Source organism: Gemmatimonas aurantiaca T-27 (assembly GCF_000010305.1).
GTDB classification, from domain to species: Bacteria; Gemmatimonadota; Gemmatimonadetes; order Gemmatimonadales; family Gemmatimonadaceae; genus Gemmatimonas; species Gemmatimonas aurantiaca.
In genome coordinates, this window is the sequence record NC_012489.1 from 173,015 (window position 1) to 230,685 (window position 57,671).

A 57,671-nucleotide genomic window follows, 5' to 3' on the forward strand; every position below is an offset into this window, starting at 1 on the left:
GTCGGTCACAGGCGGCGATTCGGCTGCCGCAGTCATCACGGCGTCACCGTCAGGGATGCCGGCGGTGTCGGACGGTGACCTGGCCGTTCTGCAGCAAGCCATTGCCCGCGCCCGCCAAGCACCATTGGTGGAGAGCTATCGGACGCTGGTGACGGAGACGGTCCTCCAGCAGGACACCCGCGCGCGCGCGACCCTCGATTCCATCGAGCAGGTCCACCGTGAGCGAGAGGCCTATGCCGCGCTCGGTGGGCCCGATGCGCGCTATGCGGCGCTCACTGCACAACTCACCCGGCTTGGTGAACGGTTGCTGACGATCGGCAACGGACGACTCCGCGTGGCGAGCGGGTCGCCCGGCGTGGGCGACAGCACGACGGACACTCAAGGCGTCAACACGGAACGCCGTACCGCCGTCATCGACAGTGCGCTCGATGCCGATATCCGACGCACCATCGAGATGGGTCGCCAGGCTGATTCCGCACTGAATGCCGCCCGGCTTTTCAATCGTGACGTGGCATCCGCACGCGATGTGGTGCGCAATCGGGAGAAACTCACCATCCCGCCAGTCGCCGCACTGCTGGCGTCACTGGTCCTTGGTATCAGCGTCGGGTTTTCCACCGCACTCGCCCGGGAAGTGCGTCGACCCAAGGTCGGAGACGCCCAGGAGCTCGAACGGCTCACCGGTGCGCGGGTGATCGTGCATCAGGAGCAGGCGCGGACCCCCATTGCCACGGGCATGGTTCCGGGGGTGTCGGAGCAGATGCGGACTCGTGGTGGGCAGGATCGCACGGGCAGCGATGCCTGGCCGCTGTTGCATCTCACACTCACCAACATCGGTGACGTGTCCCGCGAGGTGGAAGTGTTGAGCGATCAGCCGATCGTTGCGGCGGCGGTGGCCATCCACCTCGCGGCGATCGCGGCCAGTGAATCCCGAGAAACGGTGTTGGTCGATCTCGCAGAACGAGGAAGTGCGCTGCGCGCGTTGCTGCCGGCGTTGGCACTGCAACGCGCCGACGCGACGGCGGCCATGCATTGGGATACGACCCGCGCGCTCTCTCTGGGAGGCGAAACCGCCGTTGATCTCGTGCGTGCCCGCTCGGCGCCCCCCGTACATCGTCAACGGGAAATCACCGCGCGCGCTTCGGCGCAGGCCGGTGCTGCCGGCGACGTGTCGGTCGATGCCACACTGGATGCACGCGGAGAGCTCGTGTCCATCCTGGCCCGCTATGATTTTGCCGTTCTCGTGGCGGATCGCCAACGTCGCTCCCCGGCGCCTGACGTGACCGATGTCGTGCTCGTGGCGCGACTCGGTGCGACACCGCTGGCCTGGATTGGCCAGGCACAACGCCATGTGGTCGAGCAGGGACGGCGCGTGCGCGCGGTCATCATGTGGACTGGCGCGCTGCCGCTGGTCGGCTGACGATCTTCCGGCTAGTCTCCGAGCATGTGGGCAGATACGCTGTTGGCGTTGGAACGGATGCACCTGCAGCGACTGCTGGTGTGGGGCGCCATCTCGATTGTCACGGGCTCGGCGCTCTTCGCCTGGCTCGTCTGGCGCCGTACGGCGGCGCCCATGCTGCGGCATTTTGCCGTCCAGACCGCAGCATGGGGCGTCATCAACGTGCTGTTGGCGCTTCGTAGCTGGCGCTCCGTGGCACTGCGGGATTTTGCCGGCACGCAGGAGCTGCTCAACATCCTTTGGCTGAACACCGGTCTCGACGTGGGGTACGCCGCGGTCGGTGCCACACTGCTGCTCACCGGCTGGCGTCTGGGACCGCGCTTCGGGCTCATGGGCGCCGGCATTGGCGTGATCGTGCAAGGCATCGCGCTGGCCGTGCTCGACCTGCGACTCATCGATGCCATCGGTCCGTTGCGGTAGTGTCGATGCGTTCGCGCTGGTTTTTCCGCACTCGTCTTCTTCTCGCGCCCTCGATCTGATGGAACCCGTCATCCCCGACTTGCGATCCGTCCCGCGTGAGGACGCGTACGCCCAGTTGCTCACCATCCAGCAACTCGTGCTCGAGGACAGTCACGACATCATTGCGGGCATGGCCACGACGAGTGCGCTGTTGCACCATGCATTCGGGCATCTCTGGACCGGCTTCTATCGTGTCGTCGAGGCGGGGCAGCTCTTGCGGGTGGGGCCGTATCAGGGATCACTGGGCTGTCAGGATATCCGCTTCGGTCGCGGCGTCTGTGGCACGGCGGCCGCGGAAGGCCGAACGGTCGTGGTGCCTGATGTTCATGATTTCCCCGGGCATATCGCGTGTGATGCCCGTTCGCGCAGCGAGATTGTTGTTCCGGTGTTCGATTCCACGGGTGCCCTGCTGGCGGTGCTCGACATCGATTCCGCACAGCCCGATGCTTTTGGTGAAGCCGATCAGCGTGGCCTCGAACAGTTGGTGGCCTGGTTCGGTCGTACGACGTATGTTCCCACCCCCGCCTGAACCCGCGATCTCCCATCGCCTCTGCCAATGATCAGGTCATGACCGGGTACTCCGATCGCATCAATCACGCGTTTGCCTTCGCTGCGAAGCATCACGACCAGCAGGTGCGCAAAGGCACACGTCTCCCCTATCTCACACATCCGGCCAATGTGGCGATCATCCTGACGCGCTATGGTCGTCCGGAAGAAACCGTGGTCGCCGGCATCCTGCACGATGTCATCGAAGACGGCGTGCGTGATGGTCTTTCGCGCGAAGTGCTCGAAGAGCGCATTGGTCGCAAGTTCGGCAGCTCGGTGCTCGACGCCGTCATGGCGGTCACGGCGCGGCGCAGCGATGACGATGGCGTCGACTTCTCGTGGGACGAGCGGAAGGAGGACTACCTCCTTCGCCTCGGCCAGGCCAACGAAGACGCGCTGTGGGTGTGTGCCGCCGACAAGGTGCACAACGCCAACTCGATTCTCTCCGATCTGCGCCGCACCGCATTTCCGGAAACCGTGTGGGGGCGTTTCTCGGCCGGCCGTGAAGGTACGGTGCGCTGGTATCGTCGTGTGGCCGACCGTCTGCGGGAAGTCGGATTTGATGCGCCGATCGTGGACGAGCTCGAGGGTGCCGCGCAGGGCCTCGAGCAGGCCTGATCTGCGTGGCTCTATCACGCGTTCCACTCGACACACACACTCGTCTGACGTTCGATCAACGCTCCACCGCCTGAACGCGAGGAAGTGAGATGACCCCAATGCTCGTCGTGGCCGCCCTGTTGCAGTCGGTGCAGCCGGCATCGGCACAACCGGCACCAGTGCAGGGTGCCCGTCTTATCATCACACCGGCCGAGCCGATGGTGGTGGCCGAGGATACACTGCGACTGCAGGCGCGGGTGGTGGACGCGTCCGGTCAGCCGGTGCCCACGGCGCAGATCCGTTTTGTGGCGGCGGGCGGTGTGTTCGAAGGTCGTGTGGATCCCGATGGGCTGGTGCGCTCTGGTTCCACCGGTACGCTGCCGGTGACCATCGTGGCCCAGATCCCGGGAGCGTCCACGCTCACACAGCGTGTGGAAGTGCGCATGGTGGCCGGTCCTGCGGCGACGATCACCGTGGACGCTCCGACCCGTCTGGTGGCCGGACAACGGTTGGTGCTGGCACCGGTGGTGAAGAGCGCGGCTGGTGATGTGCGCCGCGATCGTGTGGTGTGGACCAGCAGCAATCCGGCGGCGGTGAGTGTGAATGCCGATGGGCTGGTGGAAGCGAAAGCGATGGGACGGGCCACGCTCACCGGCCGTGTCGATCGCGCCACCACGACGGTGGCGGTGGATGTCGTGGCATCGCGGGTGGCGTCGATCAGTCTGTCGCCGTCTTCGCGTGAAGCGCGCACGGGTGATGTGGTGCGGTTTGCCGTGACGGCCAAGGACGCCGCGGGCAAGACCATCACCGGTGTCACGCCGAGCTACAGCTTCAGTCCCGGGCAGGGCATCATCGATCGTGATGGAGCGTTCACCGGCTACGAAGGGGGCACCTACGTGGTGACCGCCACGCTGGGCACACAGAGTGCGCAGGCCGTGGTGCGTCTCACGCCGCGTGACGTGCGCCGGCCGGCTACGGTGGTGGGTCGTTTGCCGCGCATGAAGTTCACCACCGAAGAAGTGTGGCTGCACCCGACGCGCGAAATCGCGTATCTGGGCACCGGCTCCGGTGGCGATCGCATGTACACCATCGACATCACCGACAAGACCAAGCCGGTGGTGACCGATTCGCTCGTCGAAAACACGCGTCGGGTGAACGACATCATGACGACGCCCGACGGCAAGCACATGGTGTTCACACGCGAAGGGGCGAGTGATCGCAAGAATGGCATCGTGATTGCCTCGCTCGAAGATCCGCTGCACCCGAAGAAGTGCGCCGATTTCACGGACGGACTCACCGGTGGTGTGCACTCCACGTATGTGTATCGCCAGGAGAAGTTCGGCACCCATGTGTATCTCACCAACGATGGCACGGGTGCGTTTCACATCATCGATATCAGCGACCCGTGCGCGCCCAAGACGGCGTCGGTGTGGAAGACGCCGCGGCCCGATGCGGGTCGCTCATTGCATGACGTGGATGTGCAGGATGGCCTCGCGTATCTGAGCTATTGGAATGACGGTCTCGTCATTCTCGATATCGGCAATGGCGTGAAGGGTGGGTCGCCGGCCAATCCGCAACTGGTGTCGCAGTACAAGTACGACCTGAACGACATGTACCGGCAGGTGGAAGCGTCGGGTGGTCCTGGTTTCATTCGTGGCACTCACACGGCGTGGCGGCACAACAACTACGTGTTCATTGCCGACGAAGTGTTTCCGGCGTCGCCGGTGAAGGGAGCGAAGGATGCGTCGGCTGGTCGTGCGTACGGACGCCTGCAGGTCATCGATGTGTCCGACATCGCCAAGCCGAAGAGTGTGGCATTCTACGAGCCCGAGTTCGGCGGTGTGCACAACGTGTGGGTGGCCGGTGACACGCTGTACATGGGCGCCTACAACGCTGGCTTCCGCGCTTTCGACATCTCCGGTGAACTGCGCGGCGACCTACGTGCCCAGCAGCGCGAGATGGTGCATGTGCACACGGCCGATCAGGACGGTTTCGTGAAGAACGCCGCGATGACGTGGGGTGTGGTGGTCCGCAACGGGCTGGCGTATGTGAACGACATGTACAACGGCCTCTGGATCGTGCGCATGGAGCCCAAGCCCGATCCCAAGAAGAGCGCCATCGTACCATGAGGATGTGATGCGTCGTTTGACTGATCGACAGATCCGCCGGTTTGCCACGCTGGCTACGGCGGTGGTGACCGCCGCCGTGAACGGTGTGAACGACGCGGGTGCCCAGCAGGCACCCGCGTCGTTGTCTGCGGGAGTGCCAGCGCCGACACGCACCTATCGCGCGCTGGTGGCTTCGGAGTCGGTGGACCGCGTGGCGGTCATCGAGTTCGGACCGCAGGGTGCCAAGGTGGTGGGTGAACATGAAGTGGGTGTCATGCTCGCCGACCCCGATGGGCCACATGGACTCGCGGTGACACCGGATGGGGCGAACTACTATGTGACCACGGCGCACGGCACGCCGTATGGCGTGTTGTGGAAGTTCGATACTCGCACCAACAGCTATCAGGGGCAGGTGATGCTGGGAAATTTCCCCGCGACGCTGCAGGTGAGCCCCGATGGCCGGCTCATTGTGGTGGTGAATTTCAATCTGCACGGTGACATGGTGCCGTCGGATGTATCTGTGGTGCGCGCCGATAGTCTGCAGGAAATCGCCCGTATTCCCACCTGTGCGATGCCACATGGCTCGCGCATGAACAGCACAGGCACACGTCACTATTCGGTGTGCATGATGGACGAGCAGCTCGTGGAGATCGATCTGGACGGGTTGCAGGTGTCGCGACATTTCCTGCTCACCAAGGGCGCTGAGCAAGGCATGAACGGTGCGCCTGCTACGCGGGCGGCGAATGCGGCGGGACACGGAGGCCACGACATGAGCGGCCATGGTCTCGCGCAGCCCGCAGCGGGAAGCACCACCTGTTCGCCAACCTGGGCACAGCCTTCACCCGACGACCGTACGGTGTGGGTGGCGTGCAACGGCACGAGCGATCTGGTGGAAATCGACGTGGCGTCCTGGCGTATGCGTCGTCGCATTCCGGCAGGGAACGGCGTGTACAATCTGGCCGTGACGCGCGATGGCACGAAGCTCGTGGCCACCAACAAGCGTGGGCAAAGTGTCTCGGTGATCGATACCAGGACGGGCGCCATGCTGGCCACGCTCCCCACGCAGCGCCGTGTGGTGCATGGCGTGGTCATCACGCCTGACGATCGTTATGCCTTCGTGAGCGTGGAAGGCGTGGGCAGCGAGCCGGGTACCGTGGAGATCATCGATCTGGTCGCGCTCAAGACCGTGGCGCGGGTCGATGTCGGTCAGCAGGCTGGTGGTATCGATATCGTGCCTTGAACAGCGGGGGGAACACAGACGGCACGGAAACCAAGCAGATTGCACAGATACAGCTAAACAACATTTCTTGAATGAATTGATGAGCAGCGGCTCAGTTCAATCAATTTGTTGTTGTATCGGTGTTATCTGCCCGTTTTCCGTGCCGTCTGTGTTCCCCCCGCTGTTTCTACCTGTCAGACGGCCGACAACTGTCCGTACGTGCGCTCCACGTACTCATTGAGAATGACGAGGAACTCGGCCACGATGTGATCACCCCTGAGGGTGGTGAACAGCTTGCCATCCACGTACACGGGCGCTTTGGGCTCTTCGAAGGTGCCCGGCAGTGAAATGCCGATATTGGCGTGCTTCGATTCGCCGGGGCCGTTCACGACGCAGCCCATCACGGCCACTTTCATTTCCACCACACCCGGTCGCGATGCGCGCCACACCGGCATCTGTTCGCGCAGGTATCCCTGAATGTCTTCCGCCATATGCTGGAAGAACGAACTCGTAGTGCGGCCGCAGCCAGGGCATGCGGTGACCTGAGGCGCGAAAGAGCGGAGCCCCAGGGACTGCAGGATCTGCTGCGCGACAAACACCTCTTCGCGACGATCACCACCCGGCTTGGGCGTGAGTGATACACGGATGGTGTCACCGATGCCTTCGGAGAGCAGGATGGCCAATGCGGCGGATGACGCAATCACGCCCTTGTTGCCCATGCCCGCCTCGGTCAGCCCGAGGTGCAGCGGGTAGTCGCAGCGCGCGGCGAGGCGACGATAACACTCCACGAGATCGGGTACCACGGAGATCTTGGCGCTGACAATGATCTTGTCGTGCGCCAATCCCACGTCTTCCGCGAGCGCTGCTGAACGCAGAGCGCTCTCCAGCATCGCGTCCATGTACACGTCTTTGGCATCACGCGGCGTGGTGGACGACGCGTTGGCATCCATCATCTGCGTGAGCAAATCCTGATCGAGCGAACCCCAATTCACACCGATGCGCACCGGCTTGTTGTGCTCGATGGCCGCTTGCACGATGGTGGTGAAGTTCGCGTCACGGCGCTTCGAACCGACATTGCCCGGATTGATGCGGTATTTGTCGAGCGCGGCAGCGGCAGCGGGGTACTTCGTGAGCAGCAGGTGTCCGTTGTAGTGGAAGTCGCCGATGAGTGGCACGTCGAGACCACGATCATCGAGACGCTGGCGGATCTCCGGAACCGCCTGAGCCGCCTCATCGTTGTTGACCGTGATGCGGACCTTCTGCGATCCTGCTTCGAACAGAGCGGCCACCTGGTCGGCGGTGCCGGCAGCATCGGCCGTGTCCGTGTTGGTCATCGACTGCACGACGACGGGCGACCCTGAACCCACGGGGACACCGCGTACGCGCACCGTGACAGAGGGGCGACGTCGGCCGAATTCGGTGACGGAGGACACGATACTGAAACCCTGGTGAGAGTGAATTCCGTAAGCTAGCGCGTGCTCATGGGCTCCCCCAAGTTCCAGTCATGACAGACCCTTCCCAACCGTCACCGTCGGGTGACGCACCAGTCGACACGCCTGCGGGCGCTTCGTCCGCTTCTCCTGCGGCTGCGGGCAAACCCCGCCGCTCGTTCTTTCTGCGGCACTGGCTGTTCACCACGCTGGTGGTCCTGATCGGACTCCCGATCGCCGTGATCGTAGTCTGGTCGGCCGCAGCCCTGTCGTGGAGCTATTCCGACGGACAGCGTGCGGGCTACGTCCAAAAGATCGCCCGAAAGGGATATGTCTGTAAAACGTGGGAGGGGACACTCTATACGGACATCGCCCGGGGCTTCCGGTCGGACAGCTTCACCTTCACCGTGCGCAGCGACTCGCTGGCTCGTGCCATCGAAGCGCTCAGCGGAGATCGGGTGACCGTCCAGTACGAGCAGCATGTCGGAATCCCGACTTCCTGTCTCGGAGAAACCGAGTACTTCGTCACGGGTGTGGAGAGGATCCCGGAGTGAATTTCGGGGTTAGTAGGGCTGCATCACATCAATTCAACACTTTGGAGGAAAGCATGAAGCGTGCACTGCGTATGCTCGGACTGGCTGCGGCCATCGCTGCTCCGGCGGCGCTCTCGGCGCAGGCCAGCACCGACAAGCCGGTGTCGTTTGGGCTCAGCGGTGGTTTGTCGCTGCCTATGGGCGATCTTGGAGATGCCACTGAGTCGGGATTCACCGGCGCGGGCCACATCTTCCTGAAACCAGCGTCCATGAAATCTCTGGGCTTTCGCGGTGACGTGAGCTTCGACCGCTGGTCGGCAAAGGCCACCGATGACGTGAACCTGCAGAGCATCGGTTTTGTGGCGAATGCGCTTTACAGCGTGAATTCGGCCAGCATGGTCAAGCCGTACCTCCTCGGCGGCGTCGGGATGTACAACTCCAAGGCCACGATCGATCTGGGCTCCACCGGCGGTAGCACGCCAAGCTCTACGGATTTGGGCATTCAGGTCGGCGGTGGCCTGCGTTTCCAGCTCTCGGGTTTCTCCACGTTCCTCGAGGCGAAGTACGTCAACGTCTTCACTGATGGCAGCAGCACAAACTGGCTGCCGATCACATTCGGCGTGCGTTTCTGATTCACGGATGGGCGGGCAATGCCCTGCGCGCCTCGTGCGCGCAGGGCATTTGTCTTGTCCATCCCTTTGATGGACCAGCGAGGTTTCCATGTGGTATCCAACATCTCGCGCACGGCACCGCATGATGCGACGTGCCGCGCGTGCCATGAGTGTCGCCATGCTTGCGAGCGTGGCATTCGTTCCCCGTGAACCGCTTGCCGCCCAGGGATCACTCCGCGATCAGACGCGCGAGACGGGCGGCCCGAATCACATCATCGCGATCAATCCGTTCTTGCCGCTGCTCGGTTATTTCCAGGGCGAGTACGAACATCGCCTCCGCGCCAACGTGTCTTTTGCACTCGCGGGGTCGTACATGCGATTCGACGACTACTACACGAACATCGACGCAAAAATTCGACTCTATCCACAGGAACGCGCGCTGCACGGTCTGGGGATGGCCGCGGGACTCGGCTATGGTGCGGTGCGCCGCAAGAACAGCCTGTGCGATATGGTGGGGGCGAATTGCCAGGAGAACCACACTACCGAGTCGGCACCGACGTTTTCGGTCGAGGGGCAGTACCAATGGTTGCTCGGCAGCAGCCAATCAACGGCCGTGACCATTGGTGGTGGTGTGAAGCGCTATTTCATTTCCGACGACCGCAGTGACGGTATTCAACGTGTGCTGCCCACGATGCGGCTGACCATCGGATACGCGTTCTGATCGGAGACTGTGCGCTGCTCGCAGTGCACCGCGTGCGCCACGGACGGCGATGCGGACATGACAAAGGGGGCGCGTGCATCTGCACGCGCCCCCTTTCATGAATCGGTACGATCAGAACTTGAACGACAGGCCAGCGTGGATGAGCGGGATGTCGCCAAAGCCGATCTGGCCGTTGATGCCGAGCTTCGAGCCGACCCAGTAACGAGCGCCGCCCTGGATGCCAAAGCCGGAATCCGTGTTGCTGTCGTCGATCCCGAAGCTGGACGGGACGTTCGTGTCCCACGACGCGCGGATGAAGCCAACGCTGGCGCCGGCATACACATCGAGCTTCGGCTGCGAAGCGATCGGGAAGTGGATGTTGCCCACAGCCATCACCGGGATCGCCGACATCTTGTACTCGGCACTTCCGAACGTCTGCTTGTCGCTCACATAGCCAACGAAGGCGCCGACGCCGAGCGTCGCTTTGCCGATCGGCAGAAGGCCCCACTCAGCCTGACCGCCAAAACCGGCACCGTCGTAGTCACCACCGGTCATGAAATTCACGGTCGCAATACGGTCACCCTTTGCGAACTGGGCCGACGCGGTAAGGGGCAGCGCGGCCACGAGGGCGGCGGCGGCAGCGAAACGGGCAAAACGAGCGATCATGCACTACTCCTGAAACGGTGAGAAATCTGTTCTGTGCTGTCGATGTTGACAAAAGACGGGGCTTCAGCGCCCGCCTCAATCAATGGGGGTGAAGGCGCGTCTCGGCAAGGGGCGCTTCTTCACATGAAACCAATACGCCCCTCGTGTGACGACGGCACCTCGGCCACGAGTGACATACGTCCGATCGATCCGGTTTGGTTTCAGTGTACGGAACGCCCCGTGCGTCTCACATACCTGAGAATGGAAATACCACGCCGCCCGTGCGAGCAGCGCGGTCAGCGGCTTACCTGGGGCGCGCCAATATTGTCACGACAAAAAGCAAACGGGGAGCGGGCACCCAAAGGTCCGCGCCCCCCGATGACTCATGCCGCAGGCTGCAAGGCAACCGAGCGCTGCCATAACAACGTGTGAAGAACTCAGTACGCGCTGAGTGTCGACAGGCGTGCCGTGAGGGCTTCCACTTCGGCCGGCGTGAGCGTGCGCGGCAACTGCTTCGAACCCGTCACCGTGAACTTGCCGGCTTCGTTGACCGAGAGCGTGCGGGTCTCGGTGCGGCCATCGGCGTACGTGATGTTGGCCGTGACCACCGACGCATCAGCCGCCTGCGACAGCACGGTGCGGCTGTGGAACTGACCCTTCACTTCTTCTTCGAGGATCATCGTACGGCCTTCCGTCGAACGCGTCATGGTCTGCGTGAGCTTGACGTCACCCTTCGCGACGACCTTGACCTTCGTCTCCGGTGCTGATGCCGACGCGAGTGCCGGCTTGCCGGTCCAGAATTCCATGGAGTTGAACACGACCATGTCGAGCAATCCGGCCACGCCGTACACCGGTAGAATCACACCCGTCGCCAGGAAGAACAGTTCCTGCGCCCACTTGCCGCCCAGGTTCTTGTTGTAGTTGTACAGCTTGCGGGTGAGCGGGAAGCTCGCAAAGCATGCCGTGTTCGACACCAGGGTGACACCCATCAGTCAAGCAAGCACAAAGTTACGGGGATTCAGGCGACGCATCGGGTAGGCTCCTTGACCATTCAGGTCATGACACAGGGATGGGCGGAACAACAGCGCGCCAAACTTCGTGAATCGCGGCAACGGCGTCAATGGACTGATGTTGCGATCCTATCGGGCGAGTCCAAGCCACGGAGCGACCTCATCGAGGTGCTCAACCGTGATCCGTGCGCCTGCCGCGCGCAATCGCGCCGGCGCCACGAGCTCTGCGTAGCCGATCACCGTCATACCGGCTGCGGCGGCGGCCTGCACACCAAGCGGGCTGTCTTCCACGGCGACGGTGCGCGCGGGGGTCGCGCCCAGTGCCTGTACGGCGTGCAGATACACGTCGGGTGCCGGCTTGGGGCGGCCGACGTCGAGGCTCGAGAACCGACGGCCCACGAAGCGTGATGCCAGACCGGTAGCTCCCAGTGTGGTCTGCATCTTTGCCTGCTCACCATTGGATGCCACGGCGTAGGGCACACCAGCGGCATCGAGCGCGTCCAATAGCGCGACAATGCCCGGCACGGCCGTCACCTCGTTCCGAAGCGCCACCGCCACGGCAGCGTGAAACCGTGGCAGCAGTTCGTCCGGCGCAGGCCGGCCAAACTGCTCACCGACGATCTCGAGACACCGTGCCATCGAGTTGCCGAGGTAGGTCGCGAGGGATTGTTCGGTGGTGGTGGGCATTCCCAGCTCGGTCAGCAGTTCTGCCCACACCCGATTGGTGATGCGCTCGCTGTCCACCAACACACCGTCGCAGTCGAAGACCACCCCTTCGAGTGGCGATACCAACGGCGTGTCGGTGGCGATCAGGTCACCAGATGCGTTCATGCCGAGCGGGTGAGGCTGGCGCGGGCCTGCTCGAGCTGGCGTGCCACCGCATTCGGTCCGGTACCCCCATCGATATCGCGTGCGGCCAACGAGGCTTCGGCGCCCAGGGCGTCGCGCGCATCGTCGCCAAACAGCGCGTGTGCCTTGCTGAACGCCTCGAGCGGAATGTCGGTCATTTCGATGCCGGCTTCTTCTGCCTGACGCACGAGCGAACCCACCGCACCATGTGCCTCGCGGAATGTCGCGCCCTTCTTCACGAGATAGTCCGCGAGATCGGTGGCCATCATGGCACTCGACACCGCGTTGCGCATGCGATCCCGATTGAACCGCAATTCGCTGATCGCGCCCGCCATGGCCGGCAACACCAGGAACAGCAGGTCGACGGCGTTGAACAGCGCGCGCTTGTCGTCCTGCAAATCCTTGCTGTAACCACTGGGCAGACCCTTGATGGTGCCCAGCAGTGAGACCAAGTCGCCCAGCACACGGGCGCCCGAGCCACGGGCAAGCTCGAAGACATCCGGGTTGCGCTTCTGCGGCATCATGCTGCTGCCGGTGGAGAAGCCATCCCCGAATTTCACAAAGCCGAACTCACTGGAGCCGTAGATGATGAGATCTTCGGCAATACGTGAGCAGTGCACGGCGGTCATGGTGCACGCAAACAGTGTTTCGGCCACGAAGTCACGGTCGCCCGTGGCGTCGATGGAGTTGGGCGAGATGGCGGCAAAGCCCAGCGTGTCCTTGATCAGCGTGCGCGGAATCGGGAACGCCGAACCGGCGATGGCACCGGAGCCGAGTGGCAAGGTGGCCGTGCCGCGTGCGGCGTTGGCCAGACGGGTGCGATCACGATCGAGTGGCCAGAAGTGCGAGAGCAGCCAATGGGTACCGCTCACCGGCTGTGCGCGCTGCAGGTGCGTGTACGCCGGCAGGATGGCGTCGGTGAGCGTTTCCGCCTGCGTGAGCAGGGCCTGCTGCAGTTCCCGAATGGCGGCATCGAGCTTCTGGCAGGCATCCATGGTCCACAGGCGCGACGCCGTGGCCACCTGATCATTGCGTGAGCGACCGGTGTGCAGCTTGGACGCCACCGTGCCGGCTTCTTCGTGCAGCAACCGGTCGATCATGGTGTGGATGTCTTCATCCGTCGCGACGGGCTGTGCGCCATCGGCGATGCGCTGTGCGACACGGTCGAGTCCCTGCTGCAACGCGAGGCTTTCGTCCTGGGTGAGCACGCCGGCGTGACCGAGTCCGGCGGCCCAGGCCTGCGACAGGCGCACATCGTGCGGCCAGAGACGGAAGTCGGTGCCGATGGAGCGATTGATGGCGTCGAGCAGCGGCGACGGGCCGCCGGCAAATCGGCCGCCCCACAACTTGTGGGTGCCAGCAGCGGAGCCGGATTCGGATGAAGAGGAGGCAGTCATGGCGCGGAAATCTAGCGGTCGATGTAGGTGCGGAGTTTGCGGAGCACACGCTCACGCCCTTCCGTGCTGCGGCAGATGATGAGGACCGTGTCGTCACCAGCGATGGTGCCTGCGACGTCCGGCCATTCGAGTTGATCGAGCGCTTCGGCCACTGGCTGCGCGCCGGATTTCATCGTGCGGGCGACGACCAGCACCTGCACCCCCTCCACGGCGACCAGCAATTCCGGGAGCATGCGCTCCAGTCGGGCGAGCTCGTAGTCACCGTTGGTTTGATCCGAAAATGCATATCGGGCGCGTCCCTGGCCGTCGGGAATGCGGGCCAGACGCAACTCCCGCAAATCCCGGGAGAGGGTGGACTGCGTGACGTCCCAGCCTCGACCCGCGAGCTGTCGTCGCAGCTCCTCCTGGCTCGCCACGGCATGCGCCGCGACGATCTCGCGAATGGTCTGCTGGCGCTCGCGTTTGTCTGACAACGGGACTCCGGAATGAGGCTGAGGGCGTCCGGGCGATTGACAGCACCCTTCTGCAAAATTATGCATTAATTGTGCATAACATGCCGGTCCTGATGCAACCGTCTTCCGCTCCATTGAACGTGCCCGACTCGTCTTCGTTGCCAACCTATCGTGTGGGGGTGTTGGGTGCCTCCGGCTACTCCGGGCGTGAGCTGTGCGCGCTGGTGACCGGTCATCCGCAGCTCTCGCTCGCCTTTGCCACGGCCCACACTCAGCGCGGCACGACGCTCCGCGTGCGTGCCAGCGGTGCGGTGCATGACATCCCGTTGATCGGCCCGGAAGAGGCGGACCTGGCGGGGGTGGACCTGGTGTTTGCGGCGCTGCCACACGGCGCGTCGGCCGAGTGGGTGGGCAAGGTGATCGCGGCCGGCGCGCGGGTGGTGGACCTGTCGAGCGACCTGCGGCCCGGGCATGGGGGCACCACGCATGCGTTGCCGGATGGTGTGCCGGCCGATGCGCCGTACGGACTGCCCGAGCTGTTCCGCGCACCGCTGCATGGCGCGCGCGTGGTGGCGAACCCGGGGTGTTATGCCACCAGCGTATTGGTCGCGCTGGCGCCGTTGGCCAAGGCGGGATTGATCGCGCCGGGAGCCACCGTGAACATCGCGGCGGCAAGCGGCATCAGTGGTGCGGGCGCATCGCCCAAGCTCGAGTACCTGTTTGCGGAAGTCACCGAGAACTACCGCGCCTATGGTGTGGGCAACGCCCACCGGCACCTGTTCGAGATGCGGGACACGCTGTCGCACCTCGGGGCCGACTGCGATCTGCTGTTCACGCCGCACCTGCTGCCGGTGGACCGCGGTATTCTGTCCACGATCACGGTGCCGCTGACCCGTCCGCTCGCCGACCCATTGGAGCCGTTCCGCACAGCGTTCGCCAACGAACCGTTCGTCGAACTGACGACCGGGTTGCCCGCGCTGGCCGACGTGCAACATCGCAACGTCGTGCGCATCGGCGCCGTTTCACCCACCGGGATGCGTCAGCCGACGCTGCTGGTGTTCAGCGCGATCGACAATCTCGTGAAGGGCGCGGCGGGGCAGGCGGTGCAGAACGCCAATCTCATGTTGGGGTTGCCGGAGACGGCCGGGTTGCAGCGATAAGCGGTTCTGGTTCGCATCGCCGCGACCGGCAACACGTCGGTATTCCACTCCACCTGCCCCACTCTCTCCAAAGATGTTTGTCGTCAAACTCGGTGGCCGCACACAGAACGACCCGGCGTTGCCGGCTGCCCTCGCTGCCCTTTGGCATCAGAGCGGCGGCCGGGTCGTGATCGTGCATGGCGGCGGTGACCAGATCAGCGCGCTGCAGCGTCTGCGTGGTGAAGAGCCGGTGTTCATTGGTGGTCGGCGGGTGACCACCGATACGGCGCTCGAGCTGGTGCGCATGGTGCTGTCGGGGCTCGCCAACAAGCAGATGGTTTCGTCGCTGGTGGCGGCCGGTGCGCCGGCCGTGGGCATCAGCGGTGAAGACGCCGGACTGTTGCGCGCCACCCCCATCGATGCGGCGACGTTTGGGCATTCAGGGACGCCGGCGTCGGTGAATCCGGGCGTCGCCCGTGCGTTGTTGGCGGCCGGCTACCTGCCGGTGATTTCGCCGGTGGCGGCGCGCGAGGATGTGTCGGTGGCGGGTGCCTACAATGTGAACGGCGACGATGCCGCGGCCGCGATCGCGGCGGCACTGGGCGCTGATGAGCTGTTCCTGATGGCGGACGTGCCGGGTGTACTCGATGGCAACAAGACGCTCGTACCACGACTGACGCTCGAAGAAACGCAGGCCCTCGTGGCCAGTGGTGTGGCTGGTGGCGGCATGGCCGCCAAGCTCGACGCCTGCGCTGCGGCGCTGGCGGGTGGTGTGTCCCGAGTGCGGATCGGAGATCTCGCCGCACTCACTGTTCCCAGCGCGGGAACCGCGATCGTTGCGCGCGCCGACGCAACGGATGCCGTCTCTTCCAGGTAGCTGCCATGACTTCGACGATGCCCTCGCCTGCTTCCGCCACTGCCCTGACGCCGACGTCGTCGGCTGCGGAACCGACGACGCTGCCCGCCATTCTGGGCACGTACAAGCGACAGGCGCCGCTCTTTGTCCGAGGTGAAGGCGTCCACATGATCGACGAGTCGGGGAAGCGCTATCTCGACTTTGTCGCCGGTATCGCGGTGTCATCGCTCGGCCACGCGGATGCAGGCGTGATGCAGGCCATGCAGGAAGCCATGGCCACGGGACTCATTCACACGTCCAACCTGTATCGCACGGCGCCGGGTGAGGCGCTCGCGTCGTGGCTGGTGGCGCATTCGTTTGCGAGCAGTGTGTTTTTCTCCAACTCGGGCGCCGAGGCCAACGAGGGGGCGTTCAAGTTTGCGCGCCGGTGGGCCAAGAGCACGGGACATCAGGCCAAGCACGAGATCATCGCGCTACGTGGTTCCTTCCATGGCCGTATGCCCGGCACGCTGGCGGCCACCGATCGGCCGGCGTATCGCCTGCCGTTCCGTCCGCTCATGGGCGGGGTGACCATTGTGGAACGCAATCTCGAGGAGCTGCGCGCCGTGCTCGATCCGGAAACGGCGGCCGCGGTGATCGTCGAGCCAATTCAGGGCGAAGGCGGGGTGCGCATCGTGGAGCCGGAGTTCCTGCGCGGACTGCGTGAGCTCACGCGTGAGCGCAATGTTCTCCTCATCCTCGACGAGATCCAGTGTGGCCTCGGCCGCACGGGTTCGTTCTTCGCCTACGAGCAGTTGGGCTTCGAACCGGACATGCTCACCATCGCGAAGCCGCTGGCCAATGGTTTGCCGATGGGTGCCATTCTGGTCAACGATACGGTGGCCCGTGTGATGCAGCCCGGTGATCACGGCACCACGTTTGGTGGCGGTCCGCTGCTGGCCCATGTGGCGCATCATGTCGTACAGCGTCTGGCTGATCCGGCGTTGCTGCAGCATGTGCGGGAAACGGGCGCCTGGTTCGGTGAGCAGTTGCAGGCGATCGCTGATCGTACGGGAGCGGTGCGTGCCATCCGTGGCACCGGTCTCATGTGGGGCATGGACGTGCACGAACCTGCCGCGGCCATCATCGCCCGGGCATTCGATCAGGGACTGCTGCTGGTGAGCGCCGGCGAGCATACGCTGCGCTTTCTGCCGCCGCTGGTGATCAGCCGCGAGGAGCTGGCCAAGGGGCTCGCCATTCTCGAAGGCGCGATCAAGGCGTAACTCAAAAACACCGGCGCCCGTATCGGCGGGCGCCGGGCTGCCCGCCATCGACGGCACCATGTACATCCCAGCGTCCTACCGGGAGACGGATCGCACCGTGCTCCTCGATTTCCTCGCGGCACATCCCCTCGGCGTGCTCGTATCGGGCACGTCGGGTGGTGAACGCGGACTGTACGCGACGCACCTGCCGTTGCACGTCGACCGTGAGCGGGGCGTACTGCAGGGACATCTCGCGCGCGCCAATCCGCACGTCGGTCACCTGGCGGCGCTGGCCAGCGGGGAACGGGTCCTCGCGATCTTCAGCGGCGCCGATGCCTACATCACGCCGACGTGGTACCCGAGCAAGCAGGAGCACGGCAAGGTCGTTCCCACCTGGAATTTCAGTGCCGTGCATGTGCATGGCGCGGTCACGCTGCACGACGATCCGTCCTTCCTCCTGGCGCACCTGCATCGTCTCACCGACACACACGAAGCCACGCAGCCCAAGGCGTGGGCGGTCGATGACGCACCGGCGGATTTCATTGCGCAGCAGATGCGCGCCATCGTCGGTATCGAGATCGCGATCGACGTGCTGGAAGGAAAATTCAAGATGAGCCAAAACCGTTCACACGCCGACATCGACGGCGTGATTGCCGGACTCGGCGCGAGCGGCGCGGCACCGGATGTGGTCGCGGACATGATCGCGAGAAAGCCGGTGCGCTGATCGGTCGCGCGATCGTTTTCGACGATCGTTCGTGGTTTGTTCTTGCCAGTCCGCAACATTCGATCAATATTGTTGCCACCTTCACGTGCCTCCGTGAACGGTGCGGTTCGTTCACGCGGCGCACGTCAGGTGTCGCCATCGCGTGTCGGTTCCGCGAATTCGCTCGGAAGCACTGTGGCCGCGGCGCGTTGCAGCCCGCGTGACCCGATCACCGGCGGTGTAGGCCCTGTCCTGGCGCGTCGATCCGGCGGCGCGCTCGAGGCCGGACGGGGCCGCCGGTGATCCTGCATCGCTGACCATGTGCAGCGTCGACTCTGCGTGGGTATTCCGTCACGAGTCGGTTTCACACCATACCGCACCCCACTGGCCGTAACGACAGGTCAAGTTTCCGGGTGTACTTTTCGGCATGCGCACTCTTCGTCGTCTCCTCATGCATGCGAACATGGTGAGTGCGGCCACGACCGCTGCCGTTGTCACGGCGGCCGTCTCTGCCGCACTGCCGTCTGCTCTCGCTGCCCAGACCAAGCCGACGCTGGTCGTTCAGATCACCGTCGACCAGCTGCGTCCCGACTATCTCGACCGGTTTCGGCCGCAGTTCACAGGGGGATTTGCGCGCCTGCTCAAGCAGGGCGCGTTCTTCACCCAGGCCTTCCACGACCACGCGGTCACGGAAACGGCACCAGGCCATGCCACGCTCTGGTCCGGACGGTTTCCGGCACACACCGGCGTGGTGCTCAACGAAATCGGCGTCGCCGACCCGCAGGCGCCCTTGCTGTTCGGACGTGGCGGTGGAGCATCGCCGTACCGATTCCGCGGTTCGGCGTTCTTCGACTGGGTGCGCACGCGTGATCAGTTCTCCCGCGCGCTGTCGGTGTCGCGCAAAGACCGCGGCGCCATTCTGCCGCTGGGTCGCGCCAAGCAACAGGTGTACTGGTACTCGCTCGACGGTGGCTTCACGACCAGCCGCTACTACGCGGACACATTGCCGAGCTGGGTGCAGCGCTTCAATGCGCGCGATGTGACCGCCAAGTACCTCGGCACCGAATGGAACCTGCTCCTGCCGGCGTCCGAGTACACCGAGAAAGACTCGGTGCCCATCGAACACGGTGGACGTGATTTCACGTTCCCGCACAAGCTGTCGGCCGACCGTCGTCAGGGCACGTTCCAGTTCACGGACTATCCGTGGATGGATGAGATCACGGTGGACATGGCGCTCGAAGGGCTGCAGGCGCTCGATCTCGGCAAGGGTACCAGCACCGATGTGCTCTCGGTGTCCCTGTCGACGGTGGATGCGATTGGCCATGCGTACGGCCCCGCGTCGCTCGAATTGCACGACCAGATCCTGCGTACCGACCGCGCGCTGGGTCGCCTGATCGATTCGCTGTACAAACTGCGCGACTCCAGCCGCATCGTCTTTGCCCTCAGTGCCGATCATGGCGTCACGCCATATCCTGAACTGGCATTCCCGGGCGCCGATCCGAATCGTGGCCGGGTGGACATCCGTCCGGTGATGGATGCCGCGCGGAGTGCGTTGGCGGCCCGCGGTATCGAAGGTGATGCGCTGCTCATGCAGTCCGGCATCATCATGCTCGACCGGCCGCGCCTGATCGCCAAGAAGGTGAACGCCGATTCCGTGGTGACCTCCCTGCGTGCGGCGCTCATCAAGCTGCCGGGCATGCTGCGTGTGGACCGTGTGAACACGCTGGCCACGGCGGCGGCCAAAGGCGACAAGATCGCGCGTCGCTGGAACCAGTCCATTCCCAAGGACCTCCAGGCCGAACTCACGCTGACCTTCAAGGAAGGTTACTACTGGGTCACCACGCGGTACGCGACGCACGGATCACCGTACGATCTCGACGCGCATATCCCCATCCTGTTCATGGGGCCGATGGTGAAGCCGGGCCGCTATACGCAGCCCATCCGTTCGGTGGATATTGCGCCCACGCTGGCCGAGATCGTGGGCGTCGAGCCCATCGAACCGATCGACGGCAAGGTGCTGCGCATGATCCTCCCGGCGTCCACCGGCAAATAATCCACTTCGTCGTACAGGCGTCCGCCCTCCGTGTCCATGCACTCGATCGATCGTGCGTTCGACGAAATCCGGTTTGGGGATGGGCGGACGCTCAACCTGCGCTCGTTGCAGCCCACTGCGCTGCAGGCCACCGCACTCTGTGAGCGGTGGCTGCGGGAGCGTCAGGTACAGGGTGTGTCGGAAGCCCTGGTGATCACGGGGCGCGGCAACAACAGTCTCGAAGGGTATTCGCCGGTGCGCGAAGCGATCGTGCGCCTGTTGCCGTCACTGCGCCGACGCAATGTCATTGCGGGCTACGCGGAGCACACGCCCGGTTCCTTCGTGGTGAACTTCGCGCCCCTGACGGCGCTGTTCGAAGTGCCGCGTCGTCGCCGGGAAAAAGCGCCCGAGCCTACGCGCCCGCCCACGCTCAAGGCGTTGGATCCTGAGACGGTGCATCAGTTGCGCGACCTGGCGGTGATGTCGCTGGCCGTGCTGGGGGTCCAGTCTCCCACCCGTGGGCAGCTCGAAGACGAAATGTTGCGCCAGTTTGCCGCATTGAGTGCGGCGCTGCCCGACAATGGCGACCGCGAGGCGTTGCTGCAGCAGGCCCTCATGCGGGCCGCAGAAGAGTACGAAGCCGAGTAATTTCGGGGGGTGGATTGTTCCCAGGGCGTGGCTCGGGGACATCTCTTGTCCATTCCATTCACCGGAGTTCGTCGTGTTTGTCTCCCACCCCTCCCGCCTGCTGAGTGCGGCCATGTCGGCCGTGCTTTCGGGGTCGGTTCTCGCCGCGCCGTCTGTGATGCATGCCCAGGCGGGGGCATTGCCCACCATTCCGGGATATGCACCGGCGACGGCCGCCGCTCAGCGCCAGTTGGAGCAACAGGCGATCGCCGGACCGCTGGCGACACGCGCCCGCACGCATTCGTCCTCGCTGTCGCGCGAGCCGCATGTGGCGGGCACGGCGGCGCAGGAGCGCACACGCGACTACGTCATCGCGCAAATGAAGGCGATGGGGCTCGAGACGGAGATCCGCACGTACGACGTGTGGTTGCCGCACGCGACGAGTGTGAAGATCACCCGTCTGGGGCGCGATACGGTGTCGCTCGATCTGGCCGAGCCGCCGATCGCGAGTGATCCGGCCACGCAGTTGCCGCAGTATCTCACGGCCAACGGCTCCACCGGTGAAGGCGTCGGACAGGGTGAGCTGGTGTTCGTGAACTTCGGACTCATCGAAGACTACGCCACGCTCGATTCGATGGGTGTGTCGGTGAAGGGCAAGGTGGTGTTGGCGCGCTACGGCCGTTCGTTCCGCGGCATCAAGGCGCGTGAAGCGGAGAAGCGCGGGGCGGTGGCGGTGCTCATCTACACTGACCCGCTCGACGACGGATTTGTGCAGGGCGACATCTATCCCGACGGTCCGATGCGCCCGTTGCGTGGCGTACAGCGTGGTAGCGTGTTCAATGGCACGGGCGATCCACTCACACCGGGATATGCCAGCAAGCCGGGTGCGCCGCGGCTCAAGCCGGAAGACACACCGCTGACCAAGCTGCCCGTGGTGCCCATCAGCGCGTACAATGCCGAGCAGTTGTTGTCGCAGGTGCGGGGCACGGATATCCCGCGCAACTGGCAGGGTGGCATGGGGCTGCGGTACCACGTGGGCCCCGGCCCGGTGCAGGTGAAGGTGGAAGTGGTCACCGATGCAGCCACCAAGGGCACCAAGCAGATCCACAACACACTCGGCTATCTGCGTGGCAGCGAGTATCCCGACCAGTACATCTATATCGGGGCACATCGTGATTCGTGGGGACCGGGTGCGGCTGACAATATCAGCGGCACGGTGAGTGTGCTCGAAGCAGCCAATGCCTTGTCGGATATGGCAAAGAAGGGGCTGCGTCCCAAGCGCACCATCGTGTTCGCCACGTGGGACGCCGAGGAGTGGGGGCTGGTGGGCAGCACGGAGTACGTGGAAGACGATTCGCTGCGCCTCAAGAAGGGCGCCGTGGCCTATCTCAATCAGGACGTGTCGGCACAGGGCTCGCAGTTCGGTGGTGGCGGTTCGCCCTCGATGCGCGCCATTCTGCGGGACATTGTGAAGAGTGTGCCGGATCCGAAGGGGCGCGGCTCCGTGTATCAGGCCTGGCGTCTCACGTCGGGCACGCGCGTTGATTCGCTGGAGCCGGGCATGGGCGATCCGGGCGGTGGCAGCGACTTTGCCGGGTTCTACAATCACTTCGGCATCCCCACCGCAGACTGGGGCTTTGGTGGTCCGGCCGGCACGTATCACTCCGCATACGACACGTTCGCGTGGATGGAACGGTTCGGTGATCCGGGCTTTCTGTATCACGCGGCCGCCGGCCGTATCGGTGCGGCGATGGCGTTGCGTTTGGCCAATGCCGAAGTGTTGCCGTACGACTACGCCGAGTTCGCGCGTACGATGCTGCGCTACATCGCGCCGGTGGAGCGGGGCATGACGCAGAAGGGATGGAGCACCGCGCAGGTGGCGACGCTCACGGCCGCCATCAACAAGCTCAATCAGGCGGCCAATGAGTTTGCCACGGCGCGTGACGCGACGTTGGCCAAGGGTGTTGCCAAAGAGCAGAAGGAGGCCGCCAACGCGGCGTTGTTGTCGGTGGAACGTGGCTTCGCGCGGGATGCGGGGCTCAAGAGTCGGCCGTGGTACCGCACGCTCATCTATGCGGCAGACGTGGACAACGGCTATTCGTCGATGGTGTTCCCGGGTGTGAACGAAGCGATCCGATACGGCACCGAGGCGGAAACCAACGCCGAGATCGCGGATCTCGTAAAGCGTTTCGATGCCGCGTCGGCGGCCATGCTCCGTGCCCGCACGGCGCTTACTACGGCTCCCAGCGCGCCGACACGTCGCTGAGCAACATCACCACCATCATGGCTGTCGAGTATCTGTCTCCCGCCGAAGTTGTGGCACGACTCAATGGGGACACGCAGTTGCAGATCATCGATGTGCGCGAACCGTGGGAGTACGGTATCGCGCACATCGAACCGAGCGAGTTGATCCCGCTGTCGGAGCTGCCGGGTCGTGTGCAGTCGCTCGACCCGGAGCGCCCGTATGCGCTGCTCTGTCACCACGGCATGCGCAGCGAAATGGCTGCCAACTGGTTGGTGCAGCAGGGGTTTCAACAGCTCATCAACATCGAAGGCGGTATCGATGCCTGGAGTCATCAGGTGGACCCCGACATTCCCCGCTACTGATTGCGCGCGGTTGATCGAGTGGGGCTGATCCCATGTTTAACCTGAGCGCCCGACGGGCTGCAATCGGCGCGCGCTTCGAGCAAGCCGACGAGGCTCGGCGCCCGCGTGATGCTCAGGGCATCGTGCGTGGTGCGGAGCCTTTCCTGTTGCGGGGCACCAATGACCGCGCGGTACTGGTGTTGCACGGATTCAATGACACGCCACAGTCGATGCGTCATCTGGCGATGCGCATCAATGACGACGGCTACACGGTGGACGTACCGCGGCTGCCGGGCCATGGTGGATCGTTGGCCGAACTGGCACGCGACGGCCATGCCGTGAACTGGCGTCGTGCGGTCCGCGAGGCATACGACGCCCTGCGACGGACGCACAGTGTCGTGCATCTCTGTGGACAGAGCATGGGTGGTGCACTGGCCACGCTCGAAGCCCATGACCACGCGGAGGTTCGTGCGCTGGTATTGCTGGCACCGTACCTCGGCATGCCGTTCGATATGCGCTGGCAGACGTATGCCGCGGCGCTGTTGGCGCCGTTTACGCTGTATCACCGCAGCAAGGGAGCCGAGCGCTCCATTCACGACCCGGCGGCCCGCGCCAAGGCGTTGGGCCCGGGTATCGTCACGCCTGGAGCGCTGGCCGGTCTTCGCACGGTCGCACTGGCGGCGCATGACGCGTTGCCCACGCTGACGGTGCCCACGCTGTATCTGCAATCACGCGAGGACAATCGCATCGCCGCGGCCGATGCGGAGCGCTATTTCGTGCGCATTGGCAGTGCGATCAAGAAACAGCAGTGGTTGACCGGTTGTGGCCACATCATTTCAGCAGACTACTGCCGGGATACGGTCGCCGATGCCGCCATTGCCTGGTTCCGGCGATTTGAGGGGACGGCGTGAAGGGCGGGGTGGGGATTTGAAGGGTTACCGCGTTGCCGCTGCGCGGCGAACACTGCAGGACATGAATGGATGAAAGGGCTGGGCAATGAAGGGCAGAAGCGTGTGGGAATTGGTGGGCGAATTTCCTGTTGGCACTCCCGCCGTTCTCCAAATGCTGTCCATGCGGCTTTCCCTTGGACTCCTGCGGTTTTCGCCGCGCAGCGGCCGGTTGGCAACCCTTCGTTCCATTCCCGTCCATTGGCGTCCATTTGCTCCGACAGGTGACACGGCCCTACGCCGGGCACTAATTTTCTCAGGCTATGCCCGAGCGGTCCGTCGTGAAGATGGCCGGTCCGGGCAACCCGATCTTGATCACCGTTTGGAGTTGCTACATGCCCGAGTTCGGAAGCTGGGGGACCGATTGGTGGAAGCCGGTCGTCTTCATCCTTGTTGCCGGTCATCTCACCAACATCTGCGTCACCTTGTTCCTGCACCGCTCGCAGACCCATCGCGGGGTGCAGTTCCATGGGTTGGTCGAACTGCCGATGCGTGTCTGGCTGTGGCTGACGACAGCGATCCGGACCAAGGAGTGGGTGGCCTGTCATCGGAAGCATCATGCGTTTGCCGACCGGGAAGGCGATCCGCATAGCCCGGTGGTGGAAGGACTGCGCAATATTCTGCTCAAGGGCGCGTTCTTCTATCGCAAGGCGGTACGTCAGCCGGGAGTGCTCGAGAAGTACGGCAAGGGCACGCCTGAGGATTGGATCGAACGGCACCTGCTCGACAAGCGTTCCAGTGTCGGCATTCTGGTCATGCTGGCCATCGACATCTGGCTGTTCGGCTGGTTCACCGGCCCCGTCGTCTGGGCCGTGCAGATGATCTGGATCCCGTTCTGGGCTGCGGGCGTCATCAACGGCATCGGCCACGCGCTGGGCTACCGCAATCACGACGTGAAGGACGAAAGCCGCAACATCTCCCCGATCGGCATCATCATTGCCGGTGAGGAGTTGCACAACAACCACCACGCCGATCCGCACTCGGCCAAGTTCGCGCACCGCTGGTTCGAATTCGACATCGGCTGGATGTACATCACGCTGCTGTCGTTCTTCGGTCTCGCGCAGGTGAAGTACGCGCGGCAGGGCACCCACGTGCGGATCTCGGAGTAAGCATGGCCGACATCTCCTGCACTCGTTGCGGACAGACCCGTGAAGGGTTCGAACGTCCGCCGTTCCCCGGCGCCATCGGCGCCCGCATCGTTGGAGAGATCTGCAAGGATTGTTGGGGCCAGTGGCTCAAGCAGCAAACCATGTTGATCAATCACTACGGCCTGAACGTGATGGACCCGCAGGCGCGCACCTTTCTGACGCGCAACATGGACGCCTTTCTGTTCAAGGCGGGTCAGAACGAGGACGTGGATACCAGCAAGCAGGGAACGATCAACTGGTAAGACATTCGTCGGCGCGTGATTGGCCGTAGACGACCAGCATGACAAACGCCCCGCCGGAGATCCGGTCGGGGCGTTCTTGCGTCAGAGACGATGCTGAAAGCGTGCTACAGGCGTACAGCGTCGGCTGGAAGGATCAGTTCAGACCTGCGATGTACCGTGCCAACCGGCCACAATTGCTGCACGTCAACGTGACATGCGAGTGCGGTGGGGGCGGATGAGCAACAGGGTCGCGGTCGATGTGCCCGGAACAGGACGGACAGCTCAAAGGAAGCCCAGTACGGTCCGCCGCGATCAAGTGCAGCGCCTGTGCCGGGTTGTACGTGTTCGGTCGTGGCTTACGCATCACGCCTCCTCGCGTAAAGTGCGCCGGCCCGTCAGGGTGGCCGACGTGCGTAACCTAAACCGCCCTTGCGCGATTGTGCACCGTCATCACCATTTTTTCATGTTCGGCGTAACCAATGTTTGTGGCTTTTGATGGTTACAATGATCGTATGCACATTTTGCCAACCCCGTTTTGCGGGTTACCATAGGCATCAGGTGCGCTTCGGCCCTGTTACTGCACTGCTTATCATCTTAGCCCTTGCGGACTTGGCTTGGATTGCCGAGGCTATAGAGAATCATGGCAACCATTACTCAACCAATCAGCGATCACTCGGCTCTGCGGCATCCTGAAGCGCATGAGCCCGACGTCGACGAAACCACGCTGTCGGCGCTGCGGCTGTGGGTGATCATGAATCGCGCCCAATCAGCAGTGACTGCCCATGCTGCTGCGCACGTCGCCCGTCATGGGTTGACGCTTGCTGAATTCGGCATTCTCGAAGCGCTGTATCATCGTGGTCCCATGCTGCTGGGCGAAGTCCAGAAGCGCATTCTCGTCTCGAGTGGTGGCATCACCTTTCTCGTGGACCGATTGACGGCCAAGGGCTTGGTGGAGCGTCGCACCTGCGACAGTGACCGCCGTGCGCGCTATGCCGCGCTGACGGAGCGCGGACGCGAGCAGGTGGTGGAGATGTTTCCCACGCACGCGCAGGAGCTCGCGCGGGTGATGAGTGGCATTTCGATCGAAGACCAGAAGGTCGCGACGGAAATCCTGAAGGCGATGGGCAGGGCCGCCGCACAGATGGCCCCGCCAGAAGACCTGCGCTGAGTGCGACAAAGGGCCTCTTGACGGGGCCTTTTGAATTGCTAGTATTCTCACCACTGAGATGGTGGCATCACAACCGAATAACAGGGAGTCAGTATGCAGTGGGCATTTGATCCAGCGCACAGTCAGATCCAGTTCGCCGTGAAGCACATGGGCATTTCCACGGTCCGTGGCACCTTCGACCAGTTCACGGGAACGATCGACGAGGAGAATGGCGTCGTAAAGAGCGTGACGGTGGAAGTCGATGTGGCCTCGCTCAATACGTCGAACAGCCAGCGCGACGAGCACCTGCGTAGCGCGGACTTCTTCGACGTGGGCAATCACCCCAAGGCCACCTTCACGCTGACCTCGTTCGATCGCAGCGGCGATGACGTGACGGCATCCGGTGACCTGACGCTTCGTGGCGTCACCAAGTCCGTAACGCTCAAGGGCGAAATTGGTGGTCCGGCCAAGGATCCGTGGGGCAATCAGAAGGTGTCGGCCGAGCTCGAGACGAAGATCTCGCGCAAGGAGTGGGGCCTGGTCTGGAACGTGGCGCTCGAAGCCGGTGGTGTGCTCGTCAGCGATGAAGTGAAGCTGCGCATCGACGTGCAGGCCGCACCCGCCGCCTGATCCAGGCATCGCGGCGGCATCGCTGCGGCATTGCCAACATCTCTGATGACACGAAGGCCCCGTCGGACATCCCGACGGGGCCTTCGTGTGTGCGTGGGCCGCTCAGCGCATCTGCGCGTGGTTCAGTTCTTCCACTCGGCGATGAACAGGTTCGTGTCACCTTCCTTGGCTGCGCCGCGGTTCGATGCCCAGATCAGCTTCGTGCCATCGGGGCTGAACATCGGGAAGCCATCGAACTCGCCATTGGTGGTGACCTGCTCGAGGTTGTTGCCGTCGAGGCCCACAATGTAGAGATCGAAGTTGCGGCTGCGCGGATTCTTGTGATTCGACGAAAAAATCACGCGCTGCCCGTCTGGGGTCCATGATGGGCCGAAGTTCGCGCCGCCCAGCTTGGTGATCTGCCGCTGATCGCTGCCGTCGGCGTTCATGACGAACAGCTCCATCTTGTTCGGGCGGATCATGTTCTGCTTGAGCAGCTCCTGATACGCCTTGAGATCCGTGTCGTTGTCGTAGTGCCAGGCGCGATACACGATCTTCGTGCCATCGGGTGACCACCACGGACCGCCGTCGTAGCCCGGCGTGGTGGTGAGGCGCTTCACATCGGTGCCATCGACATTCATGGTGTAGATGTCGAGATCTCCGTCCTTGAGCGACGTGAACACGATGCGCTTGCCATCGGGCGAGAGCACGCCTTCGGCCGTATACACGCCGTAGTTGGTCAGGCGCGTGAGGTTCTGACCATCACGATCGGCCGTGTAGATGTCGTACTTGTCGATGCCCCACACGTACCCCTTCGACGGATCCGGGCGCGGCGGGCAGGCGCTGTCGGCCGCATGCGTGGAGGCGAAGAACAGCTTGTTGCCACCGGGCAGGAACCAGCCGCAGGTGGTCTTGCCACCCACCGACACCTTGGTGAGCCCGGTGCCATCGACCCGCATGACATACTGCTGGTCGCAGGCCCGACCGTCACGCGTGGACTGGAATGTCAGCCACTGCCCATCCTGGCTGAAATAGGCTTCGGCGTTTTCACCGCCGTTGGTGATCTGCCGGATGTTGGTGAGGTGCGCTTCACCAGAATCGGCTGTCACGGCGATGTTCAGCGCGCCGGAATCGGCGGTGGCGGCGGTAGCCGCGGTGTCCCTGGCAGCCGAATCAGGGCTGCTGCAGGCGGCGGACAACAGCACGATGGCAGAGGCGATCGCGGTGTGCGCCGGGAGGCGGGGAGAAATAGACATGGGCAGAACCGTAAGACCGGTTCTGCCCATGCGGCAATCAGCACTTCTACCGAGGGGCCCCCTCGGCGACTACAAAATCAGTTTCCGCTGCGGCGCGTTGCGGCGGGCTTGGCGACCGGTTCCTGCGCAGCGGCGGCGAAGATCTCCTGCTGCGTGGTGCCCTTGCGCATCAGTTCAACCGCGCGGCGGAGCTGGTTGTCGATGCGCAGGTTGCGGCGCAGCACCAGCGTGTCGCCGAACGCGACCTTGGCCACCCGGTCTTCGATGAACCGATCGACGTCGCTGGCGCCGGCGTCCCACACAGCCTTGTCGATCTTGACCGTGTCGGCCGTGAGGCGACGATACACCTCTTCACGCCAGGCCGGGTTCACGACGAAGTCCGGACGGACCTTGCCCTTCTGGTCTTCGGCCACGGCCAGGATATGTCCCTGATACTTGCCGAAGTACGGCAGCAATGCGCGCCGCAGCGTCTGTTCGGCGCTGGTCAGCGTATCCGGCGCGAGGATCATGTCGGGCGTGATACCACCGCCGCCATACAGTGTGCGGCCCGAGGCGGACTTGTACGTGGGGCGCGCCTTGCGGACGGAATCCGTTTCCAGGGAGTCCGGCTGAACTTCGAGGAACTGGCCATCGGCGTTCAACTTCCGCTCCTTCTGGATGGAGCGACCCGACGGCGTGTACCACTTGCCCGTGGTGATCTTGAGGGCGTACCCGCCGTCGAGATTGTACACCGACTGCACCAGGCCCTTTCCGAATGATGTGGTGCCGAGCACGTAGGCGCGGTCGTAGTCCTGCAGGGCGCCGGCGACGATTTCCGAAGCCGAGGCCGAGCCACCGTCGACGAGCACGAGCAGCGGCACGTCGGGGGCGAGTGGATCCTGCTGCGACACGAACTTCTGGAACTCACCCCGTCCACGCACCGAAAGCAGTTCCTTCCCCTTCGGCAGGAAGAGGTTGGACATCGAGAAGGCTTCCTCGAGAATGCCGCCCGGGTTGCCGCGCAGGTCGATGATCACGCCCTTCGCGCCCTTCTTGCGCAGCGCCAGCACGGAGTTGGCGATGTCTTCGGTGGTCTGTTCGGAGAAGCGGGTGAGCGGCACGTAGCCGGTGCGTTCGTCGAGCATCATGGCGAACGGCACGGCCGGCACGTGAATCTCGGCGCGCTTGAAGTTGAGTTTGACCGGCTGTGACACACCGACACGCAGGAACTGCACGTTGACGGGCGTGCCGATCGGACCGAGCAGCTTGTTCTGCACCTGCTGGGTGCTGAAGCCGCGGGTGTTGGTGGTGTCGATGTTGGCGATCTTGTCCCCTTCGAGCACACCGCCCTGTTCGGCCGGTGAATTGGGGAAGACCTTGTTGACCGTCACGTAGTCGCCAACCTTCACGATCTCCATGCCGATACCGGCGTAGCGACCGTTGGTGTTACGCGAGAACTCTTCGAGCTGCTTGGGCGTGAAGAGTTCGGTGTAGGGGTCGTTGAGCTCCTTCACGAGCCCGCGGGCGGCCTTTTCGTAGAGCTGCTGCGCGTCGAGCGTGTCGACGTAACGCAGAGCCACGAAGGTCAGCACCTGGTCGAGTAGTTGTGCACCGCCGCGCGTTGCCTTGGCCTGCAGGGCAAAGCCCGAGGCGAGCAGGGGGACGAGCACGATCGCGGCCAGTGCCGCCTTGCGATTCCGGGTCATGCGGGGTCTCTCGAAGGAAGGACCAGAAAAGTACTGCTCTTACGTACGCGTCGGAAAAGGTGCTGTTCCCGGTCGATATCCGAAGGGACCGGTCTGTATCACCTTCCCCTACCCGCTGAGCTCAGCTTTCGTCGCGCGGCCGGGAACCGAGGACGTAATCCACGTGCCACTGCCGGTCGTACTGCCGAATGGCGATGTCCCGCACCAGCCCGGCACTCAACAGCATTTCGTGCGCTGGTTGTAGGACGCGCTGGAGGTGGGAAGGGTATCGCTGGGTCAGCGGCAACTGCTCGGCCAGGCGCTCGAGGGGAATACGCCAGGAGAGGCGTCCATCGGCCCGGGCCACTTCAAGGATGCGGTACAGACGACGGGCAACCGGGGACGAAAGGGCGTGATACCGTGCCGCGGAGATCGTCACCACATGTCGCGCGGCCAGATTGGCGCGCAGGGTGCCTGACAGCGTGACCCGGGCGTCGCCGGGTTCGCCGGCGGCCAGGTTGCCGAACAGATGGAGTTGTTCGCGGTCGGCCACCCGTCGGCGCTGCACGGAGACGGTGGAGAGGACCGTGAAGCTGGTATCGGCGTGGGCGGACTGCGCCGACCAGTAGGCGCCGATCGACTCGAGCGTGGTGCGTTCGAGTCGGGAGAGGGCGGCCCGGAGCTGCTCGTAGGTGCGCCCATCGGCGCGGCGGCCCATGGAGCGCAGGAAGGCGTGCAGGGTGAAGGTGATGGCCCCGTCGGCCGGGGCGCCCGCTTCGTGATAGCGGTGCAGCAGCTCGACGTAGACGTCCTGGTCGAAAGTACCGGGCAGGCGATCGCCAGGCGCGGGGATAACACGCCAGCGCCCACCGTTCTCGGTAGTAAACGAGACGGGCACATCGTCTGCGGAGTCGCTCAGACGGAAGAGCGGGAGTTCCTCGAGCGAGCGATCGAGGATGACTCCACGCGCAGCCGGGCGGCGGCGGGCGGCGAGTGACATCGCGGTGAAAGGTGGGCGAGGCGTGCGGCGGGCGCTAGGCGGGGACAATGGGAACTGCGGGAGATGGAACTGCGGGGGCTGGAACTACGGAAGCTGGAGGGACGGGAGCTGGGGGAACGGGAGCTGGAATGACGGGAGCTGGGACTACGGGGAAGAGCGGGAGTTGGAACGACGGTGGACTACGGGAAGACTACGGCTGGAGGTGTTTGGCGTAGGTGGCGATATCGGTGTTACCCCCGCAGACCACGACGCCGACTTGTTGGCCGGCGAGTTGTTCACGCAATGGGAAGCGCAGGGCGGCCATCGCTGCGGCACCTGCGGGTTCGACCACCAGCTTGGCGCTGCGGAACAGCGTGCGCATGCCATCGCGGATCTGGTCGTCGCTCACGAGCACGATGTCATCGATGAAGCGTTTGTTGAGCGCATACGAATACGGCTCTGAGCGTGGCGAACCAAGAGAGTCGGCGATCGTGCGTACGGCTTCGATGGTCTGTGGGGAGCCGGCTTGGAAGCTGCGGTAGAGACTGTCGGCGCCTTCGGGTTCCACGACGTACACCTTTGTCGTGGGACGCCACTGTTTCACCGCGCAGGCGATGCCGCCGGTGAGACCGCCGCCACCGGAAGCCACGATGATGGCGTCGAGTGCGGTGTTCACCTCCGCCATTTGCTCCATGAACTCGAGGCCGACCGTGGCCGTGCCCAGTGCAGTCAGTGGGCCTTCAAACGGATGCACCTGCGTGCGGCCTTCGTCGGCGATGATCTCTTCGACACGCTCGAAGGCGATGTGAATGGTGTCGACGAGTTCGGCGATGCCACCGAGATCGCGGAAGAGCTGAATGCGATACGGGTTTGCCGTGCGGGGCATGACCACCTTCGCGGTCGTGCCGAGTTGCCGTGCCGAGTAGGCGAGCGAGATGGCGTGATTGCCCGCGGAGACACCGGTCACGCCGCGCTCGCGCGCTTCCGGTGTGAGCTCGGCCATCACGGTGAGTGCACCGCGCGGCTTGAAGCTGCCGGTGTGCTGGAAGAGTTCTTCCTTGAGCCACACGCCGGTGGTGGCGCCCACTTCGGCTGAGAGGGCGTCGTCGAAGATGCGGCGAACCGGTGTGGTGATCACACGATTCCCGAGACGTTCACGCGCGGCGCGGATGTCTTCGAGCGAAGGAAACGGAACCGTTTCAGGTGTGTACGTCACGGCTACAGCATCTCGGGTTGCATCACCTTCTCCGTCACCTTGCCGTTCTCGACACTCACGTAGTACACCTTGGCGTCGGCGCGGGTGTGCACGACCCGCTTCACTGCGTTGTCTTCGAAGTAGATGCCGGCATCGTTGTCGCAGGCATAGCCAGGCTTCATCTCTCCTGAGCCGATCAGCTTGTGGTACAGCGGACGGCGACCGGCTTCGGCGTCGTAGTGCGGTGAGTGACTGCCCTTGAGGAAGCCAAGACACTTCACGATGGACAGCGCCTTCGGGCGCGAGTCGGTGGTGCCTTCTTCGAACCAGCACAGCGAACCCGCTGACGCCCCACCGAGTACGATGCCGCGGTCCCAGGCTTCGCGCAGCACGACATCGATACCCTGCGCTTTCCAGATGGCCTGTTGATTGAGCGTGTTGCCGCCGGAGCAGACGATGGCGTCGGCCGAAAGCAGCACTTCATCCCAGCCTTGGGTCTGCGAAAGACTTTCGATGAAGACGTTCTGCACGAACGGCTCCACGTTGAGTGGTGCGCAGGCCTGGAAAAAGCCGATGGAGGTCTCTGGCGCATCAGCCGATGCGGTGGGCAAGAAGCAGATCCGCGGGCGTGACTTGCCGGTGAGTTGCGCCATGTAGCCGATGAACTTCGTCCGGAAACCGCCGCCGGCAATGAGGATCTTGCGAGTGGCGCGCGGAGCGTTGGAGGCGATGTCGGTCATGGGCAGGGGCTCGGCGGCGTGGGCGGGTGAGAAGGAGGGGATCAGGGCGCCGGAGGCGATGGCGCCTGCCGCACCGAAGGACGTGGAGACAAAGTCGCGACGTTTCATGTGGACTCTCCGGGAGGTTCGCCGAGGATACCATCGTGGAGGGGGCTTCCGCCGTGGCCAGCGGCATTCCAGTACCCCGATGCACGTTCGTGCCACGCATGACGCAGGGTCACGTGCAGCAGCGGATCGGCCAGGAATTCACGTGGCACGCGGGCGGCCGATGCACGATCTGTGGCCACACCGGCCATGTCGCGCACTTGTTGTGCGATCTGCTCGGCTTCGTCCATGGGCAGCAGGTCGAGATGTGTGCCGAGGATGAGCTGGATGTCGTCGAGCGTGAGCACGTAACCGAGACAGACATCGTCGGGTTGTTCACCCAGTGTGCCCGCATCGTCGTACACGAAGGCCGTGGTACCGGTGAGCAGGTCGTGCAGGCCGTAACCGACTCCCACGTCCACCTGCGTCACGCGCCAGAGTCCGATGCGCGACTCGTGTTGCGCGATGAGCAGCGCGTCCACGTCGGCATCCATGCGTGCGCCGTGACGGGCGCGTTGCATCTCGAGCCATTGCACGGCGGGCGTGGCCGTGGTGGCCGAGGCCGGGCGATGATGCAGCAACCAGTGGGCGTAGAAACTCTCGTCGTATTCAGAGAGTTCATTGTCGGGGCCACCGGCGAATTGATCGAGGGCGGCATTGGCCCACTCGGCGCCGAGTTTGCGATCACACCAGTCGAGCAGCTCCTGATGGATGCGCCGATCGCGCTCGATGAGTTGCACGGCGCGCTGCAGGCGCTCGCGTTCGGGCGCAGGCAGGGCCGCGACTTCGGGGGGCACGGCGGCGCCGTGGCATTTCTTGAACTTGCGGCCTGAGCCACAGGGGCAGGGCGCGTTGCGATCGACGGACACAGAGCGACTGCGAAAGGGATCCGACAGGAAGGCTGGCGTTGTGACGGTGTTACGCCAGCGTGATGACCTGCCCCGTGATATTGCGGGCGGCTGGGCTCACGAGGAAGGCTACCACGTCGGCCACCGATTCGCGCTCCACGTAAAACGTCTTGTCTCCCATATCGGCGAGATTGGTCGCCGTACGGATGGCGGTTGGCGCCACGGCGTTGGCGCGCACACCGTGAGCTTTTTCGTCGAGTGCGACCGTGCGCATGAGGGCAAGCACACCACTTTTGGCAGCGGCGTAGGCGGCGAGGCCCTTGGGGGAACCGCCTGGCAGCGCCGACGCGGAGCCAAAGTAGACGAGACTGCCTTTGGCCTCCCGCAGGGCGGGCAGGAACGCGCGCGTGGTGGCGAAGGCCGTGTCGACGTTGATGGCGAATTGCTGGTGCCAGGCGTCGGGATCGGCTTCGTCGAGTGGGCCCGTCGCGCCAAACCCGCCGGCAACGCAGACGACAGCATGCACACGGCTCGTCTTGTGCGCCAACAACACCTCGGCTGCCACCGATTCGGCGGCCGCTGGACTGGCCAGGTCGGCGGCGTGGGCGGTGAAGCGCTGGCCGGATGGTGATGCGGTCAACTCAGCGGTACGGGCCTGCGCTTCATCCAGCGTGCGGCCGATCAGCGCGAGGGAGAAACCTGTCGCCGCAAAGTGGGCGGCGAGGGTTTCACCGAGTTGGCTGGGACGGCCAGCGCCGGTGATGACAACAAGTGCGTTGGGAAATTTGGTCGCGTTTGGCATGGCATGCTCATCTTCGTGTCGACAGTATTGGCAGGGTCGTTCCGAGACGCGAGGTATTGTTTCGCGCACCCAACGTGCCGACCCATGACCTGAACTACAACTGTATGCCCGGATTCTGGATGGTGCGAGCTGGCGAGGGGGGATATCTCGCCAAGGAGTTTGTGGAGAAGGAGTGTGTCGCTGTCGGATTCGATGGCGTTGGATCATTTGAGCAGCTGACCACTCTCGGTGCCTTCAAGGGGAGACTGCTCGGGGTCTATCCCGATGATTCTCCTGGAAAGCGAGCAGGAGCAGCTGGGGTGGGTCACAAGTTTCGCACGCTAGTTCAGCGGGGCGACCGCATCCTCACGTATGATCCGGATACCCGACTGTACCATCTGGGTCGTGTAGAGGGGGACTACGAGTATCGCCCCGGGTTTGTGAGCGACTATTCACACGTGCGAAGAGTGAAGTGGGATCGGCAGATTCTTCGCGACACGCTCTCCTCAGGCGTTCGCAATACACTGGGATCCACTCTCACGTTGTTCGAGCCGGGTGATGCGATATTGCAGGAGATGCTGAGGTCGGGAGTATCCGCAGAGACTCCCGCCGTCCTGGATGAGGAGGATCGAGGTGACGAGACGACCATCTATCTCGAACAGTTAAGCCGCTCACATGAATTCATCGCGGATCGGGTCAACCGGCTGTCTCCCCATGAAATGGAACAGCTGCTGGCTGCTCTTCTTCGGACCATGGGATTCAAGGCCCGCGTAACGCTACCTGGGCCCGATCGAGGGCGGGATGTAGTTGCTTCTCCTGATGGTCTCGGCCTTCAGAGTCCGCGCATTTTCTGTGAAGTCAAACATCGCAAGGGTTCGATCGGTGCGCCGGAGGTTCGTAGCTTCACTTCCACGCTGCGGGGAGATGATCGCGGGCTGTTTCTCAGCACAGGTGGGTTCACGCGGGAGGCGAAGTATGAAGGTGACCGCTCACACGTGCCCGTCACTCTTGTGGATCTGGAAGAGCTGGTACGCCTTGTGGTTGAACACTATGAGCAGTTCGATACTGTCGGTCGCGCGCTGATCCCGCTGGACCGGGTATACTAGCCCGTGGGGTAACAGAACCGCACAGCGCAAGGTTCCTCGAGGGTTCCTCAACGTCTGCTGTACGCTCTCATGCGCCCGGGTCACGCAGCGATCGCCCACTCACTGCTTAGCAATTCCGCCTGCTCCAACACCGTCTGCGTGGCCCGCTCCTGTTTGTCAGGTGGATAGCCGTACTTGCGGAGGATGCGTTTGACGTACACGCGCAATTGCGCGCGCATGTTGTCGCGGATGGCCCAGTCGATCGACACATTCTTTCGGATTGTGGCTACGAGTTCACGGGCAATGACCCGCAGTTGCTCGTCTCCGAGCACCTGAACGGCGCTGTCGTTCACTTCGAGCGCGTCGTAAAACGCCAGTTCATCGTCGGTGAGCCCAAGCGCCTCGCCGCGGGCGTTGGCGGCCCGCATGTCCTTGGCCAGCTTGATGAGTTCTTCGATGATTTGTGCGGTTTCCACCGCCCGGTTCTGATACCGGCGCAGCGCCTGCTCCAGCAGGCCGGCAAACGAGCGCGCCTGCACTACGTTGCGCCGTGAGCGGGTCCGGATTTCTCCTTTCAGCAGTTTCTGCAACAGCTCCACGGCCAGATTGCGGTGCGGCATGCCACGCACCTCCGCCAGAAACTCATCGGAGAGAATCGAGATATCCGGCTTCTTGAGCCCCGCCGCGGTGAATACGTCGATGACTTCGTCCGACACGAGCGCCTTGGAAACGATCTGCCGAATGGCGTGTTCCACATCGCTTCTCGGTCGAGCTCTGCCCACCTCGTTCTTGGCCAGCACAGCCCGAACAGCCTGGAAGAATCCCACATCGTCGCGAATGTGCATGGCGGTGTCGTGAGGCACGGCCAAGGCAAAGGCGCGCGTCAGTTCGCTGACATGCCGCATGAGGCGCTCCTTGCCGTCTGGAAGTGCCAGCACATGCTCCTGAGCCGCCGGCAAAAGGGACAGTCGCTGCTGCGCCGTGCCAACATACCACGCGCTACGGTCAAAACCGTGGAATAGGCCGACACAGATCTCATGCTTCTCCAACATTACGGCCACGGCCTCTTCCTGATCGAGTGCCGTCTTGCCCGTGCCTCCTGCTTCAGTGTAGGTGGCGAGTGCACTCTTGAGCGCATCGGCAAGACCCAGATAGTCCACCACGAGCCCACCCGGTTTGTCCTTGAATACGCGATTCACTCGGGCGATGGCTTGCATGAGCCCGTGGCCTCGCATCGGCTTGTCCACGTACATCGTGGCGAGGCTCGGGCAGTCGAAGCCCGTGAGCCACATGTCGCGCACGATGACGAGTCGAAATCCACTCGATCCATCGCGGAATCGGGTGGCGAGGGCCTCGCGGTCAGTCTTGTTGCGGATGTGAGGCTGCCAGTCGACGGGGTCGCTCGCCGATCCGGTCATGACGATCTTCAGCAGTCCTTCGTCGTTGCGATCACTGTGCCATTCAGGACGCAGCGCGACAATTCTGTTGTACAACGCCACCGCAATGCGTCGACTCATGACCACGATCATGGCCTTGCCGTCGAGCACCTCGTTGCGGCGCTCGAAGTGATCCACGATATCCCGGGCAATGAGATCGAGTCGCGTGTCGGCGCCGGCGATGACCTCGAGCTGCGCCCATTTGCTCTTGAGTTGCTCCTTGCGCTCGACTTCCTCTCCTTCCGTGACTTCCTCGAATGCCGAATCGATGCCCAACTTCTCTGATTCTGCAAACTCAAGTTTTGCCAAGCGGCTTTCGTAGTAGATGGGTACAGTCGCTCCGTCGACCACCGCGCGCTGGATATCGTACACGCTGATGTATTCGCCGAACACCTGCCGCGTGTTGGCATCGGCTTTTTCGATCGGTGTTCCGGTGAATCCCACGAACGAGGCGTTTGGCAAAGCATCGCGCATGTGTCCGGCGAAGCCATCGTGGAATTCGTACTGACTGCGGTGCGCCTCGTCGGCAATGACGATCACATTGCGGCGGTCCGAGAGCGGGGGATGTTTGTCGCCCCGTTCATCGGGCATGAACTTCTGGATGGTGGTGAAAATCACGCCACCCGCGCTCACGGCGAGTTGCTTCCGCAGGTCGGCGCGGTCCTTGGCCTGCACCGGTTCCTGGCGCAGCAGGTTGCGGCAACGCGCGAAGGTGCCGAACAGTTGTTCGTCCAGATCGTTGCGGTCGGTGATCACCACCACCGTGGGGTTGGCCATGCCGGGGTGCAGGATCACCCGTCCGGCATAGAAGGCCATGGTGAGACTCTTCCCCGATCCCTGGGTGTGCCACACCACGCCGACGCGGCGGTCGCCGGGTTCCCCACCGGGTTGCTCACCGGATGAATAGCGCCCGATGTTTTCGGCAATACGGTCGGGGTTGACGCTGCGCGCGGCCCGCAGGGTTTCTTCCACCGCCACGTTGACGGCGTGATACTGGTGATATCCCGCCAACTTTTTGACGAGCGGGCCGTCATCTTCCTGCTCGAAGGCCACGAAGTAGTGCAGCAGGTCGAGGAAGCGACGGTGTTCGAACACACCGTGCAGCAAGACTTCCAGCTCAGACAGTGAACTCGGCGCACTCGTGGTTCCGCTCACCGTGCGCCAAGGCTTGAACCATTCCTTGCCGGCGCCGAGCGCGCCGATGCGCGCCTGAACCCCGTCGGAAATCACCAGAGCCAGATTGCTGGTGAACAGGGTCGGGATCTGTGCCTGATAGGTCTGCAACTGCTGCCAAGCCGACCAGATGGTGGCGTTTTCGTCGGCGGCGTTCTTGAGTTCGAGCACGGCAAGTGGCAGTCCGTTGACAAACACCACCACGTCAGGCCGGCGGTGGTGTTGTCCCTCGGCCACGGAGAACTGGTTGACGGCCAGCCAGTTGTTGTTCGTCGGCGTGTCGAAGTCGAAGATCTGCACCTGTCCGCCGCCAATTGATCCGTCGGGACGCCGAAACTCGACCTCCACGCCATTCAGCAGCATGCGATGCATGGCGCGATTGCGGTCCATGGCCGACGGGGCGTCGAGGCGGGTCAGTTTGCGGTACGCCTCGTCGATGGCCTCCGCCTGAAGCAACGGATTGAGGCGGAGGAGGGCTGCGCGGAGCCGGTGTTCCAGGACCACGTCGCGATAGCCGGGGTCGCTGCGTTCGGCGCCAGGTTCTCCGGCTGCCATATCGGGACCGTGCCGGACCTCATAACCGAGCCCGGCCAGCCACTCGAGGGCGGCGTCTTCGACGATCGATTCAGAGAAACGAGGCATTCCGTCCGGTGGGATCCGGGAAAGGCTTAAATAAGCAAGTCAATGACTTGCAATTGTTTAGGAGCTTTGTGACATCGCTGTCATGCGATGCCGTTAAATGAACTCGGTGTTCGGGATTTGGCGAGGATGGTGGCTGAACGGGATCTGGTTTTTCCAACCAGCGGCTACTCCGATCGAACGCGGTAGGCCTGCGCCGGATGATTGGGCTCGTTGGGGTGTGTCATCTGGATGACACCGTCCTGAACCATGGGCTGCAGATATTGTTCGCGAATGTACGCGGGGTTTCGGCGGAGCACCGTACTCAGTTCGTCTATTTGCCAGGCTCGGAGAGTCAGCAGTTCCTTGATCACTGTCTTGACCTGCTGAGGGCGGGATCGTTCACCGAGGCCGCCGACCAAAGCGGCCACATCTCCCGGCACCGGGGCGAGAAGCGTACTTCGCCGCTCTTTGGCAGCCAGTTGCTCCAAATCCGGTCTGTTAGCTAGGGACCTCGACTCCCCAGATAGCGGCGGGAGGTCCCCAGACAAGGATGGGAACTCCCCAGATAAGGCGGAGAGCTCCACAGATAAGGGCAAAGACTCCACAGATAAGGAAGCAACGGATGCACCGGACTTCGAGCTGGCGCTGGTGCCTTGGTCGAAGCTGGATGCTGCTGTTGCATTCCCCGCCATGCCCTTGAGACGAAGCCCCGGGACATAGAAGGTGGCTGAACCACGCCCCTTCTGTTCCAACACGGCAGCATCTCTCAATCGCCGGAGTGCCTGACTGGCCGCAAGGGTATCGACCCGGTTCAGCTGCCGATAGCTGGCGTTGTCGATTGCGCCGGCTTCACGGACAACGATCAGCGCCTTCGCATCTTCATCCGTGAGATGGAGATCGCGAAAATTGGCGAGCCACGCGATATCGTCTGCGCCGAGAAAATGATGAAAGAGGTAGCGGGCGACGAATTCATCGCGGCCTCGATCGCTTTCGAAAACCGGCGGCGTGAGGCCGGCCTCGGACATCATTTCCCGCATAACCCGAATCCCGCTGCCCTTCGTTTCGGCGAAACGGGTCTCGTGCAGGATTGCGGCGATCTTTGGATTGCGCGGCTGGGACCCGGGTTCGCCAAGATGCTCGGGTGACTTGAGCGAGAACCCCGGGTTACGAATCTCCAGCCGATTGGCGTAGCGGATGATCTGCACCGGGCCATGATTGCGGTAACTGCGGTGCATGACCGCGTTCACGAGCGCCTCGCGAATCACTCGCTGCGGAATGATAGGCGTGTCCGTGCGTTGCAGTTGGCCTTCCTCGAGACCAAAGGACTGAGGCAGGTCGTCCAATACGGCGGCCTGTGCCCGCCGAATTAACTTGAAGAGCGGATCCCGGAGCTCGACAGTATCGAACCGTTTCTCCGGATCCGGCACCCACTCCTTTCCCGGGACGCGGATATAGTCCACGCGCGTCATGGGAAAGCAGCGACGCAATGCCTGGCGCGTACCGAAGACAATCAGACCAGCAACGGTCGGCTTCCAGTCCTCGCCTTTGGCGTGCCGACGTACTGCGCCAAGCGCCTGCAGCAGCTCGAGATCGGTCCAGCGAAGCGCTTCCGCGTCAACGTTAAACTCCGACTGCGAACGCCGGTACTCGGCGATCGCCTCCGACGAAATGTCCTCGAGTGAGGCATCAGCCACGATCCCACTGTCATAACTCTGCTGCTCCCGGCCCTGATAGAGGAGCGCCACATCGTCATCGGTGCAGCGCTGATCGGTACTGCCGACACGCCGGAAAGCGCCCTTGGGCAAACCCGTATTCTTGAAGAATATGGGCTTGTCGTGTGGTGGTGCTTCGGGAACCGTGACCACGATAACGGGCTTCCCATCGACCTGCTCGGTCGACACGTCCACCCGCACCGGCACGTTGAACATGTCGCGGCACTGCGTGGCAATCTCCGCTGACACCTTGTCCGGCTGTGCAACGCCAACTGCCGAATAGCTTGGGAAGAGTGAGAGGTCATCGCGTTCAACGCCGAGCAGAATGCTGCCACCGCCGAGGCCGGGCTCGTTGGAGAACGCACACACGGTCTCGAGCAATGACCGGCCGGTGTCACTGCCGCGCTTGGCCTCGATATGTTCGTGCTCATCGAGTGCATTCAGGCTCTCGAGGAGTTCAATGGCGCTCATCGATGGTCCTATGCGGGAGTGGAAGAGGCTGTCGATCGGGAAAGGGGAGACGGTCCGGCGACGACATTGCTACAAAGCTACGCCGACGAATCGCTCGGCGTCTTTCACACGAAGCTCGCCGGAGATGAGTTTGGGGAGCAGGGTGTCGCGGAGGGCTGTCAATGTGCGCGACGCCTTTGCGCATGCCACGATTCGCTCATAAAGTGGTCGCGCAAGTCGGTCGAATGCGTCCATGATACACGCACGAGGAGCGACCATGGGAATAGGGCGAAAATTTGCCTTGCTGATCTCGAGAAATGTCGAGCCATTCGCGCGGCTGACAATCTGATCATGCGCGAAACTCGCCCAAAGTAGGAGGAACAAGTTCGATACCCCTGCCTTTGGCTTCATCGCGATGAAGCCCTGATTGATGGCAACCGGAGTCTCGGCTACAGCCAAATAACCAATTGGTGCACGCGAGGACAGCAGAACGGTTCCGCGAGGGAGCAGTCCCGAGCCGATCTGCGAGAGACCAAGACTAGTTACGTAACGCTCCGTTTCGAGCAGAACAGGAACAGAGAGTCCCGACAGATCTTTGGGAGTGGCCCAGGCGTGGGTGCCGTCTTCCCAAAATGTTGGCTCCTTCGTGCTGGGAGTACCACCGCCAACAACATCCGCGAGATCTCCAATCGTCTTGAGTTCCCAATTGTTCGGGATCTCTCCCATCTCCGAACCTTCGAACGAATCGGGGAATAGCTCTGCGATTGGCTGAGGAAGACAATGATGACGACCGTCAGCCTTGGCGCGAACGGGATCGAAATCCACGAACCACGACTTGAAGAGCGCGCGCGCCATTTCCTCCAGCGTTTCGCTCATGCGTCGGTTCAGCTCGATCTTATCGTCGAGCGTGCCGAGGATGTGGGCGATGGCGCGTTGTTCGTCTAGCAGCGGTCGGGAGAACCTGAAGCGCTTTATCCGTTCAGGTGATGTGTGCTTTACTGTAGTGCCAGTAGCGCTAGCGAGAACTTCATTCCGATAGTCAGCGCTGCACAAGAGGTAGTGAAGGAACCTGCTGTCGATTGCTTGCTGATCCTTCACGAGGATCTTGCCGAGTCGCTGGTTGTGCAGGTATCTCCGGCCATCGGATCGTGCAGGAACGAAAGCAGGCAAACCAAGCGTGTCGGACTGTTTGCTGAGGTCCGTCATAGTTACTAGCAGGTCAGCCTCAGCAAGAACGAAGTCCCCAGGTACCGGGCCGTCGAAATACTTGAATTTATCGCTCTTGAATCCACCGCCTATCGAGAAGTTGCCCGGCGTAAGCAAGATGTCGCCACGTGACTCATCGCGGATAAACTCGCCTTGAAATGCGAATCCGTGCTTAATATCGATCAATTCACCGAGCGAGCACTCGCGCCACTCACCTCCCATACCCAAGCTCCTTCAGGTTGGCGAGAATTGAAGCGTCGAGATCAGCCGACTCGATCTGTTGTTCGTGCAATTGCGCAGATAGCCGCCGCATCTTCAGCTCAAACGGCTCCCCATCATCCTCAATGTCTTCGGCGCCAACATAGCGACCCGGCGTCAACACATGCCCATGCTGGCGGATCTCGTCGATGTAAACACTCTTGCAGAACCCGGCCACATCCGCGTACTCACCAGCGTCCTTGTCACCACGCCAAGCGTGATACGTGTCGGCAATATTTGCGATGTCGGCATCGGTCAGTTCACGGCGCACACGATCGGCCATTGAGCCGAGCTTGCGCGCATCGATGAACAGCACGTGCCCGCGCCGATCACGGAAGCGCCCGTTGCGTTTGTTGCGCGCCAGGAACCACAGACACACGGGAATCTGCGTGGAGTAGAACAACTGCCCCGGCAGCGCCACCATGCAGTCCACGAGATCGGCTTCCACAATCGTTTTGCGGATCTCGCCTTCACCCGACTGGTTGGACGACATGGAGCCATTGGCCAGCACGAAGCCGGCGAGTCCGGTGGGAGACAAATGATGAATGAAATGCTGCACCCAGGCGAAGTTCGCATTGCCTGCGGGCGGCGCTCCGTACGCCCAGCGCTGATCGTCCTTCAGCAGTTCGCCGCGCCAATCGCTGTCGTTGAACGGCGGATTGGCCAACACATAGTCGGCCTTGAGATCGGGATGTTTGTCATCGTGCAGCGTATCTCCGTGGCCGATCTGCGCATCGATGCCACGGATGGCCAGATTCATCTTGGCCAGACGCCACGTGGTGTAGTTGCTCTCCTGTCCGTAAATGGAGATGTCGTCGAGTTTGCCCGCGTGGGCTTCGATGAACTTCTCGCTCTGCACGAACATGCCACCGGAGCCGCAGCAGGGGTCATACACACGCCCCTTGTACGGCGCGAGCATTTCCACCAGCACACGCACGACATACGATGGCGTGTAGAACTGCCCGCCGCTCTTGCCTTCGGCGCTGGCGAAACGTGACAGGAAGTACTCATACACGCGGCCCAGGGTGTCCTTGCTCTTGTCAGCCGAACTACCCAGTTCGATATCGCTGACCAGGTTGATGATCTGTCCAAGCCGCTGCTTGTCGAGGCCGGGGCGCGCGTAGTCCTTGGGCAGCACCCCCTTGAGCGACGGATTGTCGCGCTCGATGGCGGCCATGGCATCGTCGACCATTGTGCCGACACCAGGCTGCGGCGCATTGGCCTTGAGGAACTGCCAGCGCGCCTCGGCCGGAACCCAGAAGATGTTGTCGGCGCGGTACTCATCCGGATCTTCCGGATCGGCGCCGTCCGCATGCTGACTCGCGAGCTCGGCGTGTTTGATCTCGAAGGCGTCGGAGATGTATTTGAGAAAAATCAGGCCGAGCACGACGTGCTTGTATTCGGCCGCATCCATGTTGTTGCGGAGGGCGTCGGCGGCAGCCCAGAGCTTGGCTTCGAAGCCGATATTGGCCGAGGTTGCGGCGGACTTACTGGCCTTCTTGGCTCGTGCCATTTCGGGAGGTCGCGGACGGGGGTGGCAAAGAAGATCAAAGTGACGTCGATGATCGGTTGTATCAACCGTATGACGTTGCCAATTCGCGACTTAGCAATCTGAATCTGTTTCAGATCACGTTGGATCTGAAAATGAACGACTGGGCTTCGCCAAACGGAAGCCGAAGTGTATCTTTGGCACTCGTCTGTCGAGAGTGCTAAACGGTACCACATACCGGAGGCGTCGATGGGGTCGAGTCCGAAGGAGCGAAAGGGCAACAAGTACCCGGCTGCCCAGAATGGCACGGCATTGGGAATGGGATCGGGAGGGATGGCAGAAGAGCAGCAAAGCCAAGATTTCGTGCTGGTACATGTCCGGAAGGCGAATCTGGCCAGGACCAGCCACGGATCGGCCGTAGCGCGTGTTGGTGATGGCGCGGAAGTAGGCGGCGACCACGGGACGCTCGGGAGTTTCCGAGCCGCTGACCTGATCATTGTGCGCGATCTCGGACTTCGCCGGGGAATCCTGTGGGACAAGGCCAATCCTGACGCGCCGGTGGTGCGCATGAGGCGGGGCCGGTATGCGTGATCGCAGTGGTCGTCGTGATCAGGGTCAACTGGCACTCCGCATGACAACGGAGTGCCCCAAATGCGACGCGTACACGCTTTGCGGTGGCGCCTCCACCGTTCCGTGCGAGTGTGTTTACGCGCGTTCTGACCCCTCGCACAAGCAATGCGGAACCTGCGCGCTCTGGTGCAGAGAGCGACACCTGCCTGGCCAGCGCAGTTATGCCGAGGAATACCAGTTTTTGACGTCTTTGCAGGGCACGGGGGATTCTTTCCAAGACGCACTGGGGATCCTTCCTGCGTTCGTTCCAAGCAAAGTCGAAGAAATTCCAATCGATCAGCGACTCATCGCGCCATGGGTGGCGATCGAATTGCGGAAGTTGCTGACGTCTACGACGAAGTCCGCAGCGCGGCTGTCCGGTGTCGCACTGACGCAGAGTCTACGCGCAAAAATGCGAGTATCCGACGAGACCTCGCTCATCGTCCTTCTGCACGGGAACGACAATCTCCTGGAGCGCTTCTGGGAGATGGACCGCCAGCCCTTCTACCAGCAACTCCTCAAGCACAATATCAATGCCATCATGGGCACCACGTTCTCGTTGTACAATGAGGGCAGGCTCCGACCGGCATCGCACAATGTCATGCAGCTTCGCCGTCACAGTCATGTGCTGCACGAACTGTCGAGCTACGGGCTGACCTACATCCCGAATCTCTACCTGCGCGCAGTGAAGGATGAAGTTGAGCTGGCTGCCTGGCTTCGTGATCGGACGGATATTCGTCAGGTAGCGCGTGATTTGTCCATGAACAAGACGTGGCGCGCGAAGGAAGTCGAACTGGATCTACTCGCGAGGGCCTTGGACCGTACTGCCCGCAACTTCAACGTGCTCGTTACCGGGGTCTCTATCGGCACCTACCGAGAAGTCGTGTCACATCTGCACAAGAATGGGCACACGTGTACCGTGGTGACACCAGACCCCATCATGAAAGCACATCATGGTCGGAATCTCGCTTCTCGAGAGGCTGGAAGTCGGACTACCCTGTACCAGCGGAATCTTGAACGCATGGATCGAGAGATCAGAGCGCTCGACCAGCAGTTGGGTATTAGACGCACCCCGACCTATCCCGGGTTGGCAGTGGCAGGTGCTCAGGCAGCGTAGTCTGGTCGTGGTGTCTATTCTTGCAAGCGCACCGCAAGATCTCCCGCCGGCTCAAATGCAAACGCCTTGCTCACCTTGAACTGCCGTAGCAAGCCCAGTTCGGCCATTCGCAACAGGTCTGTGCGCGCGGTCTGATAGCTGGTGCCGTGCGAGCGTTGATGCGAAGCCACCGTGTACTGCGCACTGGGCGTATTCAGCGCATGACGCAACAAGGCGAGCTGTCGCGGATTGAGATTGCCCTGTGCGATGGATGTCTGCCGAACCAGTCGTTCGATATCCCGCATTTGCTGTGTCTTGCGTGCGAGATACTCATGCAGATCCTCGATCGCGCGCACCAGCGTGCGTAGCTGATGCAGCACGAAGTACGTGGTGTCGTTGCTGTCGCTCTCCGTATACAGGTACGAGCGGGCGTAGGCACCACGCGCTTTGCGGAGGATGCGTGAAATGGACACGTACTCACACAACCAGTAACCGGAACGTGCCATCGACCAGTAGAACAGCGCTCGCGCGGTGCGACCGTTGCCGTCTACAAAAGGGTGGTCGTAGGCCAACCAGAAGTGCAGCAGGATGGCGCGAATGACGGGGGGCAGGAACTCGGTGTCGGATGTGCCATTCGCAAAGTCACACATCGCGGCGAGCCGCTGCGGCAGTTCATCGGCATGCGGCGGATGATGAAGAATGGTGCCGGTCTCATCTTCCACCACGATATGCTCGTCAGCCCGGCGAAAACGCCCCGCGCCCGATGGGTCGTCCATCGTGCTTTCGGTGAGCATGCGTTGCAGCGCAAAGACAAATTCCGGTGTGAGCGCTCCCTGTCGGTGATCACGGACAAGCAGCATGCCCCGATAGTTGTTCAGGATCATGCGCTCGCTTCGCGTGGCTGCGGGCCGCCCTTCCTGGATCATGGCCTTGGCCACGCGCCGGGTCGTTGACGCCCCCTCCAGCTGGCTGGAGCTGATGGCCTCCTCCACGATCGACTTGAACAGGTAGGTATCCCGGGTGGCCGTATTGGTGATGGGTTCGGCGCCCACAAACCCACCGCCTACGTTCCCACTGGCATCGCGATCGATGCGGTGAAGGAACTCCAGCACCGGGGCCGGCATGGCCACCGTGAACGGATGGGACTTTGTGTCCAGTAACGGCAGCGGGCGGGCGAGTGCGTCCCGCGACGTGCGGACGGCCAGCCACTGCTCCTCGGCGGAATAGTCGGCGAGAGGCGGGGCGTGCCTGAAGTTGCCCCAGTGGCGGTATTTACCACTTGGAGCGGGCCCCAGTCCTCGTGCCATCAGGGCCTGAAAGCGTGTCGCTCCCTCCTCCTTGGAGAGGAGAAGGCCCAGAATGCTGGAAGTTGTTGGCGGACTGTCCGGTCGTTTCATCGGGATCGTGTTGATGTCAATTTTCTACTAATTCATGTCAAATTATTAGAAAATCGCTTCGATGAGGTGGAAGTAGCGACTCCAACCGCCAACTTCGGACCCGATGTGTACTTTGGATCACAATTCAACCAACGCCACCTTACCACATACGGAAAGTGAGCCCCTCGCTGAGGACGATCACAAACTCCGAAACGGTCCCTGAATGATTGAGTTCATGCTTCCGTTCCTCCAGGCGGTCTCAGGCACTGGACGCCCGATCGGCGAATTTCTCGCAGGGATTCCAGTTGAAATCCAATTCTTCTGCTATCTGATCGCGGTAGTACTGGTCGCATCCTCCGCATATGGCATCATCGGAGCCCGTCGGGTTCACGCCGCTGCTATGGCAGTGAAGGGTGCACTGCAGCAGCTCGGCCCACTTGACGATGACACGCGACTCCTGGGGCGTTCGTTAGGCAGTATCGACGGATGGCGCGCCGCGGCAAGTAGGCTCGCTCCCGCTCACCACCCGCTTGCGGAAGAAATCGAGCGCGAACTAGTGACTTCACTGGATGTCGATGGTAGACGTCGATTCAGGCTGAGAAATCGCGAAGGCGGACTATGGACACTCGAGCGCCTGACCGAACGTTATGTCAATCTCGACTATCTCGACGCAGTACCAGGAATTCTTACAGCGATTGGACTCATTGGCACATTCCTCGCTATCGCTTTGGGACTCTCGGGCCTGAGATCCGAAAATAATGTCGTGATTGGTGTGGACGCCCTCTTGGGCAGCCTCGGTGGAAAGTTCGTGTCATCGATCGCGGCGCTCCTGGCCGCACTCGTGTTTCAGTTGTTGGATCTGTGGGGGCTCCGCCTCGCCTACAAAAAAACCCATCAATCGCTCATCGATGCAGTCGCTGACGGATTTCCCGGACTCTCGCCAACCCAACAGATCACCGATCTCCTCGAATCCGCACACCGGCAGGAGCAAGCTCTTTCAAACATCTCTAGTGATGTCGTCAATCGATTCTCCGATGTGTTCGCATCAAATCTGCTACCAGATCTTGGGGCGCTGCTTGCCAAGAGCGTGCAGACCGAGATGGGCCCCGTCCTTCAACAGGTAGCAACAGGTATCTCCGCACTAGAGGACGGCATCCGACGCCTAGAGTCAGGCAAGCAAGAGTCGATCGGAGCCGAGCTGCGATCGCTGACGGAAAACCTCGAGACCTCCATTCGCCGTGCACTCGAGCAGATGGGGGCACAGTTCCGGGATTCCCTCTCGGGAAACACAAACGATGAATTCAAACGCGCTGCTGAGGCCATGCAGGGAAGTGCCTCGGTGCTCTCCGGAATGAACAACTCCTTTGCAGACATGCAGGCTTCGATGCAACGCATGTTCGAGGAAGCGGAGAAGCGTGGCAGTGAGGCTTTCGCTGAGGGCGAGGGACGCACACGGGCACTGAACGACCTGGTGGAGCGCCTGGTGGCACAACTCGGCGATAGTGCGAGCGCAAATGCCAACCAGGTGCAGCAGCTCCTTGTAGAAGCGGTCTCGAACATGGGTGGCAAGCTTGCCGAGGTCACCGGCGAATTGGAACGTCGCACTCTCGAAGCAAACGAACAGAATCAGCGCACCAGTGAAGCGCTGCTGCACAAAGTGACCGGAGCTGCCGAGCGAACGACTTCTGAAACTGAACGGTTGCTGGCCGTCATTGGCGAGCGAGCAGGAGACTTTGTCGCCGCCGCCGATCAACTTGCTGAACTACGGGCAGCGGTTCAGTCGGTGTTGGCGGAGACGGGACAGCGTGTGCGGGAGATGCAGGGTGCAGCCGACTCGTTCCGTTCAGTGGCGACGGAAGCCGGCGCAATGACTCGCACGCTTCGGGAAGCGCAGGCCAGTCATCTGAAAGCGGCCGAAACCGTAAGTGGTCTCGTACACAGGACCGGGGAGGTTGTCGAGCGACAAGCGGTGGTAGTGCAGCTCTCCCAAGACACCTACAGCGAAGCCGCCCGCGTTCTCTCCGGGCTCGATGAACAATTGGCCAGTGCGCTGCAGACGATCTCCACGCACATGCAGGACTACAATCGCCAAGTGGAGAAAAACTTCCAGATCATCATGAATTCGGTGAACTCGAAGATGCCGGAACTGTTTGAACGACTCGGAGGACTGCTGCAGCAAGTCACGGATTCTGTTGAAGAGCTCGGGGATGTTCTGAAGCGGCAGAACCGGTAGGCGAATGCAGAAAGGATCTGGTGCGGCATCGTCATCTCTGACGGACATACTCGCGTCACTGGTCGCGGTGTTCGTATTGCTGTTCGTTGCGGCTCAAAACAACCGCGGTGCGGGGGTGGTCACGGCTCGCGATGTGCTCATCAAGCAACTCAGGGGAGAACTGGTTACCGCAGGTCTGGACAGTGCGGCGATCGACTCCATTCCGAACGATCCAAGTACAGTGCTCGTGATTCTCCCGGACAGCGTGCTGTTTGAACGGGGCGATAGCCGCATGTCTGCGGCAGGGCAGAATGTCGTGCGAATCGCGACACCGTTGCTGGCAGGTGTCATTTGCGCTGATAGTATCCGCCAAACGCTCGATCAGGTTGTCGTAGAAGGTCACACCGACAACACGATTCCGTTCGGAATGAGGCCAGAGGCTGGCCGCATGTTCAATCTCGAATTGAGCCAGCGGCGATCCATGAACTTTGTTGCGACGAGTACGGCCACGCTAGCTGAACGCGACACCTTGCTCGAGTGCTACCTCGGCCTAGTCTCCGCAACTGGCCGCGGTCAGGAAAATCCCCTTCCTCGCATTCCGGCCGACTCATCACCTCAGCGTCGAGTGGTGCTGCGCATCCGCCTCAAGACCGAGATCCGGGACTCCGTACGCATTGTCCAGGATGTCATAGGAGGGGGCGGTGCAGAAAATCCTTGACTCGCTGCGCCGCGTGATCGCCGTCGCGGCCATCAATGTGGAATCCCGACTCGCACTGACTCTCGATCCAGCGCAGGAGTTGGGACCATTGGAGCTGGCTCTGACGCGCTTGCGATCCCAGGGACCGATTGACGGAGCGGGGCGTCCCTCCGGAATCGATCCTGATGCACTCTGGGCGCGCTGGACAATGTCGACACAGAGTTCAGAAGAATTCAGTCTTCGGGAACTGCGGGCTCTTTGCTGGGATAGCCGGGCCGTCGAGGATCTGCGTTTTCTGGAGTTGCTAGAATCTGATGGGCATATTCCAAAGCGAGGCGCCTTCCTTAGAGGCTTGTGGCACTGCCACCAGCATCATTGGCGCCTGCGCTCAGCCAGTCGTCTCGAGTCGTACTTCTTGTTGGCTACAACACAGGCTGAACACCGGACGCGTTGGCTAGAACAACTCAATGAGTTGCCGGAGATGCTCACAGACAATGCAGCGCGATCAGTTGGCCGCGCACTGTTTGCCCGACTTGACGCCGTTGGGTCGACCATCGACAACCTCCGTCTGACAGCCCCGGGCCAGTTGGCACAACTGGCCTTGCGGGCCTGTCGATCCGAATGGCTGGATGCATTGAAGCTCTACGCGGAGCAGAACGACCCACGGGTAATTTCCGTACTGCACCAGGGCCTTGGCGGGCTATTGCACAGCGACCTCACAAGCAAGGAGGACTTTCCGAAGGTCGTAGAGTGGTTGTTGGAACTGTTGGACCGATCCGGTGACGCATACCGAAAGGCATTGGCAGATTGGATTGTGTCCGACCGGAGACTCGGACACCCTCGCAGAATCGGCACGAGTGCGAACTGGATGGGCGTCTCTGAAAAGGCGCGCCTCGCAGCACTGCGCTTGTTTGCCGCCAAAGACATCGGTCGATTCTTTGACATACTGATTGGTCGCCAGTTCGATACTCAGAGTCGCCGTCCTTTTTGGGAGCAGTACATCAATTCGCCTCAGTTTGTCGACTATGCAATCGCTTGTGATCCAGAGGATCGAAAGCGGTTGATCGCGAATTGGACAGACGGAGTGCCCGATGTCGCGCGATTGGACGGAGCACCAGACAGGCACAGCGCATTCATCATGAGATTTCGCACAATCCACTACGATCTGATTGTCGTGGAGATGAGTCGCGCGAACAACGCAATGTACCTATTCGACACAAGCGACTTCGAAGACGAAGTTGGTACCTTGGAGAAATCCAGATTTCGATTCTCCGCGCTCAAGAATCGTAGCGTGGCGGCGAGAACCTGGTCTCATAGCCATTCCTGGCAGTTTCGCTTCGCCGGCAATCTGAGGGAGTTCGGAATCGTGAGAGGTCCACAGTGAAGGAAGCTCAGGCCAACTCGGAACCCAATACATATTGGCTCTCGGCGGCGCCAGGAGGGTTGATCGTCGGGAAGGGTCAACCTGCAGGATCTGTATCATCTCCGAACTTGTTGCTGGGGGCAAATACCGATGGTGAACTCTCAACCGATATTGCGATTCTTCGAGAACAGGGCCTCGCGACCGACCACGAGGATGGGTGGAGAGTCTCATGGCCAGACTGGCCCCTCGCGCTGGATCTCGGCGCAAGAAGTCTGATTGCCCATTCCACCCTTTGTCATCTCGTGCTCCAGATTGACAGACGGAGTGAGTTGGGGCGTTCAGACTTTCGCTACATAGTTCGCTGGCGCGAAGGGGCGCATGAGGTGGAGGTCACCCGGTTCGGTGCCTATGTGCGGCATGAAGCGACAAACCGCGTCATGCATCTTGACAAGAGATTGCTGGAGATCGCGGAAGCGATCGATCACTTCAACGCACTGACGCCTGCCGAACGAAGCAGCCGCAAGAACGTTTGGGGCACACTGGCGTCCATTGCCGGAAATGCCCGAGAACTGGGAGCGAGATTGGATCGACACCTTGATTCCAATCTCGTGATCGTGCCGCCGACCATTGGACTCCTCATTCGTGGCGATGAGAATGGGAACGTCAGCTTCCTTCCCAGACTTCCCGGCGAAGGGGATAGTGAGGCCTTCCGGTTGGAGTTCGAGCGCGCGCTGGACATTCAGGACGTCATGTCGGTCACACTTCCCGATCGTCGCGTGGCTCGAGTTCTGCTGTCGGAGCCTCAACGAGAAGTGCTGCGACGTATGCGCAAAGTCCGCCACCTGCCGGTAGCGGATGTTGGAGAGTTACTGGATGATCCGTCGCCAATATTTGACGGGGTCTTCGACGCTATCGACCTGGCGGATATCTCTCGTGAGTACGGCATTCGTGTGATAGGAATCGGTAGTCTGACCTTGCCAACGGACGTTCGGCCCGTCGGGGGCCCTTCGGTCTTCGATCGAATGCAGTTGTCGGAATTAGTTCCCACTCCACAGCTGCCGCTCGCCCCCCCCGCTTCTGAATCCGCCGGCACGGGCACCCAACGCTCCGTAGTGTCCATTGATGTGTTGGAAGCAGAGACTGGATCGGTTCACACGGTACGACTTTCAGGGGATGAGGCGGTACGTCGGCTTCAGGGCCAGGTGAGAGCGTGCCTCGCTGACGGCGCTGAGCATTTCCTGCATGAAGGAGTTGCCATCAAGGCTGAACCTGAACTGGTGGCAGCTCTGGATCGCCACATCAGTGGGCCCGTGCCGGGGAGAGAAGACGATGTCGGGTCGGTCGGGCGTTCCGGTCACCTGTATCTGCTAATCAACGAACACGAAGATTCCCTGACGCCCGGGCTCGAGGTTGTTCCGCTACCGGATGGAGATGTGGTGGAAGCACCTCGGTCACTTCCTCTGGCGCTTCACGATTCAATCAAACTCAAGAGTCACCAGCTCGACGGTGTTCAGTGGTTGTCCACATGTCGAGGCATGCCAGGTCGTCGAGGTGCGGTACTTGCGGACGACATGGGGCTTGGGAAGACCCTGCAAGTTCTGGTTCACATAGCATTGCTACTCGAGTCGGGAACGGCGCTGGATGGTCTGGGATCAGACCGGAATGGCCCATGGAGACCTGTATTGATCGTGGCACCGCTGCTGCTTGTGGAGTCAGGTGTCTGGACCGAGGAAATGCGGTCTCGGTTTGCGAACTCGGGTCGTGTGTTCGAGCCGTATGTTGTTCTGCGCGACGAGGGAATTCGGAAGGTCATGCACAACTCTGGTGAGCGCGACTATCTCGGCAAGCCTGTTCTCGATCCGGCGAAGCTCATGGCGCACAAGGTCGTGATCACGACCTACGAAACCATGATGGCATATCAGCACAGCCTCGCGCAGCTCGTCGGTGGGCGACCGATGTGGTCGTTGGTGGTATTCGATGAGGCGCAGGAGGTGAAGTCCCCGAAGACGAAGCAGAGTATTGCGGCGAAAGCGCTTGATGCCCGGTTCAAACTGGCGGCCACGGGTACCCCGGTGGAGACTCGACTCCGGGACCTCTGGAACATTCTTGATACGGTTGAGCCTGGCCGGCTTGGTACACAGAGGGCATTCGTCACGGCATACGAGCGACCGGCGATGAAGCCGAATAGAGGGTCTGAGCGTCAGGCGGCACTGGATGCGCTGCGAGTGGCTATCCGCTACGAAAGACCGGGTGCGTTGTTGATCCGACGGGACAAGCGCATTTTGTCCGATCTGCCAGAGCGGATTGAGCATCGCGTCAAATGCACCATGACCCCTGTGGAGGAAGAAATCATGGGGCGGATTCGCGCGGACCTTGGGTCCACGGCTGGTCGACGCCAGCCTCTCGCTGCACTTCAACGGCTGCATCTTTGCACCCAGCATCCCGTTCTGGCGGGTGCGGCAACCGGACATGATGTCGACGCGCTGATCGCCACGTCAGCGCGACTCGCTCAGCTTCTCAAATTGTTGCGCGAAATCCAAGTGCAGAGTGAGAAGGTGCTGATCTTTGCGCGAAGCGTCGACTCACAAAGACTGCTGGCGCGGGTGATTGCGCAGTCCCTCGGTACGCAGGTCGATATCGTCAACGGTCAGACCGGGGTCACGGGAGGTCGTGCGACAAGTGGAACTGTTCGACGTGAGATTCTCAGTCGATTTCGTGCCACACCAGGTTTCGCTGCCATCGTCCTGTCTCCATTCGTTGCAGGTGTTGGTCTGACGCTGACTGAGGCCAACCACGTCGTGCACTATGGCCGATGGTGGAATCCTGCCATCGAGAATCAAGCTACGGATCGAGCCCATCGCATTGGTCAGACCAAGCCGGTTCATGTGTACTACCTTCTCGGAACTTATCGAGCGCCTGAGCAACGATCCTTCGACGAGGCGCTCGATGACCTTCTGCGTGAGCGCAGAGATCTCGCTCACGACTTCCTGTCGCCCGTCACAGAAGACGCCAATGCGGAGCTGCTCATCCAGCGGCTTGGCTCGTCGGCACGGCCGATCAGCCTGGTCGCACGAATGGAGCCTACCACGGTGAGTGAGGCGGCGGCGATGCTCCTATCACTAGCCAGGTCTCGCGATGAGTCTGCCGTTTGGCTTGACGCGGAGGGTATGTATGGGGCGCACGCTCTGGTCGCCAGACAAGGCGTTGTGCTAGTTGCGAGGATCGTCCAGGTGGACTCAGTTGAAGAGCAGCAACTTCTATTGTCGGCGCAGAGGGCCTGGCAGGATGCGCTCGGTGTGAGGACAGAAGGATTGATGCTCGCATGTCATGGCTCTGTGGACATCAATACCAAGACTTGGAAGGCCCTCCGCCTCGAGCTGGATAGCCAAAGCTCGGTGGACCCCGACTACTTGTTGACGCCGTACCGTAGCGTCCACGATGTGCGAGAACGTTTATTGCGACATATATAGAAAGCCGCCATTTCTATGCACGTCGCCAGGATGTGTATAACAACTATTCACATCTCACACCTATCCAATTCACCCCAGAAACCGCCCGATCGCCAGTTCGGTCAGCTCGAACACCTTTCCGACATCATCACCGTTGACCCGGCCGAGCAGTCCGCTCCGCCAGTCTTCCGGAATCCACGCCGTGCCATGCGCTGCCCCCATGGCCGCGCCGACGATGGCAGCGATGGTGTCATTGTCCCGGGTGTCGTTCACGGCCACCAGCATGGCTTCCTTCGGGTCATGCCCATGCTGAGCCAGGATGTGCAGCACGGCGGGCACGGTTTCCAGCAGATACGCACCGCTGTACCACTGCTCGCCGGTCTTCCGCACGCTCACCCCACGCCGCACGGCGTCGCGCACCTGCGTGTCGAGCATGGCGGACAAGCTTCCGCGCCAGTGCTGCAACGCGCCACTCTGCACGCGGGACTCATAGCTCTGTCCATGATCGAGCACCCGCAGCACTTCCGTGTACGTCTCGAGCCACTCGGCAGGGGCTTCCGGAAGGTCGCCATTGAGCAACCGCCACAGCAGCGCGATCCATGCCACGCTGCTGCTGATCGCCATGGCGTCGTTGTGAGTCACTGCGGCTGACAGAGCGGTGTCGTACCACACGTCGGTGCCACCTTTCAGGAGATGTGGCAATACGGTGGGGGCAATGCGCATCAGCGCACCGTTGCCGGCGCTCAATTGTGTGGCTTCCCACCATGGCGCCCCGGTACGCAGTGCATTGCAGAAATCGCGTGTGCTGCGGCCGATGCCAAAGATTCGATCGTTGGCAATGCGGAACGCGAGTTCGTCCGGAACGAGGGCTCCGTCGGCCAGCAATTGCTCCACCGCCCGGAACGTGAGCTGCGTGTCATCGCTTGGGGTGCCAGCCGGTGCGCCATCCGCGTAGCGACTGGGCAGGTAACCGACGATGCGGCCGTACTTGGCCTCGCGTTCAGCCGGATTCATGCTCTCGCTGCGATTGCCCAGTGCATCACCGATGGCCACCCCCAGCAACATGCCACGCACACGATCCGCAATATCGGGCGCGTCGATCGCCGGTGCCGGCGGCAGGATGGCCAGGCGTTCGCGTTCGAGGCGGGGAATCCAACTGGGTACGGACATCATGTGGCTCGTATCTCTCAGGGAGTAAGACCAGGGGCACTACGGCGCTGCAAGCTACTTGATCGGATCGCCAAAGACTTGTCCGATCATGGTGCTCAGAACCTCGGGCAATCGTGCGGGTATGTTTGGGCACATCCTTTCACCCACACCCCACGCTCATGCCACGCTTTTCGCGCGTATTCCCTGTCGCTTTGCTCGCTGCCGTGACCATCTCCAGCAGCGGCTGTTTCCTCGTCGCCGCCGGTGCAGGCGCCGGCGCGGCCATCGCGTATACGCAGCGTGGCGCGTCTGCATCCGTCCCGGGCTCCGTGGACGCGGTGTTTGGCAAGGCTCAGTCGGCCTTCAATGCCATGAGCATCAACGAAACGGGACAGAGCACCGAGAACAGCGGCGCCACGCGCAGGCTGGTCGGCAAGAACGGCGACAACGAAATCACCGTGGAAATCAAGCGCTCCAGCGATGAAGTCGCCGCCGTGGAAGTCGTCGCCAAGAAGAACGTGGTGGACTACGACAAGGATCTTGCGAAGCGGGTCCTCGATCGCATCGTGGGCAAGTAGTTCGCGCGTCGCCCGGTAGGGTGGCTCGTCATGGTGCCCGCTATGGCCTTCGCTATGGCCTCCGCAGCGCACTCGCACGCGGCAGCGCATCGAGGGCGACGTTGTATCGCACCCGCTCGATGGTGAAACGTCCATAGCACCATGGTGCGCGATCCTGATAGTGCCACAGGGCGTACCCTTCCGATGCCAGGCGCGCCATGCCGAAATCCCGATACAGCCCCAGTGGTGTGCTCCAGCGATAGCCGTCGGTCTCGAGTACGTGGCGATCGTCCGACACGAAGTCCATCAGGTCGCCATTGATATCGAATGAGAGCGTGGCGTGCACGGTGTGCGCACCATTCGTGAACGCCACCCGTGCTTCGTTGTCATTCACGGTCTGCCAGGAAAACTCGGGTCCGATCAGCACGGCGGGCGCCATGATGCAAAAATCGTTGAGGACCGTCACCGTCTCCGCGCGGGTGAGCGCCGGGCCGGATGTGTTCACGATGGGCCAGCAGTCGAAAAGGCGGATCTGCATACTGGCTCCCTCATGCGTGTAGGCGTGCAACCCCACAACGGGTAAGCCCTTGATGTGCGTGCGCATGAGGAACAGACGGGCAGGATCGTGCACGAAGCTGGTCTGAAGGATGGGAGTCCGCATCCATGACTGGCCCGGCGCGCGATTGAGCGATGCCGTCATCTCCACGACAAAATTGTGCACGGGCGGACGGCCCACCACACCGGCGTTGTGCAGGTAGTGCGCGACCGGCGGCGGCAGGTGCCGAATGTCCGATTCGGACACACAGGGCTCCCGGGAGCTGGCCGGCATATGATGCACCTGGCGTGCCGACTCCGCTTCGAGCAAGGCATCGTATCGAGTGGCCAATGATTGCCAGCCAAAATGAGCCAGGAGCACCG

General features: G+C 62.2%; 50 protein-coding genes and 1 pseudogene (1 of these 51 cut by a window edge). 30 read left to right on the top strand and 21 right to left on the bottom strand.

Annotated elements, in window-relative coordinates; genetic code table 11:
- The 6 genes from GAU_RS00725 to GAU_RS20125 form a co-directional block, all read left to right on the top strand.
- Positions 1 to 1,417: the 3' portion of a hypothetical protein gene (locus GAU_RS00725; RefSeq protein WP_012681632.1), read on the top strand. Its footprint begins 293 nt before the window's first position; 1,417 of the gene's 1,710 nt are visible here — the last part of the coding sequence; its start codon lies beyond the left edge, outside the window; it ends in the stop codon at positions 1,415 to 1,417.
- Between the two features lie 24 nt (positions 1,418 to 1,441).
- Entirely contained in the window at positions 1,442 to 1,876 is a 435-nt protein-coding gene (locus GAU_RS00730; protein WP_012681633.1) for a DUF6992 family protein, read from the top strand.
- A 58-nt stretch (positions 1,877 to 1,934) separates the two neighbouring features.
- A complete protein-coding gene (locus GAU_RS00735) occupies positions 1,935 to 2,444 on the top strand; it encodes a GAF domain-containing protein (RefSeq protein ID WP_012681634.1) in 510 nt (169 codons plus the stop codon).
- Between the two features lie 38 nt (positions 2,445 to 2,482).
- Entirely contained in the window at positions 2,483 to 3,079 is a 597-nt protein-coding gene (locus tag GAU_RS00740; RefSeq protein ID WP_012681635.1) for an HD domain-containing protein, read from the top strand.
- A gap of 89 nt (positions 3,080 to 3,168) precedes the next feature.
- The gene (locus GAU_RS00745; RefSeq protein ID WP_012681636.1) at positions 3,169 to 5,187 is read left to right on the top strand and encodes an Ig-like domain-containing protein; all 2,019 of its coding nucleotides are present in this window, start codon (positions 3,169 to 3,171) and stop codon (positions 5,185 to 5,187) included.
- A 7-nt stretch (positions 5,188 to 5,194) separates the two neighbouring features.
- Positions 5,195 to 6,406, top strand: coding sequence for a YncE family protein (locus GAU_RS20125; protein WP_012681637.1), 1,212 nt, complete (start codon positions 5,195 to 5,197; stop codon positions 6,404 to 6,406).
- Positions 6,407 to 6,579: 173 nt separating this feature from the next.
- On the opposite strand, the gene ispG is transcribed toward GAU_RS20125, so the two are convergent.
- Positions 6,580 to 7,818 (bottom strand): flavodoxin-dependent (E)-4-hydroxy-3-methylbut-2-enyl-diphosphate synthase, encoded by a 1,239-nt coding sequence (gene ispG, locus GAU_RS00755; RefSeq protein ID WP_012681638.1) that lies wholly within the window; start codon positions 7,816 to 7,818, stop codon positions 6,580 to 6,582.
- A 71-nt stretch (positions 7,819 to 7,889) separates the two neighbouring features.
- On the opposite strand from ispG, the gene GAU_RS00760 reads away from it, so the two are divergent.
- The 3 genes from GAU_RS00760 (at position 7,890) to GAU_RS00770 (ending at position 9,680) form a co-directional block, all read left to right on the top strand.
- Positions 7,890 to 8,369 (top strand): hypothetical protein, encoded by a 480-nt coding sequence (locus tag GAU_RS00760; RefSeq protein WP_012681639.1) that lies wholly within the window; start codon positions 7,890 to 7,892, stop codon positions 8,367 to 8,369.
- Between the two features lie 53 nt (positions 8,370 to 8,422).
- Positions 8,423 to 8,980, top strand: coding sequence for an outer membrane protein (locus GAU_RS00765; protein ID WP_012681640.1), 558 nt, complete (start codon positions 8,423 to 8,425; stop codon positions 8,978 to 8,980).
- Positions 8,981 to 9,101: 121 nt separating this feature from the next.
- On the top strand, positions 9,102 to 9,680 hold the full coding sequence (locus GAU_RS00770) for a hypothetical protein (RefSeq protein ID WP_041265114.1): 579 nt from the start codon (positions 9,102 to 9,104) through the stop codon (positions 9,678 to 9,680).
- Positions 9,681 to 9,791: 111 nt separating this feature from the next.
- Here the strand turns inward: GAU_RS00770 and GAU_RS00775 are convergent, their stop codons facing one another.
- The 5 genes from GAU_RS00775 to argR form a co-directional block, all read right to left on the bottom strand.
- Complete coding sequence (locus GAU_RS00775) at positions 9,792 to 10,325, bottom strand: outer membrane beta-barrel protein (RefSeq protein WP_012681642.1); 534 nt, start codon at positions 10,323 to 10,325, stop codon at positions 9,792 to 9,794.
- Between the two features lie 416 nt (positions 10,326 to 10,741).
- Positions 10,742 to 11,293 (bottom strand): DUF3332 family protein, encoded by a 552-nt coding sequence (locus GAU_RS20130; RefSeq protein WP_012681643.1) that lies wholly within the window; start codon positions 11,291 to 11,293, stop codon positions 10,742 to 10,744.
- Between the two features lie 150 nt (positions 11,294 to 11,443).
- On the bottom strand, positions 11,444 to 12,145 hold the full coding sequence (locus GAU_RS00785) for an HAD family hydrolase (RefSeq protein ID WP_012681644.1): 702 nt from the start codon (positions 12,143 to 12,145) through the stop codon (positions 11,444 to 11,446).
- Positions 12,142 to 13,560: an argininosuccinate lyase gene (gene argH, locus GAU_RS00790; RefSeq protein WP_012681645.1), complete on the bottom strand. Its 1,419-nt coding sequence runs from the start codon at positions 13,558 to 13,560 to the stop codon at positions 12,142 to 12,144. The genes GAU_RS00785 and argH overlap by 4 nt, the downstream gene beginning before the upstream one ends.
- Positions 13,561 to 13,571: 11 nt before the next feature.
- Positions 13,572 to 14,033 carry an arginine repressor gene (gene argR / locus GAU_RS00795; protein WP_012681646.1) on the bottom strand — a complete coding sequence of 154 codons (462 nt, stop codon included), beginning with the start codon at positions 14,031 to 14,033 and terminating at the stop codon, positions 13,572 to 13,574.
- A gap of 119 nt (positions 14,034 to 14,152) precedes the next feature.
- On the opposite strand from argR, the gene argC reads away from it, so the two are divergent.
- The 13 genes from argC to GAU_RS00860 all read left to right on the top strand — a co-directional run bounded on the left by argC (position 14,153) and on the right by GAU_RS00860 (position 27,289).
- Entirely contained in the window at positions 14,153 to 15,172 is a 1,020-nt protein-coding gene (gene argC / locus GAU_RS00800) for an N-acetyl-gamma-glutamyl-phosphate reductase (protein ID WP_012681647.1), read from the top strand.
- 73 nt (positions 15,173 to 15,245) lie between these two features.
- Positions 15,246 to 16,028, top strand: a complete 783-nt coding sequence (argB, locus tag GAU_RS00805) for an acetylglutamate kinase (protein WP_012681648.1) — start codon at positions 15,246 to 15,248, stop codon at positions 16,026 to 16,028.
- A gap of 5 nt (positions 16,029 to 16,033) precedes the next feature.
- Entirely contained in the window at positions 16,034 to 17,269 is a 1,236-nt protein-coding gene (locus GAU_RS00810; protein WP_012681649.1) for an aspartate aminotransferase family protein, read from the top strand.
- A 58-nt stretch (positions 17,270 to 17,327) separates the two neighbouring features.
- Complete coding sequence (locus tag GAU_RS00815) at positions 17,328 to 17,972, top strand: FMN-binding negative transcriptional regulator (RefSeq protein ID WP_012681650.1); 645 nt, start codon at positions 17,328 to 17,330, stop codon at positions 17,970 to 17,972.
- Positions 17,973 to 18,378: 406 nt separating this feature from the next.
- Positions 18,379 to 20,004: an alkaline phosphatase family protein gene (locus GAU_RS00820; protein ID WP_083765364.1), complete on the top strand. Its 1,626-nt coding sequence runs from the start codon at positions 18,379 to 18,381 to the stop codon at positions 20,002 to 20,004.
- A gap of 30 nt (positions 20,005 to 20,034) precedes the next feature.
- The gene (locus GAU_RS00825; protein WP_156798839.1) at positions 20,035 to 20,631 is read left to right on the top strand and encodes a hypothetical protein; all 597 of its coding nucleotides are present in this window, start codon (positions 20,035 to 20,037) and stop codon (positions 20,629 to 20,631) included.
- A gap of 73 nt (positions 20,632 to 20,704) precedes the next feature.
- Positions 20,705 to 22,876 (top strand): M20/M25/M40 family metallo-hydrolase, encoded by a 2,172-nt coding sequence (locus GAU_RS00830; RefSeq protein ID WP_012681653.1) that lies wholly within the window; start codon positions 20,705 to 20,707, stop codon positions 22,874 to 22,876.
- Between the two features lie 17 nt (positions 22,877 to 22,893).
- Positions 22,894 to 23,217, top strand: coding sequence for a rhodanese-like domain-containing protein (locus GAU_RS00835; RefSeq protein WP_012681654.1), 324 nt, complete (start codon positions 22,894 to 22,896; stop codon positions 23,215 to 23,217).
- Positions 23,218 to 23,249: 32 nt separating this feature from the next.
- Complete coding sequence (locus tag GAU_RS00840) at positions 23,250 to 24,107, top strand: alpha/beta hydrolase (protein ID WP_012681655.1); 858 nt, start codon at positions 23,250 to 23,252, stop codon at positions 24,105 to 24,107.
- 371 nt (positions 24,108 to 24,478) lie between these two features.
- Positions 24,479 to 25,252, top strand: coding sequence for an acyl-CoA desaturase (locus GAU_RS00845; protein WP_156798840.1), 774 nt, complete (start codon positions 24,479 to 24,481; stop codon positions 25,250 to 25,252).
- Positions 25,253 to 25,254: 2 nt separating this feature from the next.
- Positions 25,255 to 25,533: an oxidative damage protection protein gene (locus tag GAU_RS00850; RefSeq protein ID WP_012681657.1), complete on the top strand. Its 279-nt coding sequence runs from the start codon at positions 25,255 to 25,257 to the stop codon at positions 25,531 to 25,533.
- Positions 25,534 to 26,152: 619 nt separating this feature from the next.
- The gene (locus GAU_RS00855) at positions 26,153 to 26,680 is read left to right on the top strand and encodes a MarR family winged helix-turn-helix transcriptional regulator (RefSeq protein ID WP_012681658.1); all 528 of its coding nucleotides are present in this window, start codon (positions 26,153 to 26,155) and stop codon (positions 26,678 to 26,680) included.
- A 93-nt stretch (positions 26,681 to 26,773) separates the two neighbouring features.
- A complete protein-coding gene (locus GAU_RS00860; protein ID WP_012681659.1) occupies positions 26,774 to 27,289 on the top strand; it encodes a YceI family protein in 516 nt (171 codons plus the stop codon).
- A gap of 122 nt (positions 27,290 to 27,411) precedes the next feature.
- Here the strand turns inward: GAU_RS00860 and GAU_RS00865 are convergent, their stop codons facing one another.
- The 8 genes and pseudogenes from GAU_RS00865 to GAU_RS20135 all read right to left on the bottom strand — a co-directional run bounded on the left by GAU_RS00865 (position 27,412) and on the right by GAU_RS20135 (position 34,836).
- The gene (locus GAU_RS00865; protein ID WP_156798841.1) at positions 27,412 to 28,524 is read right to left on the bottom strand and encodes a PD40 domain-containing protein; all 1,113 of its coding nucleotides are present in this window, start codon (positions 28,522 to 28,524) and stop codon (positions 27,412 to 27,414) included.
- 77 nt (positions 28,525 to 28,601) lie between these two features.
- Entirely contained in the window at positions 28,602 to 30,209 is a 1,608-nt protein-coding gene (locus GAU_RS00870) for a S41 family peptidase (RefSeq protein ID WP_012681661.1), read from the bottom strand.
- Between the two features lie 121 nt (positions 30,210 to 30,330).
- Positions 30,331 to 31,188, bottom strand: coding sequence for a replication initiator protein A (locus tag GAU_RS00875; RefSeq protein WP_012681662.1), 858 nt, complete (start codon positions 31,186 to 31,188; stop codon positions 30,331 to 30,333).
- Positions 31,189 to 31,378: 190 nt separating this feature from the next.
- Positions 31,379 to 32,383: a threonine ammonia-lyase gene (locus GAU_RS00880; protein WP_012681663.1), complete on the bottom strand. Its 1,005-nt coding sequence runs from the start codon at positions 32,381 to 32,383 to the stop codon at positions 31,379 to 31,381.
- 2 nt (positions 32,384 to 32,385) lie between these two features.
- Positions 32,386 to 33,210: a peptidase E gene (locus tag GAU_RS00885; protein WP_012681664.1), complete on the bottom strand. Its 825-nt coding sequence runs from the start codon at positions 33,208 to 33,210 to the stop codon at positions 32,386 to 32,388.
- Complete coding sequence (locus tag GAU_RS00890; RefSeq protein WP_231847947.1) at positions 33,207 to 33,983, bottom strand: hypothetical protein; 777 nt, start codon at positions 33,981 to 33,983, stop codon at positions 33,207 to 33,209. The genes GAU_RS00885 and GAU_RS00890 overlap by 4 nt, the downstream gene beginning before the upstream one ends.
- 6 nt (positions 33,984 to 33,989) lie before the next feature.
- A pseudogene (locus GAU_RS22955) lies at positions 33,990 to 34,055 on the bottom strand (SEC-C metal-binding domain-containing protein); the annotation flags it as partial.
- Between the two features lie 49 nt (positions 34,056 to 34,104).
- Positions 34,105 to 34,836 (bottom strand): SDR family NAD(P)-dependent oxidoreductase, encoded by a 732-nt coding sequence (locus GAU_RS20135; RefSeq protein ID WP_012681666.1) that lies wholly within the window; start codon positions 34,834 to 34,836, stop codon positions 34,105 to 34,107.
- 74 nt (positions 34,837 to 34,910) lie between these two features.
- Between GAU_RS20135 and GAU_RS00900 the strand changes: the two genes are divergently transcribed.
- Positions 34,911 to 35,921: a restriction endonuclease gene (locus tag GAU_RS00900; protein WP_197526028.1), complete on the top strand. Its 1,011-nt coding sequence runs from the start codon at positions 34,911 to 34,913 to the stop codon at positions 35,919 to 35,921.
- Between the two features lie 80 nt (positions 35,922 to 36,001).
- On the opposite strand, the gene GAU_RS00905 is transcribed toward GAU_RS00900, so the two are convergent.
- The 4 genes from GAU_RS00905 to GAU_RS00920 all read right to left on the bottom strand — a co-directional run bounded on the left by GAU_RS00905 (position 36,002) and on the right by GAU_RS00920 (position 44,269).
- Positions 36,002 to 39,151, bottom strand: coding sequence for a type I restriction endonuclease subunit R (locus GAU_RS00905; RefSeq protein ID WP_012681668.1), 3,150 nt, complete (start codon positions 39,149 to 39,151; stop codon positions 36,002 to 36,004).
- Positions 39,152 to 39,315: 164 nt separating this feature from the next.
- Positions 39,316 to 41,313 carry an ATP-binding protein gene (locus GAU_RS00910; RefSeq protein WP_012681669.1) on the bottom strand — a complete coding sequence of 666 codons (1,998 nt, stop codon included), beginning with the start codon at positions 41,311 to 41,313 and terminating at the stop codon, positions 39,316 to 39,318.
- 69 nt (positions 41,314 to 41,382) lie between these two features.
- Positions 41,383 to 42,720 (bottom strand): restriction endonuclease subunit S, encoded by a 1,338-nt coding sequence (locus GAU_RS00915; protein ID WP_012681670.1) that lies wholly within the window; start codon positions 42,718 to 42,720, stop codon positions 41,383 to 41,385.
- Entirely contained in the window at positions 42,710 to 44,269 is a 1,560-nt protein-coding gene (locus tag GAU_RS00920) for a type I restriction-modification system subunit M (RefSeq protein ID WP_012681671.1), read from the bottom strand. The genes GAU_RS00915 and GAU_RS00920 overlap by 11 nt, the downstream gene beginning before the upstream one ends.
- Positions 44,270 to 44,494: 225 nt before the next feature.
- Between GAU_RS00920 and GAU_RS00925 the strand changes: the two genes are divergently transcribed.
- Both GAU_RS00925 and GAU_RS00930 read left to right on the top strand, forming a co-directional pair.
- Entirely contained in the window at positions 44,495 to 44,836 is a 342-nt protein-coding gene (locus GAU_RS00925; RefSeq protein ID WP_156798842.1) for a hypothetical protein, read from the top strand.
- On the top strand, positions 44,829 to 45,971 hold the full coding sequence (locus GAU_RS00930; protein ID WP_231847948.1) for a hypothetical protein: 1,143 nt from the start codon (positions 44,829 to 44,831) through the stop codon (positions 45,969 to 45,971). The genes GAU_RS00925 and GAU_RS00930 overlap by 8 nt, the downstream gene beginning before the upstream one ends.
- Before the next feature lie 14 nt (positions 45,972 to 45,985).
- Here GAU_RS00930 and GAU_RS00935 read toward each other — a convergent pair whose 3' ends face one another.
- Entirely contained in the window at positions 45,986 to 47,257 is a 1,272-nt protein-coding gene (locus GAU_RS00935) for a Fic family protein (RefSeq protein WP_169307551.1), read from the bottom strand.
- A gap of 292 nt (positions 47,258 to 47,549) precedes the next feature.
- Between GAU_RS00935 and GAU_RS00940 the strand changes: the two genes are divergently transcribed.
- The 4 genes from GAU_RS00940 to GAU_RS21695 are packed head-to-tail and all read left to right on the top strand — an operon-like array spanning position 47,550 to position 55,068.
- Positions 47,550 to 49,559, top strand: coding sequence for a hypothetical protein (locus GAU_RS00940; RefSeq protein ID WP_012681675.1), 2,010 nt, complete (start codon positions 47,550 to 47,552; stop codon positions 49,557 to 49,559).
- 4 nt (positions 49,560 to 49,563) lie between these two features.
- The gene (locus GAU_RS00945; protein WP_012681676.1) at positions 49,564 to 50,256 is read left to right on the top strand and encodes a hypothetical protein; all 693 of its coding nucleotides are present in this window, start codon (positions 49,564 to 49,566) and stop codon (positions 50,254 to 50,256) included.
- Entirely contained in the window at positions 50,240 to 51,619 is a 1,380-nt protein-coding gene (locus GAU_RS00950; protein ID WP_012681677.1) for an EH signature domain-containing protein, read from the top strand. Before GAU_RS00945 ends, GAU_RS00950 begins: the two co-directional genes overlap by 17 nt.
- Positions 51,616 to 55,068 carry a DEAD/DEAH box helicase gene (locus GAU_RS21695; RefSeq protein WP_012681678.1) on the top strand — a complete coding sequence of 1,151 codons (3,453 nt, stop codon included), beginning with the start codon at positions 51,616 to 51,618 and terminating at the stop codon, positions 55,066 to 55,068. Before GAU_RS00950 ends, GAU_RS21695 begins: the two co-directional genes overlap by 4 nt.
- Positions 55,069 to 55,137: 69 nt before the next feature.
- Here the strand turns inward: GAU_RS21695 and GAU_RS00970 are convergent, their stop codons facing one another.
- Positions 55,138 to 56,220, bottom strand: coding sequence for an ADP-ribosylglycohydrolase family protein (locus GAU_RS00970; protein WP_041265125.1), 1,083 nt, complete (start codon positions 56,218 to 56,220; stop codon positions 55,138 to 55,140).
- Between the two features lie 155 nt (positions 56,221 to 56,375).
- On the opposite strand from GAU_RS00970, the gene GAU_RS00975 reads away from it, so the two are divergent.
- Entirely contained in the window at positions 56,376 to 56,774 is a 399-nt protein-coding gene (locus tag GAU_RS00975) for a DUF3568 family protein (RefSeq protein ID WP_012681680.1), read from the top strand.
- 52 nt (positions 56,775 to 56,826) lie between these two features.
- On the opposite strand, the gene GAU_RS00980 is transcribed toward GAU_RS00975, so the two are convergent.
- Complete coding sequence (locus tag GAU_RS00980; RefSeq protein ID WP_156798845.1) at positions 56,827 to 57,669, bottom strand: DUF6544 family protein; 843 nt, start codon at positions 57,667 to 57,669, stop codon at positions 56,827 to 56,829.
- Positions 57,670 to 57,671 lie beyond the last annotated feature (2 nt).

Bases quoted from the DNA above. Each gene is read 5' to 3' on its own strand.
- GAU_RS00975 (WP_012681680.1), top strand. From the start codon at position 56,376: ATGCCACGCTTTTCGCGCGTATTCCCTGTCGCTTTGCTCGCTGCCGTG.
- GAU_RS00810 (WP_012681649.1), top strand. From the start codon at position 16,034: ATGACTTCGACGATGCCCTCGCCTGCTTCCGCCACTGCCCTGACGCCG.
- GAU_RS00860 (WP_012681659.1), top strand. From the start codon at position 26,774: ATGCAGTGGGCATTTGATCCAGCGCACAGTCAGATCCAGTTCGCCGTG.
- GAU_RS00870 (WP_012681661.1), bottom strand. From the start codon at position 30,209: ATGACCCGGAATCGCAAGGCGGCACTGGCCGCGATCGTGCTCGTCCCC.
- GAU_RS00765 (WP_012681640.1), top strand. From the start codon at position 8,423: ATGAAGCGTGCACTGCGTATGCTCGGACTGGCTGCGGCCATCGCTGCT.
- GAU_RS00760 (WP_012681639.1), top strand. From the start codon at position 7,890: ATGACAGACCCTTCCCAACCGTCACCGTCGGGTGACGCACCAGTCGAC.
- GAU_RS20125 (WP_012681637.1), top strand. From the start codon at position 5,195: ATGCGTCGTTTGACTGATCGACAGATCCGCCGGTTTGCCACGCTGGCT.
- GAU_RS00920 (WP_012681671.1), bottom strand. From the start codon at position 44,269: ATGGCACGAGCCAAGAAGGCCAGTAAGTCCGCCGCAACCTCGGCCAAT.
- GAU_RS00940 (WP_012681675.1), top strand. From the start codon at position 47,550: ATGATTGAGTTCATGCTTCCGTTCCTCCAGGCGGTCTCAGGCACTGGA.
- GAU_RS00745 (WP_012681636.1), top strand. From the start codon at position 3,169: ATGACCCCAATGCTCGTCGTGGCCGCCCTGTTGCAGTCGGTGCAGCCG.
- GAU_RS00915 (WP_012681670.1), bottom strand. From the start codon at position 42,720: ATGGGAGGTGAGTGGCGCGAGTGCTCGCTCGGTGAATTGATCGATATT.
- GAU_RS00835 (WP_012681654.1), top strand. From the start codon at position 22,894: ATGGCTGTCGAGTATCTGTCTCCCGCCGAAGTTGTGGCACGACTCAAT.
- GAU_RS00935 (WP_169307551.1), bottom strand. From the start codon at position 47,257: ATGGCACGAGGACTGGGGCCCGCTCCAAGTGGTAAATACCGCCACTGG.
- GAU_RS00925 (WP_156798842.1), top strand. From the start codon at position 44,495: ATGGGGTCGAGTCCGAAGGAGCGAAAGGGCAACAAGTACCCGGCTGCC.
- GAU_RS00770 (WP_041265114.1), top strand. From the start codon at position 9,102: ATGATGCGACGTGCCGCGCGTGCCATGAGTGTCGCCATGCTTGCGAGC.
- GAU_RS00970 (WP_041265125.1), bottom strand. From the start codon at position 56,220: ATGATGTCCGTACCCAGTTGGATTCCCCGCCTCGAACGCGAACGCCTG.
- argH (WP_012681645.1), bottom strand. From the start codon at position 13,560: ATGACTGCCTCCTCTTCATCCGAATCCGGCTCCGCTGCTGGCACCCAC.
- GAU_RS20135 (WP_012681666.1), bottom strand. From the start codon at position 34,836: ATGCCAAACGCGACCAAATTTCCCAACGCACTTGTTGTCATCACCGGC.
- GAU_RS00930 (WP_231847948.1), top strand. From the start codon at position 44,829: ATGCGTGATCGCAGTGGTCGTCGTGATCAGGGTCAACTGGCACTCCGC.
- GAU_RS00730 (WP_012681633.1), top strand. From the start codon at position 1,442: ATGTGGGCAGATACGCTGTTGGCGTTGGAACGGATGCACCTGCAGCGA.
- GAU_RS00840 (WP_012681655.1), top strand. From the start codon at position 23,250: ATGTTTAACCTGAGCGCCCGACGGGCTGCAATCGGCGCGCGCTTCGAG.
- GAU_RS00865 (WP_156798841.1), bottom strand. From the start codon at position 28,524: ATGTCTATTTCTCCCCGCCTCCCGGCGCACACCGCGATCGCCTCTGCC.
- GAU_RS00820 (WP_083765364.1), top strand. From the start codon at position 18,379: ATGCGCACTCTTCGTCGTCTCCTCATGCATGCGAACATGGTGAGTGCG.
- GAU_RS00945 (WP_012681676.1), top strand. From the start codon at position 49,564: ATGCAGAAAGGATCTGGTGCGGCATCGTCATCTCTGACGGACATACTC.
- GAU_RS00785 (WP_012681644.1), bottom strand. From the start codon at position 12,145: ATGAACGCATCTGGTGACCTGATCGCCACCGACACGCCGTTGGTATCG.
- GAU_RS00850 (WP_012681657.1), top strand. From the start codon at position 25,255: ATGGCCGACATCTCCTGCACTCGTTGCGGACAGACCCGTGAAGGGTTC.
- GAU_RS00910 (WP_012681669.1), bottom strand. From the start codon at position 41,313: ATGAGCGCCATTGAACTCCTCGAGAGCCTGAATGCACTCGATGAGCAC.
- GAU_RS00775 (WP_012681642.1), bottom strand. From the start codon at position 10,325: ATGATCGCTCGTTTTGCCCGTTTCGCTGCCGCCGCCGCCCTCGTGGCC.
- GAU_RS00885 (WP_012681664.1), bottom strand. From the start codon at position 33,210: ATGAAACGTCGCGACTTTGTCTCCACGTCCTTCGGTGCGGCAGGCGCC.
- GAU_RS00740 (WP_012681635.1), top strand. From the start codon at position 2,483: ATGACCGGGTACTCCGATCGCATCAATCACGCGTTTGCCTTCGCTGCG.
- GAU_RS00845 (WP_156798840.1), top strand. From the start codon at position 24,479: ATGCCCGAGTTCGGAAGCTGGGGGACCGATTGGTGGAAGCCGGTCGTC.
- argB (WP_012681648.1), top strand. From the start codon at position 15,246: ATGTTTGTCGTCAAACTCGGTGGCCGCACACAGAACGACCCGGCGTTG.
- GAU_RS20130 (WP_012681643.1), bottom strand. From the start codon at position 11,293: ATGGGTGTCACCCTGGTGTCGAACACGGCATGCTTTGCGAGCTTCCCG.
- GAU_RS00905 (WP_012681668.1), bottom strand. From the start codon at position 39,151: ATGCCTCGTTTCTCTGAATCGATCGTCGAAGACGCCGCCCTCGAGTGG.
- GAU_RS00855 (WP_012681658.1), top strand. From the start codon at position 26,153: ATGGCAACCATTACTCAACCAATCAGCGATCACTCGGCTCTGCGGCAT.
- GAU_RS00735 (WP_012681634.1), top strand. From the start codon at position 1,935: ATGGAACCCGTCATCCCCGACTTGCGATCCGTCCCGCGTGAGGACGCG.
- GAU_RS00875 (WP_012681662.1), bottom strand. From the start codon at position 31,188: ATGTCACTCGCCGCCCGCCGCCGCCCGGCTGCGCGTGGAGTCATCCTC.
- GAU_RS00815 (WP_012681650.1), top strand. From the start codon at position 17,328: ATGTACATCCCAGCGTCCTACCGGGAGACGGATCGCACCGTGCTCCTC.